The sequence below is a fragment of the Streptomyces sp. BRA346 genome (assembly GCF_052851135.1).
This window is the reverse complement of the sequence record NZ_JAIWIH010000013.1, coordinates 1-56,434: the sequence shown is the minus strand read 5'-3', so window position 1 is coordinate 56,434 and position 56,434 is coordinate 1. Positions and strand designations below refer to the sequence as shown.

The following is a 56,434-nucleotide window of genomic DNA, read 5'->3' as shown; positions in this document are numbered from 1 at the left end:
CGGCTTCGGGCTGCGGTCATCCGATCGGATGGCCGCAGCGGGTCAGGCGCCCAGGTCGTGGTACATGACGTGCAGCCCGACCCGGCCCAGCGCCGGATGGCGAAACGCGCCCGGCACGGTGCCGATGGTGGTGAAACCAAGGCGCTCGTACAGCCTGACGGCGGGCGCGTTCGAAGCGGCGACCGCGTTGAACTGCACGCCGGCGAAACCGCTGGTCGAGGCCCAGTTGAGCAGGTACTCGCCCAGGGCTTGACCGACGCCCCGGCCGCGCGCATCGGACGCCACCATGAAGTTGCCGCTGGCGACGTGGGAACCGGGGCCGGGGCGGTTGGGGTACATGTTCGAGGTGCCCAGCACGCGCTGGTCCTCTACGGCCACCACGACATGTCCCGGTGACGGGACCACCCACATGTCATGCGCCTGCGCCTCCGTCTGGAGGGGGTCGTAGCAGAAGGTGTCCGCCTTGCGGACGATCTGCTCGATGATGGGCCAGACCTGCGGCCAGTCACGTTCCTCGAACGCCCGGATTTCCACCCGTCATACGCTAGCGATGGCGTTCAGCCTTTTCGACCGGGTTTCCGCGGCCTCAGCCGTCCGCCGGGGCCACGCCGATCGGGCAGGAGACGCCCGTGCCGCCGATGCCGCAGTAGCCTGCGGGGTTTTTGTCCAGGTACTGCTGGTGGTACGGCTCGGCCGGGTAGAAGGGGCCCGCGGGGAGGATTTCGGTGGCGATCTCGCCGTAGCCGGAGCCGGTCAGGACGGACTGGTAGGCGGCGCGGGAGGACTCGGCTTCGGACTGCTGCTCGGGGGAGTGGGTGTAGACGGCTGAGCGGTACTGGGTGCCGACGTCGTTGCCCTGGCGGAAGTGCTGGGTGGGGTCGTGGGACTCCCAGAAGAGCTTCAGGAGGGCTCCGTACGAGGTGACCGCCGGGTCGAAGACGACGCGGACGGCCTCGGTGTGGGCGGTGAGGCCGCTGCACACCTCTTCGTAGGTGGGGTTCTCGGTGTGGCCGCCCTGGTAGCCGACCAGGGTGGTCCAGACGCCGGGGGCCTGCCAGAAGACGCGCTCGGCGCCCCAGAAGCAGCCGAGGCCGAAGTCGGCGACGGCCAGGCCCTGCGGGTACGGGCCGGTGAGGGGGTTGCCGAGGACGGTGTGGCGGTCGGGGACCGTGAAGCCCGGTTCCGGGCGGCCCTTCAGCGCCTCCTCGGGGGTCGGGAGGTGGTTCTGGCGGCGGTTGAACAGCATCCGAGGGCTCCTCGAGGGGGACAAGGGGGGGTGCGGCGGCTATCCCGTACAACGGGCGGCGGTGGCGTCGAATTCCGCGGCGGTGCTCACTTCGGCAGGGTCGCCGGGGAGCCGCCCCGGCCCTCCCAGCCCGCGACGGCCAGCGCGCGGTAGACGGCGTACTCGGCGGCCGGGTCCGCCCCGTACGACCACGGCACGGCGCCCACGTGGCCGTCCACGTGGCGCAGCTGCTCCATGGCGTCCGCGTACCGCTCCGACCGGACCAGGAACCAGATCAGCAGATGGCGGACGTGGGGGAGGACCGGGTGGTCGGCGGGGGCCTGGCGGACGGCGTACAGGGCGCCCTCGACCGCCTTGGTGACCACGTCGCTCTGGTACAGGCTGCGGACGAGATTGACCTCGGGGAGGTGCTCGAAGACGCCGAACAACGGCAGCGCGGGGAGGAGGCTCTTGCCGGGGGCGGAGGCGGCCGCGGCGTGGGTGAAGCGGTCGGCGCGGTCCTGGGAGCCGTGCCACTTCTCGCACCAGTAGTGGAGGGCGGCGAGGTGGGCGCCCATGTGGTGCGGGGCGCGGTCGGTGACCTTGGTCCACAGCTCCTCGAAGTCGGCCTGCCGGTAGGGGAGACCGCGGGCGACGCCGAGTTCGACGATGTACGGAACGGGGTCGTCCGGGGCCAGTCGCGCGGCCTCGTGGCAGACGTCCCGGGCCTCCTCCAGGATCATCCGGAAGTCCTGCGAGGACGGGTCGAGCAGCGCCTGCCGGACCAGGAACTCCGCCTGCACGGCGGCCGCGCCCGGGTCCTCGGGGGCGGCGACGCGCCAGGTGCGCAGCCACATCCCGCCCCGGCCCGGGGCCTGGGCGAGCGCGTGGGCGGCGGCTCCGGCGAGGGTCTGGACGCGCTGCCAACGCAGTTCGGAGGTCACGTCGGTGAGCGCGAGCAGCCGGGCGGCGGGCTGCCAGTCCTGGCCGGACTGGACCTCCTCCAGCGCCTCGATGAGCTGGGGGTCGGGGCCGGGCAGCCGTACGTCGAGCTGTTCGCGCGGTACGAAGCCGTACTCACTCGGGTCCGTGGCGCGCATCGCGCCCTCCAGGGCCTCGCGGCCGCCGCGCCTCCGCCGCAGTGCGGGCAGCACGATCAGCCCGCCGATCATGACGACGGCGATGAGGAAGATCAGAAGCTCCATGAGGTGTCCCCGTGTGAAGTCCCGTGACGGCTTGAGGTCCAGCCTATGCGCCATGGCGGACAGGGGAGACGGCCGTTGAATCCTGGACGGGCCCGCCGCGGAATCCGCCGGGTGGCCGCCGCGCGTTACGCTCGGGCCCATGACCGACCAGCACCCCCACAGCTTCGAGACGCTCGCCATCCACGCGGGCCAGGAGGCGGACCCGCTCACCGGCGCCGTTGTTCCGCCGATCTACCAGGTCTCCACCTACAAGCAGGACGGGGTGGGGGCCTTGCGCGGCGGCTATGAGTACAGCCGCTCCGCCAACCCCACCCGCACCGCCCTGGAGGAGAACCTGGCGGCCCTGGAGGGCGGCCGCCGCGGGCTCGCCTTCGCCTCCGGCCTCGCCGCCGAGGACTGCCTGCTGCGCACGCTGCTGGTGCCGGGCGACCACGTGGTCATCCCGGACGACGCGTACGGCGGTACGTTCCGCCTCTTCTCCAAGGTCGTCGAGCGCTGGGGCGTGGAGTGGTCGGTCGCCGACACCTCCGACCCGGCGGCGGTACGGGCCGCGCTGCGCCCCCGTACGAAGGTGATCTGGGTCGAGACGCCGAGCAACCCGCTGCTGGGCATCACCGACATCGCCGCCGTCGCCGACATCGCCCGCACCGCAGGGGCCCGGCTCGTCGTCGACAACACCTTCGCCAGCCCCTACCTCCAGCAGCCGCTGGCGCTCGGCGCGGACGTCGTCGTGCACTCCACGACCAAGTACATGGGCGGCCACTCGGACGTCGTCGGCGGCGCGCTGATCGTCTCCGACCCGGGCCTCGGCGACGAACTCGCCTTCCACCAGAACGCGATGGGCGCCGTCGCCGCTCCCTTCGACTCCTGGCTGGTGCTGCGCGGCATCAAGACGCTCGGGGTACGGATGGACCGGCACAGCGCGAACGCCACGCGCGTCGCGGAGCTGCTCGTCGCCCACCCCAAGGTGACCGAGGTCTTCTACCCGGGGCTGCCCGAGCACGCGGGCCACGAGACCGCGGCCAAGCAGATGCGGGCCTTCGGCGGCATGGTGTCGTTCCGGGTCACCGGCGGCGAGGAGGCGGCGGTCGAGGTCTGCAACCGGGCCCGGCTCTTCACGCTCGGCGAGTCGCTGGGCGGCGTCGAATCGCTGATCGAGCACCCGGGGCGGATGACCCACGCCTCGGCGGCCGGTTCGGCGCTGGAGGTGCCGGCGGATCTCGTACGGCTGTCGGTGGGCATCGAGTCCATCGACGACCTGCTGGGGGATCTCACCCAGGCGCTCGCCTGAAGCCCGTCGCGATTCACCACCCCTCCAGCGGAGGGGTGGTGTCGGTGGGCGGCCCCGCCCACGGATGGACCACCGCCGCCCAGACGGTGAACGCGACCACCGCGGCGAGCAGCACCGCCCAGCCGAGGGCCTGCGCCGCCCGGCGGCGGCGCAGCATCCGCTGCCCGCGCCCGGCCGCCCGCCCGGCCAGATCCGGCGGCAGCACCGGGTGCGGTCCCTCCAGCATCCGCCGGACCTGGTCCTCCTTGCGGTCCGGGAAGCTCATCGCGCCGCTCCCGCCGGATGGTGATCGGCGATCGGGGGCGCGCCGGGGGCGCGGGGCGGGGCGGTGCGCATCAGGGTCACCGCGCGCGTGCAGATGGCCCGTACGCGCTCGACCGGCAGGCCGAGCGTGGCCGCCGCCTGTTCCTCCGCGACCCCCTCGTACAGCCGCAGCACCAGCACCAGCCGCTCACGCGGGGTGAGCCGGTCCAGCACGCCGCCGCGCGGGCGGCGGTAGCGCCGGGCCCGGTGGGCGTAGAGGGCGGCCAGCTCCTGGCGGGTGCGGTCGTACGGATCCTCGCCGCGCAGCCGGTCCCAGCGGGCGTAGGTGCGCGCGAGCGCGGCGGTCAGCAGGGCTTGCGCGGCCTGGGTGTCGGCCCGGGCGTCCCCGGTCGGTTCCCCCGTGAGCAGTGTGGCCGCGTGCAGCAACCTGCCACCGGCGCCCGCGACGAATGCCTCGAATTCCCGGGCCCGGCGGCTGTCCCGTGCTGCCCGCCGCTCTCGCACCGCGCCCTCCGCCTGTTGTTCCTCAAGGACACGGCAGGCACGGGCGCCCGGTCAAGGGTTCGGTCGGCCGGGAGTCCGGTCGAAGGCCGACGGTCAACGGTCGAAGGTCAACCGTCGAAGGTCGCAGGGGCGTCCCCGGGCTTCAGGACGCCGGTGCCGCCGCCTGCGGCACCGCGCCGTGCGCGGCGGACAGGGCGACGTTGAAACGGGTGAGCAGATCGCAGAACATATCGCGCTCCTCCACCGTCCAGTCGTCCGTGACCTGCGCCATCAGCTCGCGCCGCGAGGAGCGCACCTCCTCCAGTCGGGCCTTGCCGCGCGGGGAGAGCTGGAGGACGACGGCGCGCCCGTCCTCGGGGTGCGAGGTGCGCTTGACCAGGCCGGAGTCGACCAGCGGGGCGACCTGCCGGGTCACGGTGGACGAGTCGATGCCCATGCCTCCGGCGAGGGCCTTGACCCCCATGGGGCCTTCCTGGTCGAGCCGGTTGAGCAGCAGGTAGGCGGCGCGATCCATCGAGTTGCGGGCCTGTCCGACGCCGCCGAGCCGGGTCTGCTCCGCGCGGCGGGCGAAGACCGCGACCTGGTGCTGGAGTGAATCCAGTACGCCTGTGTCGAGTTGAGTCGTCATGTCCGATTGGGTGGGCATGGCCTAGGGCTCACTTCATGCGGTGGTCTGTGGGATGTGGCACAGAGTACGCGGCCCGGGCCCGGCCCGTACGGGGGCTGCGGAAACCTGCCCACAACCGGCCAACCACCGGTCGCCCCGGCCCGGCCGTGTTTCACGTGAGCTGCGAGACTGGGGCCATGGCTCCACGACCCGGCGGAGAGGACGGGCCCGGCACGGCCCCGCGCCCCGCACGCTCCGTATCGTCCACCCCGCTCGCGATCACCCTGGACGATGTGCGCGAGGCGCAGAAGGCGCTCTCGGGGGTCTCCCGGCTGACCGCCCTGGAGGGCAGCCGCTTCCTGACCGGTCTGGTCGGCGCCCCGGTGCAGCTGAAGTGCGAGAACCTCCAGCGTACGGGCTCGTTCAAGCTGCGCGGCGCCTATGTGCGGATCGCGCGGCTGACGTCGGAGGAGCGGGCGGCGGGGGTGGTCGCGGCGAGCGCCGGGAACCATGCGCAGGGCGTCGCGCTCGCGGCCTCGCTGCTGGGGGTGCGGTCGACCGTCTTCATGCCCGAGGGCGCGCCGCTGCCGAAGATCGCGGCGACGCGGGACTACGGCGCGGAGGTCCGGCTGGAAGGCCAGATCGTGGACGAGACGATGCGGGCGGCGCAGCGGTACGCGGAGGAGACGGGCGCGGTCTTCATCCATCCGTTCGACCACCCGGACATCATCGCGGGGCAGGGCACGGTGGGCCTGGAGATCCTGGAACAGTGCCCCGAGGTGCGCACGATCGTGGTGGGCATCGGCGGGGGCGGCCTCGCGGCCGGGATCGCGGTGGCGGTGAAGGCGCTGCGGCCGGATGTGCGGGTGGTGGGGGTGCAGGCGGCGGGCGCCGCCGCGTATCCGCCGTCGCTGGCGGCGGGGCGGCCGGTGTCGGTCGAGGCGCCGGTGACGATGGCGGACGGCATCAAGGTGGGGCGGCCGGGCGACGTGCCGTTCGGGATCATCAACGCGCTCGTCGACGAGGTCCGTACGGTCAGCGAGGACGAGCTGTCCAGCGCGCTGCTGCTGTGCCTGGAGCGGGCGAAGCTGGTGGTGGAGCCGGCGGGGGCGAGCCCGGTGGCGGCGGTGCTGTCGGATCCGGAGTCCTTCGAGGGACCGGTGGTGTCGGTGCTGTCGGGCGGCAACGTCGATCCGCTGCTGATGCAGCGGATCCTGCGGCACGGCATGGCCGCGGCGGGCCGCTATCTGTCGCTGCGGCTGCGGCTCACCGACCGGCCGGGGGCGCTGGCGACGCTGCTGGCGGAGCTGTCGGCGGTGGACGCCAACGTGCTCGACATCAGCCATGTGCGCACCAACCCGCGGCTGGGGCTCAGCGAGGCGGAGGTGGAGCTCCAGCTGGAGACGAAGGGGCCGGAGCACTGCGCCGAGGTCAGGGACGCGCTGCACGGGGCGGGTTACACGGTGATGGTCTGACGGGTCGCGTCTGGCGGCTCGCGCAGGACGGGCCGCGTAGATCGGTTCGCGGAGGACGGCTCGTGTAGGCGATTCGTCAACTCGCGTATGTCGCGATGTATCGCGACTGCGCTATGATTCTCTCCACTTGCTGTCGCGACGCTGCCCTTGTGGGCGGACATATGCCTTTATTGAGGGGACGCGTCCATGCGTGGCGAGAAACATTCGCCGCACGTCACGTCAAACGATCTTTCGTGGACCTGACTCAACCCGGGAACACCCAACTCTGGGAGTGCCAACATGCCAGGCGCGATCCATGCCGAGGGCCTGGTCAAGACCTTCGGCGACGTAAGAGCTCTGGACGGCGTCGACCTCGACGTGCCGGAAGGAACCGTGCTCGGACTGCTCGGGCCCAACGGCGCGGGCAAGACCACCGCGGTGCGCGTGCTGACCACGCTGCTGCGCCCGGACAGCGGGACGGCGGTGGTCGCGGGGGTGGACGTGCTCAAGAACCCCAATGAGGTCCGCCGGTCCATCGGCCTGTCCGGCCAGTTCGCCGCCGTCGACGAGTATCTGACGGGCCGGGAGAACCTCCGGATGGTGGGCCAGCTGTACCAGATGGGCGCGCGCGAGGCGAAGGCCCGCGCGGACGAGCTGCTGGAGCGCTTTCACCTCGCGGACGCGGCCGACCGCACCGCCAAGACGTACTCCGGCGGTATGCGCCGCCGACTCGACCTCGCCGCGGCCCTGGTCGTCAGCCCGCCCGTGATGTTCATGGACGAGCCGACGACGGGGCTCGACCCGCGCAACCGGCAGGCGCTGTGGGAGGTCATCCAGGAACTGGTGGCCGGTGGTACGACGCTGCTGCTGACCACCCAGTACCTGGAGGAGGCCGACCATCTGGCCCATGACATCTGTGTGATCGACCGCGGCAAGGTCATCGCCCGTGGCACCGCCGACCAGCTCAAGGCCCGCATCGGTGGGGAGCGGGTGGAGGTCGTGGTGCACGAGCGGGAGCACATCGCGGTCACCGAGCAGGTGCTGCGGGTGCTGGGCAAGGGCGATACCACGGTGCAGGAGCACACGCGCAAGGTCACCGTGCCGGTGGTCGGCGGGGCCAAGCTGCTCGCCGAGGTGATCCGCGAACTGGACACCCGGGGAGTGGAGATCGACGACATCGGGCTGCGCCGCCCGACGCTCGACGACGTCTTCATCTCGCTGACCGGCCACGGTGCCGAGGACGGCGATGCGGAGAACGGCGTGCGGAGCGGTACTCGCGAGGGAGGCAAGTGATGGCCGTTGCCGAGGAGTCCGGCGCCACCGTCGCCACCGCCCCCCGGCCGCGCGGCGGTCCGCTCGCGGGGGTCCGGGACTCTCTGGTGGTCGCCCGGCGGAACTTGATCCGCATGGTGCGGATTCCAGAAGTGGTTATCTTTGGCCTGATTCAGCCCATTATGTTCGTGGTGCTGTTCAGTTATGTATTCGGCGGCGCGATCATGGTGCCGGGTCAGGCCAGCGCGGACGCGGACGTGTATCGCGAGTTCCTCATGGGCGGGATCTTCGCGCAGACCGTCACCTTCGCGACGGCGGGCGCGGGCGCGGGGATCGCCGACGACATGCACAAGGGGCTGATCGACCGGTTCCGCTCCCTGCCGATGGCGCGCGGGGCGGTGCTCACCGGCCGTACGCTCGCGGATCTGGTGCAGACGGCGCTGACGCTGGTCGTGCTCGCGATCGTCGCGCTCATCGTGGGCTGGCGGGTGCACGACGGAATCCTGAGCGCGCTGGGCGCCTTCGGCCTGCTGCTCCTGCTCGGTTACGCCTTCTCCTGGATCGGCGCGCTGATCGGGCTGACGGTACGGACCCCCGAGGCCGCGACGTCCGGCGGGCTGATCTGGCTGTTCCCGCTGACCTTCATCTCGAACGCGTTCGTACCGTCCAGCAAGATGCCCGAGTTCCTGGGGCACGTCGCGGACTGGAACCCGTTCAGCGCCACGGTGCAGGCCTGCCGGGAGCTGTTCGGCAATCCGCAGGGCGTGGTCTCCGACGCCTGGCCGATGCAGCATCCGGTGCTGGCGTCGGTCCTGTGGTCGGTGGTCATCATCGTGGTGTTCCGGACGCTGTCGGTCCGGAAGTACCGCTCGGCGACCGCCTGAGGGGTCGTACCGGGGTGAGTCATACGGCGAGCCCCCGGCCGCTTCGGGGCCGGGGGCTCGCCGTGAGGCGCGAGGGCGTTGGTCGGGCGCTCAGCCCTGGTAGGGCTTGGCATCCAGGATGCGCACCGATGCCGTACGGCCGTTGGGGAGTTCGTATTCGGCGTCCTGGCCGACCTTCTTGCCGTTCACGCCCGTGCCCAGCGGGGACTGCGGCGAGTAGGTCTCGACATCCGCGCTCGCGTATTCACGAGAGGCGAGAAGGAAGGTCAGGGTGTCGTCCGGGTCGCCGTCGAAGGCGATGGTGACGACCATGCCGGGGGCGACCACGCCGGTGTCCGCGGGTGCCTCTCCGACCTTCGCGTGCTCCAGGAGCTGCGTCAGCTGACGCACCCGGAGCTCCTGCTTGCCCTGTTCCTCCTTGGCGGCGTGGTAACCGCCGTTCTCCCGGAGGTCACCTTCCTCCCGGGCAGCCTCGATCTTCTTCGCGATCTCGATACGTGCCGGACCCGACAGGTACTCCAGCTCGGCCTTGAGCTGGTCGTACGCCTCCTGGGTCAGCCAGGTGACGTTCTCGCTGGTCTGGGTCACAGGTGCTCCTCGTCGGTGCTGGGAATACAAATGAACGCCCTACTCAGAAGGGTGCGCCTTCAAAGCCGGGCGAAACCACGAGCCTAACAATTCCGACAGGAAACGGGGAGGAGGGAACTCAGCTCCATGCGCATGAAACGGGGCAAACCCGGTCAGTTCGGACGTGCCCGATTCAGCTGTTCGCGGCCGAGTCGCAGCCGATCAGTTCGGCACTGGTCGCACGCGCGGTGGTACGCACCGTCACGATCTTGATCATGTCGTCCTGGCGCTGGCCGAAGGTGAAGCTCTTGCGGCCGACCTCTTCGTGGTAGGTGTCCAGGGTGCGCACCGTGCACACGGCGGTGGCGTCCTTGTCCTTGGTGATCTCCAGCCGGACGTCGACGGTGTCGTCCGCGGTCACCGTGAAACCGGTCAGCTGGCCGCTGACGTCCTGATCGACGACGTACGCGTATCCGAACCAGGCGATCAACGCGATCAGACCGGCACCCAGCACCGCACCGATGATCTTCAGCTTGCGGTCGGCCCGCTCATCCGCGGAGCGCCCGTAGCGCCCCTCGGGAAGGCCCGCGCGCACCGCCGACATGATCGCTTCCTCCTGCTTCGGAGACCCGGAATTATTCGGGCCCGCTGTGGGTCACTATAGAAGCCGTCTTCCGCGACGAATCACTGAGGATCGAACTTGACTGAGCAGCTGCGTTTGATGGCCGTGCACGCGCACCCGGATGACGAGTCGAGCAAGGGCGCGGCCACCATGGCCAAGTACGTGTCCGAGGGGGTGGACGTGCTGGTCGCGACCTGCACGGGCGGTGAGCGCGGCTCCATCCTCAACCCCAAGCTCCAGGGGGATCCGTACATCGAGGAGCACATTCACGAGGTGCGCGCCAAGGAGATGGACGAGGCGCGCGAGATCCTCGGCGTGAAGCAGGAGTGGCTGGGCTTCGTGGACTCCGGGCTGCCCGAGGGCGACCCGCTGCCGCCGCTGCCCGAGGGCTGCTTCGCGCTCCAGGACGTGGACGAGGCGGCGGGCGCGCTCGTCAAGCTGATCCGCTCCTTCCGGCCGCAGGTGATCACCACCTATGACGAGAACGGCGGCTACCCCCACCCCGACCACATCATGACCCACAAGATCACGATGGTGGCCTTCGAGGCGGCCGGGGACCCCGAGAAGTACCCCGAGGCGGGTCCGGTCTGGCAGCCGCAGAAGCTCTACTACAACCAGGGCTTCAACCGGCCGCGCACCGTCGCCCTGCACGAGGCGCTGCTCGCCCGCGGCCTGGACTCGCCGTACGGGGAGTGGCTGGAGCGCTGGAAGGAGTCCTCCCGGCGCGAGCGCACCCTGACCACCTATGTGCCGTGCGCCGAGTTCTTCGAGATCCGCGACAAGGCGCTGATCGCGCACCGCACGCAGATCGACCCCGACGGCGGCTGGTTCCGGGTGCCCATGGACATCCAGAAGGAGGTCTGGCCGACGGAAGAGTACGAGCTCGCGAAGTCGCTCGTCGATACCTCCCTCCCCGAGGACGACCTCTTCGCGGGCATCCGCAACAATTGACCCCATGATGAGCGCGACCAGCACCCTCGCCATGACGCATCTCGTCCCGCTCGCCGCCAAGGATCTGGACGAGAACAAGGTGACCCCGGGCCTGCTCGGGTTCGTCGTCTTCGCACTGATCGGCGTCGCGGTGTGGCTCCTGATGAAGTCCATGAACAAGCACATGAACAAGGTGGACTTCGAGGAGGAGCCGCAGCCCGGTGAAGCCCGGGCCACCGCCTCCCCGAAGGGCGCCCCCTCCCCGAAGGCCAAGGGAGAGCGCACGGCGTAACCGCACCACCTCACCCCTGGGCCCGACGCGGGCTCAGGAGCGGGTCTCGCCGGACAGCACGGCCATGACCTCGCGGGAGCGGCGGCTCGGCACCATGCCGAGCTGCCAGGCCTGCCATCCCGTTTCCGGCTCCACACCGCGCTCCAGCACCAGCGCGAACGCCTCCGCGCACTCCTCCAGCCGGGGATCCCCGCCCGCCGCGGCCCCGCCCGGCTCCCGAAGCTCCCGCAGCAGCTCCGCCAGCTCCTCCTGCGCCACCGCCGTGCCGATGACCGAGCCGCCCGCGGAGGCGAACGGCAGCAGCGTGCAGCGCAGGAACCGGGCCCAGGAGCCGCCGCGCCGGTCCCCGTACCCCGCGAACAGCCGCGCCGCCTCGTCCACCAGCTCCAGCGCCTGCACCGCCCGGCCGTTCCCCGCGTCGACCACCGCCAGCTCGACGCACGACCACGCCTCGCCGTGGGCCACCCCCACCCGGTGGAAGTCCTGCCGGGCGTCCTGCAACAGCTGCCGCGCGAAGCCGCTGTTGCGCAGCGAGCCGGTCTGCGCCGCCCGCAGATCACGGGTGACCCGCGCCGAGTGATGCCGGGCGCACGCCAGCCCGTACACATCCCTCATCCGGCTGAACATCGTGCGGGCCCGCTCCAGCTCGCGCACCGCCGCGTCCCGGTCGCCGCGCTCCTCCAGTGCCTGGCCCAGGTAGTACAGCGTCCAGGCCTCACCGCGCGCGTCCTCGTTGTCCCGGTGCCGGGAGAGGGCCTGGCGCAGCTGGTCGACGGCCGCCGACGGCTCCCCGGCCACCAGCCGGGCGCGGGCCATCTGCGTCAGTGCCCAGGCCTCGCCGCGCTGGTCGTGGGTGCGGTGGTACGCGTCCAGCGCGGCCCGCAGCTCGGCCTCCGCGCGCGGCACGTCGCCCATCCGCAGACACGCCTGGCCGAGCTGGAAGTGCGCCCACGCCTGGCCGTGCAGGCTCTCGGACTCCTGGTGCAGCTCCAGCGCCTGCCGCAGCAGGTCCAGCGCCTCGGCGAGCTGCCCGCGGTCCCGCTCCACGGCGGCCAGCGCGTGCATCGTCCACCCGCGGTCCCCGCGCAGCGCGTCGGGCGTCTGAAGGGCCAGCGCCTCGCGCAGCTTCGCCGCGGCCTCCGTCAGATTCCCCTGGTGGTGCAGGGTGATGCCGAGGCTGCACAGCGCGCGGGCCGCGCCCGCCTCGTGCTGGGCCTCGAAATACAGGTCCACCACCGACGACAGCGTCGTACGGGCCTGGTCCAGCTCGCCCAGCTGGCGGGCGGCGATCCCGGTGCGCCACTGCACGGACCGCACCAGCAGCCCCTGGTCGACGGCCTGGGTCAGCTCGCTGATCTCGCCCAGCCGGTACAGGTCGCCGCGCAGCAGGCAGTAGTCGCACAGCGCGCCCAGCAGATGCAGCACCGCGGACTGGTCCACGCCCTCCGCGTGGCGCAGCGCCGCCGTGATGAAGCTCGACTCGTCGTCCAGCCAGCCCAGCGCCGCGTCCAGCGAGGTGAAGCCGTGGCCGCCCGCCGCGCCCTTGGTGAAGACGTCGGCGCGGGTGGACGTCTTGCCGTCGACCAGTCGGATCACCGAGTCCGCCAGCTCGGCATAGCTGCGGATCAGCCGCTCCTGGGCGGCGGTGCGCTGCTCGGGCTCCTCCTCGTCCGCCAGCCGGGCCGCGGCGAACGAGCGCACCAGGTCGTGCAGCCGGTAGCGGCTGCCGCGCACATGCTGGATCAGCCCGGCCCGGCCCAGCGCGTCCAGATGGCGGGCCGCCTCCTCCTGGTCGGCACCCAGCAGCGCCGCGGCCGCCGCCGCGCCCATGCTCGCCCGCCCGGCCAGCGCGAGGCGCCGCAACAGGCGCCGGGCGCCGTCCTGCTGGTCCGTGTACCGCAGCCACAGGGTGCGCTCGACCGGGTCGACCGGCCCGTACGCCTCCAGATCGGTGGCGAGGGCGGAGGGGGTGCGCGGGCCCAGGGAGGAGCCCGCGATCCGCAGCGCCAGCGGCAGCCGCCCGCACAGCTCGGCGATCCGCTCCACGGACTGCCCGTCGTACGGGCCGGGCCCGGCCGGGTTCTCCGCGGAGACCCGCAGCAGCTCCTCGGCGCCCGACTGGTCCAGCGGGCCGACCTCCAGCCGGTGCACCCACGCGGCCAGGTCCGGCGGCAGGGTCAGCGGGGTGCGCGAGGTGACCAGGATCAGGCTGTCCGAGCGCTCCGGGACCAGCGTGCACACCTGCTCGGCGTCGCTCGCGTCGTCCAGCACGATCGTGACGGGCAGCCCGGTCAGATGCTGGTGATACAGCTCGATGAGCCGCTTGAGGTGCTGGTCCTGGCCCGCCCGCTCCCGGAAGAGCAGCTGGTCACGCGGCGCCCCGAGCCGGTTCAGCAGATGCAGCAGCGCGTCGCGGGTCGACAGCGGGGCCTGCTCGGCGCTGTCCCCGCGCAGATCCACCAGGCACGCGCCCCGGAACTGGTCGCGCAGCTCATGGGCCGCCCGCACGGCCAGCATGGTGCGGCCCGAGCCCGGCGGGCCCTCCAGCAGCACCACCGTCGGCTTGGTCTCGGTGCTGGCCCGCGCCTGGTGCACCCACTGGGCGATCTGGCCGGTCTGCGCGCGGCGCCCGGCGAACGGGCCGTCCGCCTGCGGGAGATGGCCGAAGGACTGCTCCAACACGGTGCGCCTGCGGGCCGCCTGGCTGCGGTCCGCGCCCCGCAGCCGCGGCGCCTGCGCGCCGGACGAGGAGGAGCGCTTGGCCGGGCCGCCGCCCTGGCGGGTGGCGGCCGAGGTCATCCGGTGCTGGTCGATGAACGGCCGGATGCCCCGCACCTCGACCGCCGTCAGCCACTGGAGCCGCAACTGCTCGGGCCCGCCGGGCTGGTTGCGCAGCGCCGCCTGGCGGTGCGCCGCGGGCCAGTGCGCCGCGGTGAGCTTGAGGACGGCCGCCGCCGACCCCGCCACCGCCGCGGTCACGCCCGCGCCCAGCGCCGTGCCCGCCGAGGTGCCGAAGGTGAGGTCCGCGCCGAAGGCGGCGGCCGCCGCCACCGCCGCGGCCAGCGCCGGGGTGGACAGCCGCTCGCGCCCCAGCATCGCCGAGAGCGGTTTGCTGCCCGCGGCCGCCTCGTCCAGGGAGCGCACATACGCGCCGTACTCCTCGGCCGCGGTCGCCGCCATGTCGTCCAGCGAGCCCCGCGCGCGGGTCAGCAGCACCCCGCCGTCCGTGCGGCCGCCCGTGCGCCGCACCTCCTCCTCGACGGCCCGCGTCAGCAGCCGCTCGACCTCCGTCCGGTGGCTGTCCCGCAGCACGGCCAGTGAGCCCGGCATGTGATCCCCCTCCTGCACGAGCGCCACGCGTGAATCGCGCGTTGCTCCCCAAGTCTTCCGCTTCTGCCTCATTTCCGGCAGCCCTGTGGATAACTCCCCCTGTGGACAAAGAAGGTCAGGGGAGGAGCCGGGGGAGAAGGGATCGGGAGGGACGGTCAGGGGAGGATGGAGTCGACGTAACCGCCGTCGACGCGCACGGCGCCGCCGGTGGTGGCGGAGGCGTACGGCGAGGCGAGGTAGACCACGAGGTTGGCGATCTCCTCGGGTTCGATGAGGCGTTGCAGCAGCGACTGCGGGCGGTGCTTGAGCATGAACTCGTGCTGCGCCTCCTCCCAGGGCAGCTCGTCGCCGACCAGCTCGCGGACGAACCCTTCGACGCCACCGGTGTGGGTGGGCCCGGCGATCACGGAGTTGACGGTGACTCCGGTGCCGGCGGCCTCCTTGGCGAACCCGCGGCCGACGGCGAGCAGCGAGGTCTTCGTCATGCCGTAGTGGATCATCTCTGACGGGATCACCACGGCCGAGTCGCTGGCGAGGTTGAGCACGCGCCCCCAGCCCTGCTCCGTCATGCCGGGCAGATGGGCGCGGATGAGGCGCACGGCGGAGAGGACGTTGACCTCGAAGTAGCGGCGCCACTCGTCGTCGCTGATCTCCAGCGCGGGCGCGGAGCCGAAGATGCCGAGGTTGTTCACGAGGATGTCCACCCGGGGGACGGCGTCGAGGACGGCGCGGGTGCCTTCCTCGGTCGCGAGGTCCCCCACGGCGCCCGTGGTGTTCTCGTTGCCGGTCTCGGCGCGGATGGTCCGGACCGTCTCCTCGACGCGCTCCGCGCCGCGGCCGTTGACGACGACGTGGGCGCCTGAGCGGGCGAGGCCGGTGGCGATGGCCGCTCCGATGCCCTGGGTGGAGCCGGTGACCAGGGCGGTCCGGCCGGAGAGATCGATCTGCATGGGGTGACGCCCTTCTCGGTGGCGGTCGTGGTGGAGGGCTCAATTGAGGGTGTCGGGGTCGGGGCCGGTGCGCAGGCCGCGGTCGAGGTCGGCGAGGGCGGCCAGGTCCTGACGAACAGGTCCTCGCGGGCGATTCCGAAGGCGCCGATGGCCAGGGCCAGCAGTGCGAGCGGCATGAGAGGGGGTCCTTTGATGTACGTGTGCGCGACGGAAGCCAGTGCACAGCAGCTACAGGCATGAGCAACAACAGGCGCAGACAATAATTGCACACGCCGACTAATGCAAGCGCGGGTATAGTAAGTGCGAAGATGAGGGCGGTGAGCCCGGCCCGACAGCCCGGAGAGCCCGACAGCCCGGAAAGAGAGCACTGATCATGACTGCCACCGATCCGGCGATGACCGCCCTGGCGCACAGCTGGTGTGCCCTGTCGCTGCTGCACGGCCGTATCGAAGGGCGCGTCGAGCGGGCCCTTCAGGCCTCCCACGACCTCAGCGCGCGCGAGTACTCCCTGCTGGACGTCCTCAGCCGCCAGCACGACGGGGAGGGCGGGCATCTCCAGATGCGCCAGGTCGCCGACTCCGTCGTCCTCAGCCAGAGTGCGACCACGCGGTTGGTGACCCGGCTGGAGGACCGCGGCCTGCTCTCGCGCTACCTCTGCCCCACCGACCGCCGCGGCATCTACGTCGACGTCACCGACAAGGGGGCGCGCCTGCTGGACGAGGCGCGCCCCACCCACAACACCGCCCTGCGCGAGGCCCTCGACCAGGCGTCCGCCGAACCGGAACTCGCGCCCCTCGTGCAGGCCGTCAAGCAGCTCCAGGGGAGCGCCCCGGCCACCTGAGCGCCCCTTCGCCGTTCACCCGCGCATCAGGTCAGAACGGAACACCGTGCAGCGCCCCCACCGTGCCGCCCGCCGCCACCGCTCGATCGGCGGCGCGCGCCGCGGCGAGCGCCTGCTCGGCGGCCACCGTCACGACGGCGTTCACCTTCGGATCGACCGCCTCGATGCGGTCCAGATGCGCCTGCACCACCTCCACCGCGGAGACCCGCCGTTCGTGGATCAGTTCCGCCAGCTCGGTGGCGTCCCGGTAGGAGATCTCGTCCATCGACATCCGCCCTTCCGCCACACGGCTTGATCACGGTACGCGCCGAACCGGTGGCGCTGGGACCGGTCCAGCGGGGTGGGAGAGGATGGGGGTATGCCGAACCGCCTGGCGCACGAGACGTCCCCGTACCTCCTCCAGCACGCCGACAACCCGGTCGACTGGCGGCCGTGGTCGGACGAGGCGTTCGAGGAGGCGCGCAACCGCGGGGTCCCCGTGCTGCTGAGCGTGGGGTACAGCTCCTGTCACTGGTGTCACGTCATGGCGCACGAGTCCTTCGAGGACGCCGAGACGGCCGACTATCTGAACGCCCACTTCGTCTCCGTCAAGGTCGACCGCGAGGAGCGGCCCGACGTGGACGCCGTGTACATGGAGGCGGTACAGGCCGCCACCGGGCAGGGCGGCTGGCCCATGACGGTGTTCCTGACGCCCGACGCCGAGCCCTTCTACTTCGGCACCTACTTCCCGCCCCGCCCCCGGCCCGGCATGCCCTCCTTCCGGCAGGTGCTGGAGGGCGTGCACGCCGCGTGGGCCGACCGGCGGGACGAGGTCCGGGACGTGGCGGGGAAGATCGTGCAGGACCTGGCCGAGCGCACCGGCATCGCGCTGGGCTCCGGCGCGCCCCAGCCGCCCGGGGCCGAGGACCTGGCCGCCGGGCTGATGGGGCTGACCCGGGAATTCGACGCGGTGCGCGGCGGTTTCGGCGGGGCGCCGAAGTTCCCGCCGTCCATGGCGCTGGAGTTCCTGCTGCGCCACCACGCCCGGACCGGGGCCGAGGGCGCGTTGCAGATGGTGCAGGCCACCTGTGAGGCGATGGCCCGCGGCGGCATCTACGACCAGCTCGGCGGCGGGTTCGCGCGCTACGCCGTCGATGCGGAATGGATCGTTCCGCACTTCGAGAAGATGCTGTACGACAACGCGCTGCTGTGCCGCGTCTACGCCCACCTCTGGCGGGCCACCGGCTCGGACCTCGCGCGCCGGGTCGCCCTGGAGACCGCCGACTTCCTGGTCCGCGAGATGCGCACCGAGCAGGGCGGATTCGCCTCCGCGCTGGACGCCGACAGCGACGACGGCACCGGTCGGCACGTCGAGGGCGCGTACTACGTCTGGACGCCGGAGCAGCTGCGCGAGGTGCTGGGCGAGGCGGACGCCGAGCACGCCGCCGCGTACTTCGGGGTGACCGAGGAGGGCACCTTCGAGCAGGGCGCCTCGGTCCTCCAGCTGCCCGACGGCGCGCGCCCGGCCGACGCGGCCCGGCTCGCCTCCGTACGCCAGCGCCTGCTGGCCGCGCGGGAGCGGCGGGAGCGGCCCGGCCGCGACGACAAGATCGTGGCCGCCTGGAACGGGCTGGCCATCGCCGCGCTCGCCGAGACCGGCGCCTACTTCGACCGCCCCGACCTGGTCGAGGCCGCGACCGAGGCCGCCGACCTGCTCGTACGGCTCCACATGGACAACGGCGGGCGGCTCGCCCGCACCTCGCTGGGCGGCGCCGTGGGCGCCCACGCGGGCGTGCTGGAGGACTACGCCGATGTGGCCGAGGGCTTCCTCGCCCTGTCCGCGGTCTCCGGCGAGGGCGTGTGGGTGGACTTCGCGGGGCTGCTCCTGGACACCGTGCTGCACCACTTCGCCGCCGAGGACGGCACCCTGTACGACACCGCCGACGACGCCGAGGCGCTCATCCGCCGCCCTCAGGACCCGACCGACAACGCCGTCCCCTCGGGGTGGACGGCGGCCGCCGGGGCGCTGCTGTCGTACGCCGCCGTCTCCGGGAGCGGCCGCCATCGGGAGGCGGCCGAGCGGGCGCTCGGCGTGGTGCGGGCATTGGCGGCACGGGTGCCGCGGTTCATCGGCTGGGGGCTCGCGGTGGCCGAGGCGCGACTGGACGGGCCGCGCGAGGTGGCCGTCGTCGGGCCGGACGACGATCCCGCGACCCGCGCGCTGCACCGGGCCGCGCTGCTGGGCACGGCGCCGGGAGCGGTGATCGCGGTGGGCGCGCCCGGCTCCGACGAGGTACCGCTGCTGGAGGGGCGGGTGCTGCTGGAGGGGCACCCGGCGGCGTACGTCTGCCGCCACTTCACCTGCGACGCCCCGACGGCCGATGTGGCGGCGCTGACGGCGAAGCTCGGCGGCTGACAGCGGGCCGGTTACAGCGGCAGGCCGCGGGCGAGCATGCCCAGGGCGCGGTCGATGTCGTCCTCCATGGCGTCCACCCGGTGGTGGTCGAAGCTGTGGAAGACGGCCTCCTGGAGGGCGCCGAGGACCGCTCCGACGAGCACCCGCACCTCCAGGTCCTCCGGTGACCGGCCGCTGCGCTCGGCCAGCACCTCGCCCAGCAGGGTGCCGGTCTTGGCCATGCCCTCGCCCATGCGGGCGCGCAGCGCCGGGACCTGCCGGATCAGGGTGAGGCGGGTCAGCATCTCCGCGCGCTCGTCATCGGTGAGCTGCCGCGCCATGCCGATCAGGACCCGCCGCAGGGAGGACACCGGCGGCTCGTCCAGCGGCCGGTCCCGGATCCCGGCGGCCATGGCCTCGTCGTACTCGTCCGTGAGGACGATGTCCTCCTTGGTGGGGAAGTAGCGGAAGACGGTGCTGGTCGAGACGTCGGCGGCCTCCGCGATCCGGTCCACCGGGGTGGCGTCGTAGCCCTGGTCCGCGAACAGCCGGTAGGCGGCCCGCCGGATCGCCTGCCGGGTCTGGATCTTCTTGCGTTCGCGCAGCCCGGGCCGGGGTCCGGCGGGAGACGTGTGTGCGGAGGCCATGTCGATCATTGTCGGGCACCGGCGGACGGTGCCGAGTCAGGAATCGAGTCAGGAATGCTGGTAGGCGACCAGCGAGATTCCGACGTAGTGCACGACGAAGGCGGCGAGCGTGAAGGAGTGGAACACCTCGTGGAAGCCGAACCAGCGGGGTGAGGGGTTGGGGCGCTTCGTGCCGTAGATCACCGCGCCCGCGCTGTAGAGCAGGCCGCCGACGACGATCAGCGTCATGACGGCGATGCCGCCGGTGCGCAGGAAGTCCGGCAGGAAGAACACCGCCGCCCAGCCCAGCGCGATGTAGCACGGGGTGTAGAGCCAGCGCGGGGCGCCGACCCAGAACACCCGGAAGGCGATCCCGGCGAGCGCCCCGGCCCACACCAGCCAGAGCAGCAGCTCCTGTTTGCCCTGCGGGAGGAGCAGCAGCGTGAAGGGCGTGTAGGTGCCCGCGATGATCAGGAAGATATTGGCGTGATCCAGGCGGCGCAGCACCGCCGTGGCGCGCGGGCCCCAATTGCCCCGGTGGTACAGGGCACTCGTACCGAAGAGCGCGCAGGCCGTGAGCGTGAAGATGGCGCAGGCGATGCGCCCGCGCGGGCTGTCGGCGAGGGCGGTGAGCACCACCCCGGCGACGAGCGCGGCCGGGAACATGCCGGCGTGCAGCCAGCCGCGCAGCATGGGTTTGAGGGGAATCGGACCTGCCTCGGGCCCTGGTGAGGCTTCAACGGCGGCGTCGGGCGCGGCTGCAGTCATGGTGCTCATGCTACCCAGCCACCGTGAGTTACCGGTCGTATCGAGTGGTGATGGTCACCAAGGTGCCCACTGGACAGATGCCCCACATCGTCGGATGATCAAATGAGCGCGGTCGGCACCGGATGAGCTGAGCATCCGGGTCGCAGCCCCCAAGGGGTAGCTGTCTCCATATGCGGATATGCGTGCACATATTCGCCCAAAACCCTCAAACCAAGACGCCGGAGCAGTGCGGTTCCGGCGGGATGGAGCGATCGTGGCGCCCAGCAATGTGGCTTCCTCCCTCATCACGGCCCCGACCAGCCACCAGGAACTGATCTCCTGGGTCGGCGAGATCGCCGCCCTCACCCAGCCCGATGAAGTGGTGTGGTGTGACGGTTCGGAGTCGGAGTACGACCGTCTGTGTGCGCAACTCGTCGAGAAGGGCACGTTCAAACGTCTCGACCCGATCAAGCGCCCCAACTCGTACTACGCGGCCTCCGATCCCAGCGATGTGGCGCGCGTCGAGGACCGCACCTTCATCTGCTCCCAGAAGGAGGCGGACGCGGGTCCGACGAACCACTGGAAAGACCCCGGCGAGATGCGCGAGATCTTCGCGGGGGAACAGGGCATATTCCGGGGCTCGATGCGCGGCCGCACCATGTACGTCGTCCCGTTCTGCATGGGACCGCTCGGCTCGCCGCTGTCCGCGATCGGTGTCGAGATCACCGACTCCGCGTACGTGGCCGTCGCCATGCGCACCATGACCCGCATGGGACAGGACGTGCTCGACGTCCTGGGCGACAAGGGCTTCTTCGTGAAGGCCGTCCACACCCTCGGCGCCCCGCTGGAGCCCGGCCAGGCCGACGTTCCGTGGCCGTGCAACAGCACCAAGTACATCTCGCACTTCCCGGAGAGCCGCGAGATCTGGTCGTACGGCTCCGGCTACGGCGGCAACGCGCTGCTCGGCAAGAAGTGCTACGCGCTGCGCATCGCCTCCGTCATGGCGCGTGACGAGGGCTGGCTCGCCGAGCACATGCTGATCCTCAAGCTCACCCCGCCGCGCGGGGAGTCGAAGTACGTCGCCGCGGCCTTCCCGAGCGCGTGCGGCAAGACCAACCTCGCGATGCTGGAGCCGACCATCCCCGGCTGGACGGTCGAGACGATCGGCGACGACATCGCCTGGATGCGGTTCGGCGAGGACGGCCGGCTGTACGCGATCAACCCCGAGGCGGGCTTCTTCGGCGTCGCGCCCGGCACCGGCGAGCACACCAACGCCAACGCGATGAAGACCCTGTGGGGCAACTCCGTCTTCACCAACGTCGCGCTCACCGACGACGGCGACGTGTGGTGGGAGGGTATGACCGAGGAGCAGCCCGCCCACCTCACCGACTGGAAGGGCAACGACTGGACCCCGGCGAGCGAGACGCCCGCGGCCCACCCCAACGCCCGCTTCACCGTGCCCGCCGGACAGTGCCCGATCATCGCGCCCGAGTGGGAGGACCCCAGGGGCGTGCCGATCTCGGCGATCCTCTTCGGCGGCCGCCGCGCCAGCGCGGTGCCGCTCGTCACCGAGTCCTTCGACTGGCAGCACGGCGTCTTCCTCGGCGCCAACGTGGCGAGCGAGAAGACCGCGGCCGCCGAGGGCAAGGTCGGCGAGCTGCGCCGCGACCCGTTCGCGATGCTGCCCTTCTGCGGCTACAACATGGGCGACTACATGGCCCACTGGGTCGACGTCGCCAAGGACAAGGACCAGTCGAAGCTCCCGAAGATCTACTACGTCAACTGGTTCCGCAAGAACGACGCCGGCAGGTTCGTCTGGCCCGGCTTCGGCGAGAACAGCCGCGTCCTGAAGTGGATCGTGGGCCGGCTGGACGGCAAGGCCGACGGGGTCGAGACCCCCATCGGCGTGCTGCCGACCAAGGAGGCGCTCGACACCGACGGCCTCGAACTGAGCGACGCGGAGCTGGACTTCCTCCTCACCGTCGACAAGGAGGTGTGGCGCGAGGAGGCCGCCCTGGTCCCCGAGCACCTCGACACCTTCGGTGACCACACTCCCAAGGAGCTGTGGGACGAGTACCGGGCGCTGGTGCAGCGCCTGGGGTCAACTACCCGTCGCTAAAGCGACGGGCTTGCACAACGGGCGCCGCTGGTTGCGGCACTGCGTCTGCGTCCAGCCCCACCCCGGTGCGTGTGCTCCGGTGGTGGGGCAGGGGCCGTTGACTCGGCCCCGCGTCGCCACAACTCCCACGCACGGGCGCGGATGTTGCGGGAGCCGTTCCGGTCTGCGTGATCAACGAATCCACAGTTCCGGCACGCGAACCAGGCCTGGGAGACCCGGTTCGCTTTGTCGATGTGCCCGCACTCGGCGCAGGTGCGGGAGGTGTACGCCGGATCGACGTGCACCACCGGTACACCCGCCCGGCGGGCCTTGTACGCGATGAATGCCCCCAGCTGGTGGAATGACCAGCTGGAGTGGGTGGCCCGTTGGGGCTTGCGGAGCCGTACCCGCTCACGGATGCCCGTCAACTCCTCCAGGGCGATTCCGCGACCGGTGCGTTCTGCCTCGGCCACCACATGTTTCGCGATCTTGTGGTTGATGTCCTTTGCCCGTCGCGCCTCCTTGCGTCGCCGCTTCTTCAGACGCCGCTTCGCGGACGGGGTGTTCTTCTTCTGCAATGTGGTGCGCAGCTCGCGTTCGCGGGCCCGGACTCGGTTGATCTCGCGCCCGGCCATGATCTCGCCGTCCGAGGTGGTGGCGATATTCACGATGCCCAGGTCGATACCGAGGAAGTCCACCGGGTCCGTGTTCGGTTCGGCTTCGGGGACCTCGCAGGTGGCCAGCAGGAACCACATGCCGTCCCGGCACAGCAGGTCGGACTCGCCCTTCCGGTACCGGGCCAGGGTGGCCAGATGCTGCGGGGAGGCGGTGAAGGCCACGTCCTTGACCCGCCCGCGCACGGTCCAGACCGACACCCGCCGTTCGGGGATCTGCCAGGACAGCATCCGGTCGTCGTACGGCTGCGCACTCTCCGGCCGGAAGGCGACCGGCTTCCCGGTCGCGCTGCGATACCGCTTCGAGCCCGGCCTGCCAAGATTCCCCGCCTTCAGGTTCGACTTCAAGGTTGCGTACGCGTCACACGTCCTCTTGATCACGTGCTGGGCGGCCTGCGCTCCCAGGTCCCACCGTGCCTTGATCTCACCGTAGGTGTGCTCGCGCAGCGCGAAATTGCGCGTCACGCCCTTGTCGAAGGCGACCCGGCTGCACCAAGAGGCGGCCTCGTTGCAGGCACGCAGGGTCGCCTCAAGTGCCGCCGCCTGCACGGGCGTCGGCAGCAGTCTCACCTGCACGGTCAGCTTCACGATCACCCAACGTACACACGCGCACGACGGTCCGACACGCGTTCACTCGCCACCACCCGACCGGGTGAATCCGTCCCCTTCACCAGCATCCCGGCTCCGCCGAAGGCGCCACTCGGCCGCCCTGCGGCCGAACCCCCAGCAAGCGACACCGCGGCGCTCCGCGCCGCCCGGCTCAGGATGCGATTCCTCCCCCCGGGGGTGTGAACGTCCCAGGGGTCCTCTCCAAGAACAGACTGAACCGCCACGTCACCAGGCCGGGGCCCGCACCGCACGGATCCAACGGCATCCCCACGGTGCGGGCCCCGGACTATGTCCACCTGTGCTCATATGTGCCCGGACGTGATCAAGGGGAGTCCCTACACCTCGGGGCTGGACGGTTTCCGGGGCGGCGACGGATGGTAGGCCCTGGACCCCAGCACGATGCCGAGGAGAGCACCGCATGAGTGTCGCGCCCAGTGAATCCGTCGCCTTCAAACCCTTCGCCTCCGCTCCCGGCGAGGCGAGCACCGACCGGGTCTCGGCGATCCGGCTCTCCCTGGTGTACCTGCCGCTGCACGCGCCCATCAGCGACGCCAAGGTGCTGACCGGCAGACAGAAGCCGCTCACCGAAGTGGCCTTCCTCTTCGCCGAGATCAGCACCGAGGGCGGCCATCAGGGGCTCGGCTTCAGCTACTCCAAGCGGGCCGGTGGGCCCGCGCTGTACGCCCACGCCCAGGAGATCGCGCCCGAGCTGATCGGCGAGGACCCCAGCGACATCGCCCGGCTGTGGAACAAGCTGGTGTGGGCGGGCGCGTCCATGGGCCGCAGCGGGGCCGCCGTGCAGGCGGTCGCCGCGTTCGACATCGCGCTGTGGGACCTCAAGGCCCGGCGCGCGCGGCTGCCGCTGGCCAAGCTGCTGGGCGCGCACCGCGACGCGGTCAGCGTCTACAACACCTCCGGCGGCTTCCTCTCCACGCCCATCGAGCAGGTGCTGGAGAACATCGACCTGGCCCGCGCCCGGGGCGTCGCCGGGATCAAGCTCAAGGTGGGCTCGCCGGACCCGCGCGTGGACCTCGCCCGGGTGGAGACCGTACGGGAGCATCTGGGAGACGGCGTACCGCTCATGGTGGACGCCAACCAGCAGTGGGACCGGATCACCGCCACCCGGGTCGGCCGGGTGCTGGAGAAGTTCGACCTGACCTGGATCGAGGAGCCGCTCGACGCGTACGACGCCGAGGGGCACGCGGCCCTCGCCGCCACCCTGGACACCCCCATAGCCACCGGCGAGATGCTGACCAGCGCGCATGAGCACGCGGCGCTGATCGAGGCGGGCTCCTCCGACTTCGTACAGCCCGACGCCCCACGGGTCGGCGGCATCACCCCGTTCCTCCAGATCATGACGCTCGCCGACTACAAGGGCCGCGGCCTCGCCCCGCACTTCGTGATGGAGATCCACGCCCATCTCTCGGCGGCCTACCCGCGCACCGCGTGGGTCGAGCACTTCGAGTGGCTGGAGCCGCTGTTCAACGAGCGGATGGAGCTGCGCGACGGCCGCATGGTCATCCCGAACCGCGCCGGTCTCGGCCTGTCGCTCAGCGATCAGGCCGCGGCGTGGACGAAGGAGGCGGCGCGCTTCGGCGAGGGCGCCTGAGGAGCCCTTAATCGGTCTGCGCCGTGAAGGCGGCGTACGCGGACTCGTCGAAGAGGACGAAGCGCACCTCTTCGACGGCCGTGTCCGCGGCCCGGACCGTCTCCACCGCGATCCGGGCGGCGTCGTCCATCGGCCAGCGGTAGACCCCGGTGGAGATCGCCGGGAACGCGACCGTCCGCGCGCCCAGTTCGTCGGCGACGCGCAGGGACTCGCGGTAGCAGGAGGCCAGCAGGCCGGAGCGGTCCTCGGCGGCGGACCACACCGGGCCCACGGTGTGGATGACCCAGCGGGCGTCGAGCCGCCCCGCCGTCGTGGCCACGGCCCGGCCGGTGGGCAGCCCCTTGCCGTAGCGGGAGGCGCGCAGGTCGCGGCAGGCGTCGAGGATCTCGGGCCCGCCCCGCCGGTGGATCGCGCCGTCGACCCCTCCGCCGCCGAGGAGGGAGGAGTTCGCCGCGTTGACGATGGCGTCGACGTGCTGCGCGGTGATGTCGCCCTGGACGAGGGTGAGGGTGGTCATGGCTCCATCGTGCGCCATGACCCCGGGACGGCCCCAGTTCGGACCGTCCCCGTTCAGACCCCGTTCAGGCCATTCCGTTCAGACCGCGACGGCCAGCCCCGCCGCATGCGCCTCCAGGCGCTCGGCGGTGAGCTCGGTGGCCGCCGTGTCCTCGCGCGAGGTGGCGATGACCAGGGCCCAGCCCGCCAGGGTGTGGGCGCGCTGGTGGAGGGCGGCGACATGGGCCGGGTCGGCGCTGGCCGCGGTGGGGGCGGCGCGCAGTGGGGCGCGGCCGTCGCGCAGCCGGGTGACCTGGTCGGCCAGGCGCTCGGCGGCCTCGTCCAGTGCCGGGTCCGGGGTGAGGGCGCGCAACTCGTCGGTCACGGTCAGCAAGGCGGTCAGATGTCCGGCGAGCCGAATGTCCAGCTCCTCCTCGCGGGAGCGGTGGGGGAAGTCGGGCTCGGGCTCGGCCATGGTGTGGACCGACTTGGTGCGGATCGGCTCGTACATGGATGGCCTCCAAACGTTCAGGAGGCCATCCTAACTTAGACAAAGTCTAAAGTTGAGCCTTCTGTAGAAACTCGCTTCCGGTCGCTCAGGGCTGGCCGTATCCGTCGAGGAAGTTCCCGATCCGGGTCACCGCGTCGGCCAGGTCCTTTTTCGCCGGGAGCGTGACGATGCGGAAGTGGTCCGGCTCCGGCCAGTTGAAGCCCGTGCCGTGCACGATCATGATCTTCTCGGCCCGTAGCAGGTCGAGGACCATCTGCCGGTCGTCCTTGATCTTGTAGACCTTGGGGTCCAGCTTCGGGAACGCGTACAGCGCGCCCTTCGGCTTCACGCAGCTCACGCCCGGGATCTGGGTCAGCAACTCGTACGCGGTGTCGCGCTGCTCCAGCAGCCGCCCGCCCGGCAGCACCAGGTCGTTGATCGTCTGATGGCCGCCGAGGGCGGCGGCCACCGCGTGCTGTGCGGGCATGTTGGCGCACAGCCGCATGTTGGCCAGGATCGTCAGCCCCTCCAGGTAGCTGGAGGCGTGGGCCTTGGGGCCGCAGACCGCGAGCCAGCCGCTGCGGTAGCCCGCGACGCGGTAGGCCTTGGAGAGCCCGTTGAAGGTCAGCGTCAGCAGGTCCGGGGCGAGGGCGGCGGTCGGGGTGTGGGTGGCGCCGTCGTAGAGGATCTTGTCGTAGATCTCGTCGGAGCAGACGATCAGCTGGTGGCGGCGGGCGATGTCGGTGATGCCGCGCAGCACCTCTTCGCTGTAGACGGCGCCCGTGGGGTTGTTCGGGTTGATGATGACGATCGCCTTGGTGCGGTCGGTCACCTTGCGCTCGATGTCGGCGAGGTCCGGCAGCCAGTCCGCCTGCTCGTCGCAGCGGTAGTGGACGGCGGTGCCGCCGGCGAGCGAGACCGAGGCGGTCCACAGCGGATAGTCGGGGGAGGGGACGAGGACCTCGTCGCCGTCGTCCAGCAGCCCCTGCATCGACATCTGGATCAGCTCGGAGACGCCGTTGCCGAGGAAGATGTCCTCGACGTCGAGGTGGATGCCCTGGGTCTGGTAGTGCTGCATCACCGCGCGCCGGGCGGAGAGCAGCCCCTTCGCGTCGCCGTACCCGTGGGCGTCGCCGAGGTTGCGCAGCATGTCCTCGAGGATCTCCGGCGGGCAGTCGAACCCGAAGGTCGCCGGGTTGCCGGTGTTGAGCTTGAGGATGCGGTGACCCGCTGCCTCCAGTCGCATCGCCTCCTCGAGTACCGGGCCACGGATTTCGTAGCAGACGTTGGCGAGCTTCGTGGACTGGATCACCTGCATGTCGGCCACTGTACGGGGGCGTAACCGGCGACGCTCGGTGTTTTTCACCACGTGGACAGCGTGTGAACGGTGTGCGGGAGCGCTTGCGGACCGTGATGGGCGCGGTGCGCCCCCTTCGCGCCGGTCGGTAACAAGTGGGTTACCCCCGTTAATTTCCGCGAACGAAGGGTTGGCCTGGGAGGAACCGCTGGCTATCGTTCACGCACCTCACCCAATCGTTCAGCTGAACGAATCTGAACGAATCGAGTCGGCGCGTGAGCCGAAGGGGCCTGGCCGAAGCCGCCCCGGAGGCGAACCGGGCCCCGAAGCGAAGGTGCCCCCGTCCATGTCCGAGACCTCCCTCCGAACAGACCCCGGGGCGGCCGGGATACCGCGGCGGTCGGTGCTCGCCGCGGCGGCCGCGGGCGGCGGTGCCCTCGCCGGGTCAGCCCTGCTGACCGGCTGCTCGGGCGCCGCGTCCGCGTCCCCGTCCGAGGCCGTGCCCAGCCGCGGCCCGGCCGGGCGCCCCGACCGCGGCGGCACCCTGCGCATCGCCCGTCCGCCCGCCTCCGACGCCGAGACCCTGGACCCGGCGAGCGCGCTGTCCGCGTACGAATACCTCGGTGCCCTCTACAACCGGCTCGTCCGCGTCGACAAGGAGGGCAAGGTCGCCCCCGACCTCGCCGAGTCCTGGGAGCCCGACGCCACGGCGCGCACCTGGACCTTCCGGCTGCGCCGCGGCGTCACCTTCCACGACGGCTCCGCCTTCACCTCCGCCGACGCCGCCTACACCCTGCGGCACATCCTCGACACCGCGACCGCCTCCCCGCAGGGCCCGGTGCTCGCCCCGCTCATCGACCCGGGGCGGCTGCGCACCCCCGATCCGCACACCCTCGTGATCCCGCTGAAGAGCCCGCACGCCGAGTTCCCCAGCCTGCTCACCCACTACAACTGCTACGTCGTCCCCGACGGCAGCGCCAAGTCCATCGGCCGCACCGGCATCGGCACCGGACCGTTCAAACTGGCCTCCTTCACCGCCGCCGGGCCCGGCCGGGTCGTGGCGTACGGGGACCACTGGGCCGGGCGCCCGGTGCTGGACGCCATCGACTTCTTCTCCGTCGCCGACATGCAGGCCCGGGCCAACGCCCTGCTCGCCGGACAGGTCGACCTGCTCTCCCAGACGAACCTGGACTTCGCCACCGCCCGCGTCATCGCCGCCTCCAGCCGCGCCACCATCGCCCGGTCGAAGAACGCCCAGTGGTACGTGCTGCCGATGCTCACCACCGAGAAGCCGTTCACGGACGTACGGGTCCGGCAGGCCATGAAGCTCGCCTACGACCCCGAGCACATCCGGAAGGTCGCCCTCCAGGGCGCGGGCACGCTCGGCTGGGACAACCCCGTACCGCCCAGCGACCCCACCCACATCGCCGCCCACCCCGCCCACGACCCCGAGCGGGCGCGCCATCTGCTGAAGCGGGCCGGGCACGAGCGGCTGGCGGTGGACCTCTACACGTCCTCCTACGACCCGATCTTCACGCCCATGGCCCTCGCCTACCAGGAGTCCGTGGCCCGCGCGGGGATCCGTATCCGGGTCAAAACCGCGGCCGCCGACTCGTACTACACCCAGATCTGGATGAAGAAGCCGCTCATGGCCACCTACTGGTACACCGGGCGCCCCGTCGACCAGCTGCTCAACCAGGTCTTCCGCAGCGGCTCCTCGTACAACGAGACCGCCTGGTCGGACAAGGAGTTCGACGCGCTCCTCGACCGGGCCCGCCGCGAGACCGACGAGGGCCGCCGCCGCGAGCTGTACGGGCAGGCGCAGACCCTGGTGATCGAACGGGGCGGGGCGATCACCCCGATGTTCGCCGACCGGCTCACCGGCATCTCCCGGAAGGTGCGCGGCTACGCCGAGCACGGCTTCGAGTTCGACTACCTCGGCATCGGCCTGAAGGGGGCGTGAGAGGCGTGTTCACCTTCATCGTCCGCCGCGTCGTCGCCGCGTTCGGCACCCTGCTGCTCTCCTCGGTCATGGTCTTCCTGGCCGTCCAGGCGCTGCCCGGCGACGTCGCCACCCAGGTGCTCGGCAAGGACGCCACCCCCGACGCGGTCGCCGCGCTGCGCAAGCAGATGGGGCTCGACCAGCCCGCCTGGGAGCGCTACGTCGACTGGATCAAGGGCGCCCTGCACGGCGACTTCGGCACCTCGCTGGTCACCACCAAGCCGGTGGGCTCCGAGGTCGCCCAGTACCTCGGCAACTCGGCCATGATCGCCGTCGTCACCGTCCTCTTCGCGGTCACCGGCTCGCTCGTCCTCGGCATCCTCGCCGGGCTCTACCGCGACCGCTGGCCCGACCACGTTATCTCCACGGTCAGCCTGGTCGGGATGTCCATCCCCGAGTTCGTCGTGGCCACCCTGCTGGTGCTCGCCTTCTCCGTCACCGTCCCCGTGCTGCCCGCCGTGGTGCTGTACGGGCCGGGGGCCTCCACGGGTCAACTGCTCCCGGCCGTCTGGCTGCCCGCCGCGTCGCTCGCCATCGTGATGGCCGCGTACATCGTGCGGATGGCCCGTACGTCGGTCATCGACGTCATGGCGAGCGAATACGTCACCACCGCCCGCCTCAAGGGGCTCTCCACCTGGCGCGTGGTCACCCGGCACGCGCTGCCCGGCGCCCTGCTGCCCACCCTCCACGTGATTGCGCTCAACGTGGCCTGGCTCATCGGCGGCGTCGCCGTCGTCGAGAACGTCTTCAACTACCCCGGCATCGGCAAGCTGCTGCTCACCTCCGTGCAGAACCGCGACCTGCCCGTCATCCAGGCCATCGCCCTCATCAGCGCCGTCGTCTACGTCATCTGCAACCTCGCCGCCGACCTCGGCTCCATGGCCCTCAACCCCAAGCTCCGCACCCGAGGAGGGAGGACCCGATGAGCGCGCTGAAGACGCCTGCCCCGGCCCCCGTTCCCGCACCGTCCGCCCGGTCAGGGGCCTCCGGCTCCGCCGCCCGCGCCTGGCGCACCGTACGCTCCTCCCGCCCCGCCGCCATCGGGCTCGCGATCGTCGCCGTCCACCTCGTGATCGCGCTGCTCGCCCCGCTGCTCACCCCGTACCACCCCACCACCGGCGACGCCTCGCACGCGCTGCTCGGGCCCGGCGCCGACCACTGGGCGGGCACCGACCAGTACGGGCGCGACGTGCTGACCCGGGTGGTGTACGGCGGGCGGTACGCGCTCGGCGTCTCCGTCACCGCGACGCTCCTCACCATCGCGCTCGGCACCGTCCTCGGCTGCGCGGCCGCCCTGCGCGGCGGCTGGCTGGACGATGTGCTGATGCGGATCCTGGACGCGGTGCTGTCCATCCCCGCGATCCTCGTCCTGCTGGTCATCGTCACCGCGCTGGGCACCGGCTCCGGCGTCATCGTGCTGGCCATCGGCGTCATCTGCGTCCCCCAGGTGGTACGCGTCGTCCGCGGCGCCGCGCTCGCCGTCGTCCCCCAGGACTACGTCACCGCGGCGCGCGCCCGCGGCGAGAGCACCTGGGCGATCCTGCGGCGCGAGGTGCTGCCCAACATCATCGACGTGGTGTGCGTCGAATTCGCCATGCGCGCCTCGTGGGTCGTGCTGCTGATCTCCTCGCTGTCCTTCCTCGGCTTCGGCGCCGACCCGCCCACCCCCGACTGGGGCCTCATGGTCTCCGAGAACCGCACCGCCATCACCGTCGTGCCGATGGCCAGCCTCGCGCCCATCATCGCCCTGGCCACCCTCGTCGTCGGGCTCAACCTCGCCGCCGACGGCCTGTCCAAGGCGTGGGGCGTCGACCGCATCCGGGAGGGCTCCTGATGAGCGCCATCGTTTCCGTGGCGGGCCTGGGTGTCGCCTACCGCTCCGGCGGGCGGGAGATCCCCGTCGTCCACGACGTCTCGTTCGACCTCGCGCCGGGTGAAACCCTCGCCCTCGTCGGCGAGTCCGGCAGCGGCAAGTCCACCGTCGCCGCCACCCTGCTGGGCCATCTCCGGTACGGCTCGCGGCTCACGGGTGGCACGGTGCGCGTCGACGGGCAGGACGTCTTCGCCCTTCCGGCGCGGGAGTTGCGGCGGCTGCGCGGCGGTACAGTCGCGATGATCGCCCAGAACGCGGGCCAGGCCCTCACCCCCTCCATGCGCATCGGGCGGCAGATCGCCGAGGCGGGCGGCGACGTGCCTGTCACCGACCTCCTCGAACAGGTCCGGCTGCCGCGCCCCGCCGAACTCGCCCGCCGCTACCCGCACGAACTCTCCGGCGGGCAGCAGCAGCGGGTCGCCATCGCCATGGCCATCGCCACCCGGCCCAAGGTGCTGGTGCTGGACGAGCCCACTACTGGGCTCGACGTCCTCACCCAGCGCTCCGTCCTGGACCTGGTCGGCTCCCTGCGCGACGAACTCGGCCTCGCGGCGGTTCTTGTCAGCCACGACCTGGGCGTCGTCGCGCGGATGGCCGACGAGGTGTGCGTGCTGAAGTCGGGCCGGGTCGTCGAAGCGGCCCCCACGCGGCAGCTGTTCGACGCCCCCGCCGATCCGTATACGCGTCGTCTGCTGGCCAGTGTGCCTCGGCTCACCGATACCGGGCTCGCCCTCGTGGGTGAGGACGGGACGCGGGAGGTGCGCCCGAAGCGGGTGGTGCCGGACGACGCGGTTCCGTCTGTTGATGTGCGGGATGTGACGATCGACTACGGTTCGTCCCGGGCCGTCGATGGTGTCTCCTTCCAGGTGCGGCGGGGCGAGGTGCTGGCCCTGGTCGGCGAGTCCGGCAGCGGCAAGTCCACCCTCGCGTGGGCCCTGGCCGGTCTGCGGGGCCCCTCGGGTGGCGCGATGACCCACGGGGACGGGGACTTGGGCGTCTCGGCGCGGCGGCGGCCGCTGGCGCTTCGGCGCAAGATCCAGCTCGTGTTCCAGAACGCCGACACGTCGCTGAACCCGCGGCGTTCGGTGGGTGACGCCGTGCGGCGGCCCCTGCGGTTCTTCGGCACGGCGGCTTCGAGGGACGAGGCGGCTTCGCGGGCCCGCGGGCTCATCACCGACGTCCGCCTCGACCCCGACTTCGCCGACCGGCTCCCCGCACAGCTCTCCGGCGGCCAGCGCCAGCGCATCGGCATCGCGCGGGCGCTGGCCGGTGAGCCGGACGTGCTGATCGCGGACGAGATCACCACGGCGCTGGATGTGTCCGTGCAGGCCGATGTGCTGCGCCTGCTCGACGATCTGCGGCGGGAGCGGGACCTCGCCTGCCTCTTCATCAGCCACGACCTGGCGGTGGTGCGGGGGATCGCCGACCGGGTGGTGGTGCTGCGGCACGGGGTGGTGGTGGAGGAGGGGCCGACGGATGCCGTCTTCGCGGCCCCGGGCCACCCGTATACGCGGCAGCTGATGGCCGCCGCCCTCGAACCCGACCCGGATGCGGTGGCCCCTGCCGGGGCGGCCGACGACTGGGCGGATGCCGCGGAGGCGGGCGCGGGCTGGGACGAGTTGGGCGGTGGCCACCGGGTGCGCAGGTGGCGGGCGGCGGATGGCTAGCCCCCACCCCGCCCCTTCCCGCAGCATCGATATGCGGCTCCGCCGCGCGGGGGGCGCAGCCCCGGACCCCGCGGGGGCTTGCGCCCCAGGGCGCACCCGCGGGCCCCAGGCCCCGGGAGGGGCGTTGCCCCGTGAGGTTTCGTCGCCGGGTGCGGCCCGGTGGCCGGGTTGTGCCCACCCGTTCCTCCCCCAGCTACCGCTGGGAGGTGCCCCCTCCGCGGAACGATTGCCCACAACGTGGCGCACATCCGCCCCGCCGGGGGAGCGTGGGCCGACGGCGGATTCGCCCCAGCTTTCAGCCCGCGTACCGCCCAGCCCCTGCCGGGACATCCCAGCCTCTCCGGCGTTTGAGGAGCGGGTTTCGGGGGCGGAGTCCCCGCAACGGGGGCCGGGGGCGGACGTGCCCCAATCCCGGCCTCTCCGGCGTTTGAGGAGCGGGGTCCAGGGACGGAGCCCCGGCGGGGGTGCAGGGGGCGGAGCCCCCGCAACGGGGGCCGGGGGCTTGCCCCCGGTTTCGGGAAGGGGCGGGGTGGGGGACGGCCCGCCGCAGGCGTACACAACACCAGGTAGAGGAGAAGCGTGAGGTACAGGGAAGCCTTCGACCGTGAGGTGCGGGTCGAGGACGTATGGATTCCGACCCGCGACGGAACGCGGCTGCACGCCCGCGTCTGGCGGCCGACGGACGCGGAGACCGCCCCCGTACCCGCCCTGCTGGAATACCTCCCGTACCGCAAGAGCGACTGGACCGCCCCCCGCGACGCCCAGCGTCACCCCTGGTACGCCGGGCACGGCTACGCCTCCGTACGCGTCGACCTGCGCGGCAGCGGCGACTCCGAGGGCGTGATGCGCGACGAGTACGACGAGACCGAGCTGGCGGACGGCGTGGACGTCGTCAACTGGCTCGCCGCGCAGCCCTGGTGCACCGGCAAGGTGGGGATGTTCGGGATCTCCTGGGGCGGGTTCAACGCGCTCCAGATCGCCGCCCTGCGCCCCGAGCCGCTGAAGGCGATCGTCACGGTGTGCTCCGCGGACGACCGTTACGACAACGACGTGCACTACATCGGCGGCGCCGTCCTCGGCATCGACATGCTCGCCTGGGCGGGCACGATGCTGGCGTTCACCGCGCGCCCCCCGCACCCCACCTCCGTCGGCGAGGACCGCTGGATGCCGATGTGGCGGGAGCGGCTCGACGCGCTGGAGCCGTATCTGCACACCTGGCTCGCGCACCAGGAGCGGGACGCGTACTGGCGGCACGGCAGCGTGTGCGAGGACTACGCGGCGGTCGACGCCGCCGTGCTCGCGGTCGGCGGGTGGGCCGATCCGTACCGGGACACCGTGCTGCGCCTGGTGGAGCACATCGACGCACCCGTACGCGGACTGATCGGCCCCTGGTCGCACCAGTACCCGGACCGGGGGCTGCCGCCGGGCCCGGCGATCGGGTTCCTCCAGGAGACGCTGCGCTGGTGGGACCACTGGCTCAAGGACACCGACACGGGCGTCATGGACGAGCCGCTGCTCCGGGCGTGGATCAACGACCCGGTGCCGCCCGCCACCTCGTACGACACGATGCCCGGCCGCTGGGTCGGCGACGACGCCTGGCCGTCCCCGTCCGTGACCTGGGACGAACGCCCGCTGGGCGGCGGCGACGAGCCGGTGATCGTACGCTCCCCGCTGCACACCGGGCTCGACGCGGGCCGCTACTTCCCCTTCGGCAACGCCACCGATCTGCCGCCGGACCAGCGCGAGGAGGACGGCCGTTCGGTGTGCTTCGACTCGGCGCCCCTGGACGAGCGGGTGGAGATCCTGGGCCGCCCTCGCGTACGGCTGCGCCTCGACAGCGCGACCCGGCGCGCCCATGTCATCGCGCGCGTCTGCGACGTGGCGCCCGACGGCTCGTCCACCCTCGTCACCCGCGGGGTGCTCAACCTGATGTCCCGGCACGGCCGGGAGAAGGCCGTGGAGTGGGAGCCGGGGACGTACGAGGACGTCGAGTTCGAGCTGAACGGGACCGGCTACGCCTTCCCGCCCGGCCACCGCATCCGGGTCGCGGTCTCCGACGCGTACTGGCCGTGGGTGTGGCCGCACGGCGAGCGCGGACAGCTCACCGTACGGCCCGGCCAGAGCGCGCTGCTGCTGCCCGTACGCGACCCCGGCGCGGACGCCGCACGCGAGCCGATCACCTTCGAGGAGCCTGAACAGGCCACGCCGCTCGCCGTGACCGTGGACGCGCCCGCCGAGCCCCGCCCCGAACGGACCGTCACCCATGACGTCGCCACGGGGGAGTGGGTGCTGGACGTGGACCCCAACTACGGCGGTTCGCGCACCTACCCGGACGGGCTGCGGTACGAGGAGAGCGCCCGCGAGACGTACCGCATCCGCTCCGGCGATCCGCTGTCCGCCGTGGCAAGCTCGCGGTGGACCATCCGGCTGCGGCGCGACGGCTGGGACGCGGAGATCCGTACCGCGACCGAACTGCGTGCCACGGCGGAGGAATTCATCATGGACAGCAGCGTCGAAGCACGGGCGAACGGAGAGACAGTGGCCCACCGCGCATGGCAGCACACCATCCCGAGGACGTCCGCGTGACCTCCTCGTCCCCCTCCGATCGCCGCCCCCCGAGGCGCGCCGTCGCCGCCTCGGCCCGTACCCGTCAGCCGACCGAGGTACGGCGCCGCCTGATCGTGGAGGCCGCCGTTCCGCTGATTGCGGAGCGGGGCACCGCGGGGGTCGGGGTACGCGAGGTCGCCGCGGCGGCGGGGGTCTCCGTCGGCACCGTCACGTACCACTTCGACAGCGTGCAGGAAGTCCTCTCCGAGGCGATGGTCCTGCACATAGAGCGCTACTACGCCGCCCTCACCGAGGCCGCCGACCGCGCCACCAGCGGCGCGGAGGGCCTGCGGCTGCTCATCGACGCGCTCTTCACGGACGACACGGACCGGCACTGGCGGATGTGGTTCGACTACTGGAACGCGGGCGAGCGCGACCAGACGTTCGCGCGCGGGGCCGCCGAGCGGTACGAGAGCTGGCACGGCGAGATCCGGTCGCTGGTGGAGCGGGGCTGCGCCGAGGGCGACTTCCGCTGCGAGGACCCGGCGGACTTCACCCTCCGCTTCTCCGCGCTGGCGGACGGGTTGGCGTTGCGGCGGCTGCGGCAGGTCCCGGCCCTGAGCGTCGAGGACGCGCGTCGCCACCTGCGGCGGTTCGTGGAGGCGGAGCTGGGCGGCTGACCGGGGCGGTGCGTGTGGCGTGGGCCGTCGGCCGCGCGCCCGCCCGGGAGACTGGGGCGGCAGCCAGGCCAGCTCGCGCACCCGGCCGTCCCGCACGGCCCGTCGCGGCCGCGGAGGCACTACGGTGTGACGCTCACGAACGCGCGAAGTCACCCCACGATGGCTGTCACAGAAGTTGCCATGCCCCCGCAGATGAAGCTGACGGCGATCACGCTCGACTGTGCCGACCCCGGGGCGCTGCTGCGCAAGCTGGGCGCGACGAAGCCGGAGGCACAGCCGGGCGGGGACCGGTGGCGGGTCTTCACCGACCCCGCCGGGCACCCCTTCTGCCTGACCAAGGGGTAAGCCGTCATCCGTACTCGGACGACGGGGAGTGCCGTGTAGTCACTCTTCGCCGAGCATGCCCTTGAGGTAGCCGGTAGCGGCAGTCAGAAATTCCTCGCGAGCCTTCTTGAAGTCGTACCAATTCGGATCGGTGCCACCGTCCTTGTGTAGCGCCGAGGTCCGCTCTACCAGGGTGCGGGCCTCCTTGACCGGGCCGACCCCCATCAGGTCGATGACGTTGAACGTAGCGCGACTGGCGAGGTACGCCCCGTCCACAGCACTCACCGCCGCTGCCTCATCAGGCTGCCCGTCCGCCGTCTTGAACCGCCCATCGCTGCGGTGCCAAGCGACCTGGCATTCAGCGTCAACAGCATTCAGGAACTCGGCGAACGCGTCACGACGGGCGAGGTAGAGCGAGATCACAGACGCATCGTGCATGGGCCCACTCCATCCGTTGAAGTCCAGCAACGCCACGCTACTCACCCGGACCTCGTCTCTGCCTCCGGAACCCACATGTTCCCCCGCTCGTGCGGTTAACAGTCGGTGCCGGACACAGCAGGATTCGCGTACCGGACGGATCGGCGCGGGGACATACGGGGGATCACGCCGTTACGAGCGACGTCGTCCCCGCTGTTCGTGGGGCCGCATTCCGCATCCGGGGCACAGGCCAGTTGAGGCGAACATGTGTCGAAAGCCGGGTTGCAGTCCGGATTGCACACCGGCGTCGAACTCACGGCAGTGTGCGGAAATACCCTCTCCAGTTCGGCGCGCGCCTCCTGCATCGCTTCGCCTTGGTAGATCTCCTGGAGGCTCATGTCATGCACGTTCCCCAGGCTCATCCAGCGCGAGAAGACGCACGGCGTGACCTGCCCGTCGGGCAGCACAGCGAAATTTCCGCGCCCGCATCTTCCGCAGAGCTGTTCGAGCCTCGGGGGAGCGCCCTCCGCGCCTCGTCCGAACGGTCGGATGGTGTCCGTTCGAATGTCCCGGATTCCGAGTTGCAGCAGCTCGTGATGCGCATTTGCCTCGCGCTGTCCCTCAAGCACGTGGATCACGCTTCCGCGCATCTTGATTCCGAGTTCCCGTGCCTTCTCGACGTTGGCCCGGGTCTGCGCGTGGGAGCCACGCACCTCGGTCACTTCGTCGTGGTCAGCCGCGTTGTCGCTGTAGTAGCTGAACGCGAGGCGGACACCGGGCAGTTTAAGAATCTCCCACACCTCCGGCCTGATGTGGGTCATGTTGCTGAAGACTTCGATGCGCATGTCGTACTCGTGCGCATGGCGGATGAACGCGGGCAGACTCGGGTGAAGAGTCGGTTCACCACCGATGAATTGCACGTCCCGCACGCCCATGGCGTTCAGCTGATCGATGACGCGGATCCAATCCGCATCAGTCATGTTTCCGTGGTCACCTTGCGGTGAGGAAATCGCGTAGCAATGGCGGCAACTCAAGTTGCAGAAACCGGTGATCTCCAACCATGCGAATTGTGGGCGCAGTGGCAGGGAACGCATGAGGGCTCCGGAGGGCTTGGATGTCGGCCCCGCCTGACGGGTGGCCGACGAGGGAGTCAGGAGTGGGCCACACCCGGCGCAACGGGCTGGTCGGCACCGGCTTCGTCATCGTGTGTGGGCAAGCGTTCGCCCCGGCTCCCTGCGACGCGTAGTGCGTCACGCAGCGCTTCACACAGCCGTTCCGCGAGGAAGCGGACTTCCCGGACGTCCGTCTTCCGTTCATTGAGCAGCGCGTTGGCGTGGCCGAGGAGTTCAGCGCCCATGGACAGTTGAAGGTCCTCGATCTCATCCGCCCTGCGACTCAAGCGGCTGCTGCCGCTGTCCGTTGACAGGAAGCACGGCTTGCCATCGGGACTTGACCACGGCAGTAGCCGTAGACCGTTGGTCGCGGTCACCGTGTCGCCTCCGTGCGTGCTCCGAAGAAGTGGGGGATGTACGGAGGTGCCGGGTCCGTGTCCCAGAAGATCGGAATCCGCTCCTCTGCCGGGACGCGCGGGAGGTGAAGGGTGGGCATATCGCTGCACCAGAAAGGATGCGACCGGCGGGCGGAGGGCAGGGGAGACCTCGGAGGTGCCACGAGGACGGGGCGAGTGGCGAGATACGCCGCGCTATGTCGGCCCGGGCGACGGGTGATCAGTTCGCGCAGTCTCCGCAGTACCGTTCGGGCGGTACTCTTCCGCATGTTGACGCTCCTCTTCAGCGTTGACCATGCCCCCGGGCCGTGTGCAGCGGTCGCGGGGGTCTTGCTCGGCACGGGAATGCCGCTTCAAGAGCTTCGAGCCTGAGGACACGCGGCGGAACCACGAACGGGGAACCCCGCTGTTTGATTTGGGGAACCCCGTTCCGGGGCCGGGGTTACTCTGAGAAGAGATCCCTGCCCATCACTGCTAGGTGGCCCATGGACGAACGCGAAACACGGCGCAGCGACTATCCACTGACGATTCCTGGCGTGCTGTTACAGAGCGAGGCCATGCAGCGCGCATGCGCCACCCGGGACTTCCGAGAGATTTTCCGACTCGTGAACCGGCGCACCGGGGCAAGCCACGCCGCCATGGCGGCGGCCATCGGGAAGATGACCAGCGCTCGGGTCAGCGACATCATCCGAGGCGTTCGTGGCATCCGTGGACAGCAAGTAATCGAACGCGTTGCCGATGGTTTCGGTATCCCTGGCGAAATGTTGGGCTTGCCTCCCCGGCCTTGGGAGGGTTCCCCAGAGGACATTGGCGGGGCTGGTAATGACAGTAATGGCGCCGAGAACATGCTCGCTCCCGAGCTGGAAGATTCTGAAAGTCTCGCCCCCGAAGTGCCGTGCCAGGGGGAGGTGGTATCTGTGGACCGACGCGCTTTCGTCTCCGCGAGTGCCGCCGCACTGGCGGTAGGTCCAATGGCGGCTATGCAGTTGGACAGAAGTCGGCGCGTCATTCAGGTTCTTGATGTGATGGTTGACGATGGTCCTGGCATTGTCGCGGACAGTCTCGGCGAACTCGTCGAACACTACGCCCATTCCGTTTCTGCTATGCCGCCATCGGAAGTGTACGACGAAATCTTGATGGTCAGGTCGTACGCAAACAAATTTTTGGACAGTGTCGGGGTCGTGCCGCAACGTAAGGACATAAGCCTGGCCGCTGGCTGGCTATCATGCTTGCTCGGCATCGCGGCGTGCGATATGGGGGCTCATGCGTCGGCCCATCTCTGGTGTGCTGATGCTGAGCGCCGAAGCAGAGAGACAGGGAAGCCGGAGCTTGCGGGCTGGTCCATGTGGACCCAGTCCATGATTGCCTTCTACCAGGGGCGCCCGCATCAGTCGATGGCACTCGCTTCTCAAGGGCGGACTGCCACCCCGATGGGTACGGTTGTTCACGCGAAACTCGCCGCACAAGAAATGCGGACAGCGGCCATGGTCGGCGACGCCGAGGGCATGGAACAATCCAGATGCTATGCCGCGAAGGCAATGAAGAATCTTCCTTCCGGTGCAAAGACGGCCGGAGTCTTCTCGATGGCTTTGGCGGAAGATCCACCCTATACGGCAACCTCCCTGATGTTGCTGGGCCGCTTCCGAGAAGCTGTGTCGTCGACGAACCGGGTCATCGAGACACATCACCACCCCGCGCGCCCTCGCGGAGAACATTCCCCAGGTCACGCTCGTGCTCTCCTGATCCTGGCCCTTGCTCAAGCCGGAATCGGAAACCTCGATGAGGCCCTTTCCGCTGGGCATGCCGCCCTCGTCGGCGACCAGCCCGCATGGCCGACCGTGGTTCTTGCTGGCAAGTTCAACCAGGTCCTCAAGCGGGATTTCGCTGATGCCCGGCAGGTCGCCGAATATGATTCTCGCTTCAGGGAAATGTCCAGTCACTTAATGAGCCGAACGGGTCGCAAATGAATAGCGAAGATTTGGACAGCGGCCGGATCGGCGAGATCACGGCATTCGTGGACATCGAGGCGCCGCCCCCGGTGGGACTGCCTGTCGCCCTGCTTGTCTTCGGGACTAATCAGGCTAAGCCTGTGGAGATCGCGGCCGAGCGGTACCATCAGGGGCTGGCTCCGCTCATCATTGCGACGGGCGGGGTCAACCGCCACAACGGTGTTGTGGAAGGCAGAGAATTCCGCAGGCTTCTCATAGAGCGTGGCGTCCCCGATGCCGTCATCCGCTATGAGGATCAGTCCGTCAACACGTGGCAGAACGTGGAGCTCGCGCTTCCGTACTTGCGCGAAGCGGTGGAAGCTGGTTTGACGCTCACGGCTATCAGTAAGTGGTATCACCGCAGGACGGTTCATACCCTTGCGACACTGCTCCCCGAGGGCGCTCCTTTCCATGCCATCTCGTGGGAGCCGGTGTACGCGAACAGACCGGTTACGCGCACCGATTGGCCTCTGAATCCGGAGGGTAGACGAAGAGTGATGCGCGAGTGGGAGGAAGTGTCCCGTCGGGTCGGCGATGGCAGCTTCCGTGAAGCGCGTCGCATCGACGGCGCATGGCGCTCCTGAATTTCAGTAGAGACAATGTACGCCGACGCTCCCGTACCCGCCGCGCTGGACGGGTACGGTCGAAGCACCTTATGCGGCTACTCGTCGAGGTACAGCAGCGCCGTGATCGTCTTCTTGCATACGTCGCAGTGCATCGGCGCCTCGATGCTGGCGAGGTCGCACTCGATGGACGTGATGCGGTCCACCACACCGGTGGTGACCTCGTGGAGCCACGCCTCGTGCCACCGCTGGGTGTTCTCCTGGAGCCGCGAGACGTATCCCCGCGTCATCTCGTAGAACGCCCGGACGCCGTACTCCTTCATGTAGCCCCAGTTGAACTCAAGGCTGCGGAGCACGACAGGGAACGGGTGGAGCGCCTGCGTCCGGCCCCACGTCGCCAGCACGTCCTGGACGTCCAGCCTGCTGGCCCGCTCGTCCAGGACCTGCCACATCCCGGAAGTGTCGTAGTCGCTGAGGACCTGGTCCAGGATGCCCGCGCACCGCTGAAGGTTCGCTTCCTTCGCCTGGAAGACGCGCATGACCTCCGCGCGCGTCCCGTCCGCAGGCTCCTTGCGTGCCGTGGTGATGGCTCGGGTCAGTTCGGTGCTGAGGGCTGCCTCGTCGCACAGGGAGTCCCCGAAGCTGAGCCAGGGGTCCGGGAACCCCCGCTCGGCAGTGGTCCGGAAGATCCGATCGCCTTGCGTTCCCATCCGCTTCCTCCTTGGAAACAAGCGGCAGAGGAACGGGCCCGCTGCGCGTCAACTGGATGGAGCGCACCGCCGTGAGAGTTCTGCGACGGCGTGATCGAGTGGGACCTGAACCTGTTCGCCGCTGTCCATGTCCCGAAGGGTGACCGTTCCGGCTTCGCGTTCGGCCGCCCCGTAGATCAGGCAGAAGCGGGCGCCTTGATCACTGGCCCACTTCATCTGCTTGGCGAACTTCCCGCTCGATCCGAGATAGATACCTGTGCGGATTCCCGCGCGGCGAATATCGGCCGCTAGGCGGAAGCTGTCGGCGGACTGCTCCTCGCCCATGACGGTGACGGCCACGTCGATCTGCGCATAGGTGGCGTCGTCCTCCTGTGAGAGCAGGGGCAGGATGCGTTCAATGCCCAGTGAGCCACCGCAGGCGGGAGAGTCCTTGCCGCCGAGTCGGCCGATCAGTCCGTCGTACCGGCCTCCGGAAGCGATCGATCCGGGCATGCCCGGGGCGGCTACCTCGAAGATGATCCCGGTGTAGTAATCGAGTCCGCGTACGAGGTTTGGGGTGAAGCCGATGCGCTCGGCAGGGATCGTGTCCTTGGTGAGGTCGAGCAACCGGTCTACCTCGGTCAGTCCGGCCTGGCCGGTGTCGCTGGACTTCAACTGATCCCTGACGCGTTCGACCGCGTTCGGTGCGGTGAGGTCATCGACCAAGCCTTGCGCTACCTCTTGCGAGAGGCCACGGCCGGACACCAGCTCGGTCACGACCGCTTCCGGCGCGAGCTTGTCGAGCTTGTCCAGGGTGATCAGCGCACCGGAACCGAGATCGTCCGGGACGCCGTACGCCTCCAGCAGGCCGAACAGCGCGTGGCGGGAGTTCACCAGGAAGCGGAACTCGGGGACTCCGAGTGCTTCAAGGGCATCGTGCAGTGCGAGAACGACCTCGGCGTCCGACAGGGGCGAGGAGGAGCCCACGATGTCCAGGTCGCACTGGACGAACTCACGGAAGCGCCCCTTACCGGGCCGGTCGGCCCGCCATACGGGGGCGATGGCGTACCGCTTGTACGGCGACGGGAGCTGGCTGCCGTAAGCCGCTGCGGCGCGGGCGAGTGGGACGGTGAGGTCATAGCGGAGTGCCAGGTCGGCCTCGCCGGTGGCCTCATGTTCCCCGCGCCGGAGGATCTTGAAGATCAGCTTGTCTCCCTCGTCCCCGTACTTGCCGGTAAGGACGTCCAGCCGTTCGAACGCGGGCGTCTGGAGCGGCTGGAAGCCGTACCGGGCAAACACCGTCCGGATGGTCGCGAAGGCGCGCTCGCGTCGCTCGTACTCGGCGGCGAGGAAATCGCGGGTCCCGGACGCGGGGTCGAACTGTTTCATGGAGGCCATGCGGCCATAGTTCCGGAAGCCAACGACCCTGAGCAAAAGGCGACGTGACGGACGCTCACCCAGTCGGGCGGTCACGACGAGCTGCCGGCTCGGGTTCTCGGTGAGCGTCAATTACGGCGGGGGCTGACGCGGCGTACTGCACGCCCCGCCAGGGTGTCCGTGCGGCGGCCGTCCTCGATGACGAAGCGGCCGTCGATGAGGACATGCGGGATGCCGGTCGGGAGCGTGCGCGGGTTCTCGAAGGTGGAGCCCGCCGCCACCGTGTCCGGGTCGAAGAGGACGAGGTCGGCGCGGTAGCCCTCGCGGATCAGGCCGCGGTCGGGGAGGCGGAGGCGGGCCGCGGGGCGGCCGGTGAGGTGGGCGACGCACTCCTCCAGGGACAGGACGCCCAGTTCGCGGACGTAGCGGCCCAGGTACTGGGGGAAGGTGCCGTACGCCCGGGGGTGGGGCTTCGCGCCGTGCAGGATGCCGTCGCTGCCGCCCGTGTGGACGGGGTGCTTCATGATCGCCTGGACGTTCTCCTCGTGGCCGACGTGCTGGAGGATCGTCGGGCCGAGCCGGTCGTCGAGGAGCAGGCGGCGGGCGGTCGTCCACGGCTCCTCGCCGCGCTCGCGGGCGCTCGCGGCGACCGTCTTGCCGACGTGGTCGCCGAGGGACGGGTCGTTCACGCCCGAGATCTCGATCCGGTCCCACTCGATGGGCACGCCGTGACAGCCGTCCGCGCCCTCCACCTCGACGACGTGCCGGATGCGCTCGGCCGTCGCGTCGTCGCGCAGCCGCGCGAGGGTCGCCTCCGGGCCGCCCTCGGCGGCCCAGCTGGGCAGCATGGCGGCGAGGGTGGTGCAGCCGGGGAGGTAGGGATAGGTGTCGAGGGTGATGTCGGCGCCGTCGGCGAGCGCGGAGTCGAGCAGGGCGAGGAGTTCGGGGGCGCGGCCCTTGTTGACGCCGAAGTTCATGGTGGCGTGGGCGAGGTGGAGCGCGCAGCCCGCGTCGCGGGTGAGCGCCACCATCTCCTCGTACGCGCGCAGGGCGCCCGCGCCGTAGGAGCGGTGGTGCGGGCAGTAGTAGCCGTCGTACGCCGCCACGACCCGGCACAGCTCGGTGAGCTCGGAGTCGGTGGCGTACATGCCGGGGGTGTAGGTGAGCCCGGAGGACAGCCCCACGGCCCCCTGGTCGAGGCCCTCGGCGACGAGCTGCTTCATCCGCGCGATCTCGACGGGCGTCGCGTCCCGGTCCTCCCAGCCGAGGGCGAGCATGCGGACGGTGCCCTGGGGGATGAGGTACGCGGCGTTGACGGCGATGCCCCGGCCGTCGAAGCCGTGGTCGAGCCGGTCCAGGTACTCGCCGACGCTGCGCCAGGTGAAGTCGATGTCGGAGCCGTCGCCGTTCCAGCCGGTGATGGCGGTACGGATCTGGGCGAGGGTGTGGTCGTCGACGGGGGCGTACGACAGGCCGTCCTGGCCGATGACTTCGAGGGTGACGCCCTGGGCGGCCTTCGCCGAGTGGTCGGGATCGCGGAGCAGCGCGAGGTCGCTGTGCGCGTGCATGTCGATGAACCCGGGGGAGAGGGCGAGGCCGTCGGCGTCCACGGTGCGGCGGCCGCTGGGCCGTTCGCCGCCTTCGGGGACGACGGCGGCGATCCGCCCGCCGTCCACGCCCACGTCGGCCCGGTAGGCGGCACCGCCGGTGCCGTCGATGACGCGCGCGTCGCGGATGACGAGGTCCATGGGGTGCCTTCTTCCTGTGTGCCGGTCGCGCCTACGGCGCCGCTGTCGTCCCCACCCACCCGCCCTCTGGTTCGTGGGGGCCCTGCGGGCCCCCACACCCCGGCGGCCCCCGCCCCGGCCGGGCCGGTGCGGGACCCCCTGCGGGGTCCCCGCCGCTTGGCCGAGGCGCGGGCTCCCGTCTCGGCCAAGGGACGGAGCCCCGCCCCACCGCGGCGGGGTCCCGGGGCTGCGCCCCGGGCGAGGGCGGGTGGCCCGCCCTCAGTTCGCGAACCCTTGCGGGTTCCCCGTCCCCGGCCCTCGGTCGAGGCCCGGGCCGGGCTGCCCGGTCCCGGCCCGGGCGTCCGGCTCGGCCCAGGGGGTCCGGGGCCCCGCCCCCGGGAGGGGCGGGCGGCTTGCCTCGGTTCCCGCTGGGGCCCCCGGCGCACCTCCGTCGGGGCTCCGGTCCGGGGTCGGGCTGCCCGGCCCCGGTTGGGGGCGGGAGGCCTGCTTTCAGTTCCTACGGGACCCTTGCGGGGTCCCCGCGTCCCGGGGTGCGTCCTCGCCGGGTTTCCGGCCCGGGGAGCCGGGTGGACCCTGCGGGTTTCCCCGCCCGGGCCCTTGGCCGAGGCGTGGGCCCGGCTTCGGACTGCCCCGCCCCTGGCCCGGGCTTCCGCCCCGGCCCCGGGGCGGGGCGGCCGGATCGGGGCCGGGCGGGCACCTCTCCGCCGCGGCGGGGTTCGGGTCGCAGCCACGGGAAGGGCGGGTGGGTGGGTCAGAAGAACGTGCGGATGTAGTCCGTGACCGTCCCGTCCGCCTCCGCCAAGGGGATCAGCTGCCACTTGTCGAAGCTGGTGCAGGGGTGGGAGAGGCCGAGGGCGACCCAGTCGCCCACCTCCAGCTGCGCGCCCTCCGCGACCGTGACCCAGGCGTGCTGGTCGGAGAGGCCGGTGATGACGAGGCCGTGGGCGGGGCGGAGGGAGCCGTCGTGGGCGGAGCGGACGAGTTGGGGTTCGGGCAGGTGGAGGTCGTACGCGGCGTCCCGCTTGCCCGCGTTGAGGAAGGCCTGGCCGGGTTCGGGGCTGGAGACGACCTGGGCCCAGAGCCGGAAGGCGGGCTGGAGGTCGCCCTCCTCGGGGATGCGGTTGAAGGGGGTGATGTGCCGGTAGTGGCCGTCGTCGTGGGAGACGTACGCGCCCGAGCGGAGCAGCTTCAGGACGGGCCGGGAGAGCGTGGGCAGCTCGGTGAAGACGTCGGCGACCGCGTCGAACCAGGCGCTGCCGCCCGCGCTGACGACGATCTCGTCGACGCCCTCGAAGCGGCCCGCCGCGTCGAAGTCGGCGGCGAGGGCGGTGAGGCGGCGCAGCCAGGCCCGTACCCGCTCGCCGTCGGCCTTCGGCACCTCGCCCTCGTAGCCCGCGACGCCGACCAGCCGCAGCGTCGCGGCGGCGGTCACCGCGTCGGCGACCGTGGCGCACTGGCCTTCCGTGCGGACCCCGGTGCGGGCGCCGTCGCCCGCGCCCAGCTCGACCACGACGTCGACGGGGCGGCGGGCCCCGGCCCGGCGGAGGGCGGCGTCCATGAGGCCGACGCCGCGTACGGAGTCCACGTAAGCGATGAAGCGGAAGTCGGGGTCGGCGTCGAGTTCGGCGGCGAGCCACTCCAGGGCGGCGGCGTCGACGACCTCGTTGGCGAGGAAGATCCGCTGGATGCCGAAGGCCCGGTAGATCCGCACGTGGGAGGGGACGGCGGCGGTGATGCCCCAGGCGCCGTGGGCGAGCTGGCGCTCGAAGAGCTGCGGGGCCATGGAGGTCTTGCCGTGCGGGGCGAAGGCCAGGCCGTGGGCGGCGGAATAGCGCTCCATGGCGAGGAGGTTGTGCTCCAGGGCCTCGGCCGACAGCGCCAGTACGGGGGTGGTGAAGCCGCCGGTGAACAGGTTGCGGCGCTCGGCGGCCAGCTCGCCGACCGTACGGCCTTCGGCGTCCGGGGGCAGCCCCTTGAAGCGGTGGTCGACACGCTCCTGGGCGAGCCGGGCTACGGCCTGATCACGGTGGTCGGTGGCCATGGAGGAGCCTCCATAGGAATTCTGGTTGCATTCTCTGCAACGTTCATTGCGTATAACGCTTAGCGCTGTTTAACATCCCGCCAAGCACCCGGTCAACGGTGCGTATGCCCAGCCCCCACGCGCAAGGAGCGAGTCCGATCGTGCCTCCAGCCCCGAGTGTCGACGTCGTGTGCCTCGGCGAGTCGATGGTGACCTTCGTGCCGTCCCACCCGGGACGCCTCGCGGAGGTGCCCGCGTGGGCGCGGGGGATCGGCGGCGCCGAGTCCAACGTGGCGTGCGGGCTGGCGGGCGCGGGGCACAGCGTGCGCTGGATCAGCCGGGCCGGCACGGACGGCTTCGGGGACCATCTGCTGACGGAGATCGCGGCGGCCGGGGTGGACGTCAGCGGCGTCCAGCGCGATCCGCGCCGCCCCACCGGGATCTACTTCCGTACGGCGGGCGAGCGGGCCGTGGAATCCGGGGCTCCGGAAGAGGACGGCGAGCTCGCCGAGGTCGTCTACTACCGCGCCGGATCCGCCGCCGCGGCCATGTCCCCGGCGCTCATGCCGCGCGAGCAGACCTGGTCCGGCCGGATCCTCCACCTCACCGGCATCACCGCCGCCCTCTCCGCCGACTGCCTCGCCCTGATGCGCGAGCTGACGACCCGCGCCCCCGGCCGCCCGCTGGTCTCCTTCGACCTCAACTACCGCGTCTCCCTGTGGGAGGACCCCGAGCGGTCCCCGGACGAGGGACCGTCCGTGCTGCTCGACCTCGCCCGCGGCTGCGACCTGGTCTTCGTGGGCGAGGACGAGGCGGAGGCCGCCTGGGGCATACGCGGCGGCGCGGCCGCGATCCGCGGGGCGCTGCCCGAGCCGGACGTGCTGGTGGTCAAGCAGGGCGCTGCCGGGGCCACCGCGTACGCCCGCGGGGCGGACGGCGCCGACACCGTCACCTTCGCGCCCGCCCTGCGCGTGGACGTCGTGGCCCCGGTCGGCGCGGGCGACGCCTTCGCCGCGGGCTTCCTGTCCGGCACCCTGCGCGGGCTGCCGGTCGCGCAGCGGCTGCGCCACGGCCATCTGATGGCGGCGGCCGTCCTCACCGTCCCCGGCGACCTCTGCATCCCGCCGTCCCGTGCGTACGCCGACCGGTTGGTGACCCTGGACGACGCCGAGTGGGGGACACTGCGATTCGGCCCCGGCTGGGCAAACCCGGCGCAATCGGGGTCCGATACCGCGGTGGTGGAGGTAACCGACCCATGAGCCAGACCGTCGACCGAGCATTGAGCATCCTGCCCCTGCTGGCGGAGGGACCCGCCAACCTGGAGCAGGTCGCCTCGCGGCTCGGCGTGCACAAGTCGACCGCGCTGCGGCTGCTGCGCACGCTGCACGAACACGGCATGGTCTACCGCCAGCGGGACCAGCGCTACCGGCTCGGCGCCCGCCTCTTCGCGCTCGCGCAGGAGGCGGTGGAGAACCTCGACGTACGGGAGATCGCCCACCCCCATCTGGTCGCGCTCAACGAGCGGTGCGGACACACCGTGCACCTCGCGGTGTACGAGGAGAACGAGGTCCTCTACATCGACAAGGTGGAGAGCCGCTACCCGGTGCGGATGTACTCGCGGATCGGCAAGCCCGTCGCGATCACGGTCGCCGCCGTCGCCAAGCTGCTGCTGGCCGACCTGCCGGAGCCCGAGCGGCGGGCGCTGGCCGAACGGCTCCCGTACCCGGCGTACACGGCCCGCTCCACCCCCAACGCCACCGCGTTCCTGAAGGAACTGGAGACCGTACGGGAACAGGGCTGGGCCACCGACCTCGGCGGTCACGAGGAGTCGATCAACTGCGTCGGCGCCCCCATCCGGGGAGCGGACGGTCGGGTCGTCGCCGCGTGCTCGGTGTCGGCGCCGAACGTCGTCGTCACAGCGGACGAACTGCTCACCCTGCTCCCGGCGGTGCGCCGCACCGCGGAGGACATCAGCCGGGAGTACTCGGGCGGCGCCCCGGCCCGGCCGTCCGTCGGACCGTCCGACGGCCCCTCCGACGGACGAGGAACAGCCGGGGCACCACCCGTAGTTACCCCCGAAGCAACACCCCCAGTAACACCCGAGAAGAGAGCCGAGGATTCCTCCTCATGACCGAGAAGCTCCAGAAGACCGCGATCACCCCGGCCACCCACACCACGCCGCCGGCCAAGTTCTCGCACGGCGTCAAGAAGGGGAACATCCTCCAGGTCGCCGGTCAGGTCGGCTTCGGCCCCGCGGTCCCCGGTCAGGCCCCCGCCCCGGTCGGGCCGACCCTGCGCGAGCAGACCCTCCAGACGCTGCGCAACGTGCAGTCCGTGCTGGAAGAGGGCGGGGCGAGCTGGGAGGACGTGGTGATGATCCGCGTCTACCTCACCGACACCGGCCACTTCGCCGAGTTCAACGAGATCTACAACGAGTTCTTCGCGGACCTGAAGGAGGCCCCGGCGGCCCGTACGACGATCTACGTCGGACTCCCCGCCGGGCTGCTCGTCGAGATCGACGCCCTCGCCGTGCTCGGCTGAGTCCGGCCCCCTTTTTTCGGGTGGTTCGCCTCCGGGGCGCCTCAGCCGTCCCCCAGCTACCGCTGGGAGGTGCCCCCGCACGGCCGACCGTGCTCGACTCCTCGTTCCTCGGAGTCTCCGCGCGTTCTCCCTTTCGACACCGTCGCGCCCCTTCGGCTCACCCCCTGAACGCCCGGGGCGGGCGGGGTATCCAACCCCCGCCCGCCCCGGGACCCCCCACACCCACCGTCGACGTCGCCGGGACCAGACCCCTGATCACCCGCACCCCGACCACATCCCCCGCGCGCGGCCCCCCGCCGTGCGGCGATACGCCCTACCCACTTTCCGGAGTCCTCCATGCTGCTCGCGGCCGCTCCCGCTGCCGAGACCCCACCCCACACCGGTGGCCTGCTCGCGATCATCCCCGGCACCGCCGGTCTGCTGACCGTCGCCGTCCTGGGCATCGCCCTTCTGCTCTACCTGATCATCAAGGTCCGGCTCCAGCCCTTCATCGCGCTGCTCGGCGTCTCCATAGCCGTCGGCCTGGCCGCCGGACTCTCGGTCACCGAACTCTTCGGCACGGTCCAGAAGTCCGACGCCGTCTCGCTCATCGAAACCGGCATGGGCGGCATCCTCGGCCACGTCGCCATCATCATGGGCCTGGGCACCATGCTCGGCGCGATCCTGGAGGTCTCCGGCGGCGCCGAGGCGCTCAGCTCCCGCCTGCTCGGCATGTTCGGGGAGAAGCGCGCCCCGCTCGCCATGGGCCTCACCGGCCTCATCTTCGGCATACCCGTCTTCTTCGACGTCGGCATCTTCGTCCTCGCGCCGATCGTCTACGCGGCCACGAAGCGCAGCGGCAAGTCGATCCTGCTCTACGCGATGCCGTTGCTGGCCGGGCTGTCCATGACCCACGCCTTCCTGCCGCCGCACCCCGGCCCGGTCGCCGCCGCCGGACTGCTCCACGTCGACCTGGGCTGGGTCATCCTGATGGGCATCCTCGTCGGCATCCCGTCCGTCCTCGCCGCCTGGGCGTACGCCGCCTGGATCGGCAAGCGCATCTTCGTCCCCGTGCCGCAGGACATGCTCGAGGCGGCGGAGGAGGCCCGCGAGGCGGTCGAGGCCGAGCAGCGCGCCGCCGGCAGGCAGCCCGCGGAGCAGCCGGTGTCGGTGGGAATGGTCCTCGCCATCATCGGCACGCCGCTGATCCTCATCCTCTTCGCGACCTTCTCGTCCATCGCGTTGGACCCGAGCACCGGCCGCTCGGTCATCGAGTTCTTCGGCCACCCCTTCGTGGCGCTGACGATCGCCCTGCTGCTGGCGTACTACCTGCTGGGCATCCGGCGCGGCTGGTCCCGCACGTCGCTGGAGACCGTCTCCACCACCTCCCTCAAGCCCGTCGGCAACCTCCTGCTGATCGTCGGCGCGGGCGGCGTCTTCGGCGCCGTCCTCAAGGGCAGCGGCGTCGCCCAGGCCCTCGCGGACGCCTTCGACAGCGCGGGCCTGCCGGTCATCCTGCTGTCCTACCTGATCTCCGTGGTGCTGCGGGTGGCCCAGGGCTCGGCGACCGTCGCCATCGTCACCACCACGGGGATCGTCTCCCCGATGCTGGCCTCGGGTGACTACTCACAGGCCCATCTGGCGCTGGTCATCATGGCGATCTCGGCGGGCTCGATCTTCGCCTCGCACCTCAACGACGGCGGCTTCTGGATGGTCGCGAAGTACTTCGGGATCTCCGAGCGGGACACCCTGAAGTCCTGGACCGTCCTGGAGTCCGTCCTGTCGGTGGCGGGCTTCGCGGTGGCGGGCCTGCTGAGCCTGGTGATCTGACGGCGGGTGTGCGGCGCCGCCCGGCCCGCTCCGGGCTCCGCCCCGGGCCCCGGGCGGGCTGCGCCCGAGTCCCGCGCTTCCCGCCGGAGGGCCCGGGGCGGTCCGCCACCGCCCTGCCGCGGCCGACCGGCCGCCCCGCGGGCAGGGTGGACAGCCGCGGCCCCTGGCCCCCGGCCCCTCGGAGTGACCGGGGGCCGGGGCCGCCCGCTCGGGACGCGCGGCCGTCAGGGCCGGGGCGGAGCCCCGGACGCGGGGTCAGCCCGTCGCGCAGTACTGCGCTTCCTTGCCGATCGACCGGTACATGCAGTCCGCGTTCTCCAGCAGTTGGAGCACCGCGTCCTTGTTACGGCTCGTCTCGCGCTCGATCACCTCGTCCGGCGGGTAGAAGCCGCCCGCACCGCTCGACGTCGGGTACATCTCGAACGTGTACGCGAACACCTTCTGGTCGCCCCACAGCCAGTCGTCGATCGTCCCGTCGGTGATGTAGAGGTCGCTCGACTGCTCGGGGGTGTAGCCGTTGCTCGCCGCCATCTTCCGTCCGATCGCGGCGAACGCGTCGTGGTCGTCCCGGGTCATCCCGGTCGCGGTGTCGCTGTACGTCCAGCCGAACGGCCACAGCACCAGCTCGCTGTAGGTGTGGAAGTCGATGGCGGCCTTGAGCTGCTGCTTGCCGCCGACGACCCGGCTGCGCGCGAAGTCCGCGACGACCTTCACCTCGGGGGCCGACTCGGCCTTGGCGCCGCGGTAGGTCTCGGAGCCCGCGGAGCCGGAGGAGCCGCCGCAGCAGCCCCACTTGTAGTCCCAGTTGCGGTTGAGGTCGGTGCCGACGGAGGAGGAGCCGGAGTTGGGCTGCCGGTTCTTGCGCCAGCTGCGGTAGCGGCCGGTGGCGATGTCGTACTCGCCGCCGTCCGGGTTGAGGTCCGGGACGATCCAGATCTCGCGGCCCTTGACGATGTCGGTGATGCGGGAGTCGGTGCCGTAGCCGTCGGTGAGCTGGTGCAGCAGGTACAGCGCCATCTCCACGGTGAGGTGCTCACGCGCGTGCTGGTGGTGGGTGAACAGCACCTCGGGCTCGGCCTCGTCCGTGGCCACGTTGTCGCTGATCTTCAGCGCGACGATGTCCCGACCCTCGTACGACTTTCCGATGACGCGCTTGCTGAGAATGGTGGGGTACTTGGCTACGGCCGCGTCGATCTCGGCGCTCATCTCGGCGTGGTTGTGGTACTTCGAGTCCGCCGAGGGGAAGTCGAACGGCACGGCGCCCCGGCCCTTGCCGCGGTCGGCCGGACCGGGCAGCTCGGTGAGCCGGTAGCCGAGCGCGCGCAACTTCCTGACCTGCGCGGAGTCGGCGGTGACGACGACGGAACGGGCGTCCGTCTCGTCGATGGAGACGCCGGTGGCGGCGACGGTGGCGCGCTCGGCCGCGGTGGCCGGGCCCGCGACCTCGTACTGGTGCACGTTCTCATCGGCGGCCGTGGTGCCCGATGCGGCATCGGCCGAGGTGGCACGCCCCGGGGCCGGATCGTCGGCCCGGGCCGCGATCGGTGCGGCGAGGGCGAGGGACAACAGGGCGGCGAGGGCGGTGACCCGTCTGCCGCGGGTGCGAAGTCGCATAACTGCTCCTGGGGGGTGAAGGGCGAGCGACTGCTGCGCCAGTGTTCGGCCATGCGCATGACACGGTCAAGGGAGGGAAATGGTCGAAGCCGAAGGAACTTCTCATCGAGGGAAGGAACCCCCCTGTGAACAGACCTCTCGTCGGCGCGCTCTCGGCCCTCTTACTGGGCGGCGCGACCCTCGTGGGTGTCGGTGCCGCCCCGGCGGCCGCCGCCTCCTCCCACCCCCGGGCCGCGCAGGCGGTCGACTTCGCCGGAACGGTCGCGCTCAGCAACTGCTCCGGCTCGGTCGTACGGACCGCGAAGTCCGCCGACACCGACCCCGCGCTCGTCCTCTCCAACGGGCACTGCCTGGAGAGCGGCTTCCCGAGCGCGGGAGAGGTGATCGTCAACAAGGCGTCGAGCCGCAGCTTCACCCTGCTGAACAGCTCCGGCGGGAGCGCGGGCACGGTACGGGCGAGCAAGGTCGCGTACGCGACCATGACCGACACCGACGTCTCGCTGTACCAGCTGACCTCGACGTACGCACAAATACAGCAGAGGTACGGCATCAAGGCCCTGCAACTGTCCGAGAGTCGCCCGGCCCAGGGCACCAGCATCAAGGTGGTCTCCGGCTACTGGAAGAAGATCTACTCCTGCAATATCGACGGATTCGCATATCGTCTTAAGGAAGGCGAGTGGACCTGGAAGGACTCGGTCCGCTACACCTCCGCCTGTAACACGATTGGCGGAACGTCCGGTTCGCCCGTCGTCGACGCCACGACCGGCACGGTCCTGGCCGTGAACAACACGGGCAACGAGGACGGGGCGCGCTGCACGCTCAACAACCCGTGCGAGGTCGACGAGAGCGGGGCGGTGACGGTCCGCCAGGGCATCAACTACGCCCAGCAGACGTACGGGATCACCAAGTGCGTGACCGCCGGGAACAAGATCGACCTCGGCCTGGCCGGATGCGCGCTGCCCAAGCCGTGACGCGGGGCGTGACCTGAGCACTGCGCACGCGGCGGCGCCCCGGTCGGTCATGACCGGGGCGCGCTGGTGTGCAGAGAACACTTGTCCCCAGTTGGGGTATTCGACTACGGAAGGCCGTGGACCTTGGGGCCGACCGCCTTCGACCAGGCGTTCCCGCTCGCCGCGTCCCAGTTCGTCGACCAGGTCATCGCGCCGCGCAGGCCGGGATAGGTCTTGGACGGGGTGAAGCTGCCGCAGCCGGTGCCCTTGGTGAGGCAGTCGAGGGCCGCGTTCACGACGCCCGGTTCGACATAGCCGGAGCCCGCGCCGCTGGGCGAGGCGGGGACGCCGATGCCGACCTGGGACGGGGCGAGGCCGTTCTCCAGCTGGATACAGGCGAGGGCGGTGAGGAAGTCGACCGAGCCCTGGGCGTGGACCTTGCCGTCGCAGCCGTTCATCGAACCGCTGTTGTAGTACTGCATGTTGACGACGGTCAGGAAGTCCTTGATGCCCAGGGCGGTCTTGAAGTACTCGGCGGACGGCGACTGCATGTCGATCGTCTGCGGCGCCATCGTCATCACGACATCGCTCTTCTTGTCGTGGATGGTCTTCAGCGCCTTGGTCATATAGGTGGCGTCGAGGCCGTTCTCAAGGTCGATGTCGACGCCGTCGAAGCCGTATTCGTCCATGAGGCCGGTGATGGAGGCGGCGAAGGCGTTCGCCGAGACGTCGTCGCTGACCGAGACCGTGCCGTTCTGGCCGCCGACGGAGATGATGACGGACTTGCCCGCGGCCTGCTTGGCCTTGATGTCGTCCTTGAACTGCTGCTCACTGCCGTAGCCGACGGCCGGGTCGAGCGTGAAGTCGACGGCGCCCGGCGTCCCGGCCGCGTCCGCGAAGGCGACGGCGATGATGTCGTAGTCGTCCGGGACGTCGGCGAGCTTCTGCACGGTCGCGCCGTTGTCGAAGTTCTGCCAGTACCCGGTGACGGCGTGTGCCGGTACGGCGGCGGCCGCATGTGCGGTGCCGGTGGATATCAGTCCACCGGAGGTGAGCGCGGCGACCGCCGCGGTTCCGAGCAGCTTGTTCCTGAACTGTGCGCGTGCCACGACAGCCTCCGAGCGTGGGGGGAGGAAAAGGGAGGTGGTGCCAGTGCGCGTCCAGGGCCCCTGAGGCGTGCGACCAAGGTGGTCCAGACCAATGTGGTTGTCAAGTCCATGGCGCGTATCCGCTGGTCGCGGACCACACCCCGCCGCGAACTGGGGGAGCGGGTGACCCGGATGGGTGTAACCCAGAGGAACTGTTCTCTCACGCGGCCTTCGTGGATAAAGTGACGATGGACCAGGCAGGGGCAGTTGACGACCTGCGGGCACTGTTGCTCGGCGACGAGTCGTTGGGCGGGGCAGCAGCATCTTCGATGCCGGGTGGGGGTGAAGGGGTTGGGCAACGTGCGGGAGGTAGCGGCGCCGTTCGTGGTACCCGGCCCAGCGGGGACGGCTATCCGGGCCCGGCTGCACGCGTCGGAAGGTGATGCGGCAGTCCTGACCGAGGTGGGGGTGTTTCTCGGTGGACTGGCCGTGGGTGATCTCGCGGTGTGTTCCCGGCAAGGTCTGGAGCACGGCAGTCAGAGCTGGGCGGTGCGGAAGCGGGAGCTGACCGGGGTCTCATCGGCCAGATGGGCGGGCAGTATCACCAAGGCGACCCATGACCAGTGGGCCTTGGCTCGGCGCGGGCAGGCCGCCGAGATGGCGTGGCTGCGCAAGCAGATCGCGTCGATCGAGGCGCGGCTGGCGCGTCCGCTGGGGGCGAAGGCGGACAAGCGGGCAGGCATGCCACGCGGGTACGGGTCGCGGGCCGAGTGGCACGCTAAGTCCCGGCGCCTGCACGCCTTGCGAGCGCGGCTGGCCGGGGTGGAGGCGGACTGGGCCGCGGGGCGCGCGCAGGTGGTGCGCGGCGGGAAGGAACTCGCGCACCTGCGCCACCACCTGGACCAGGCCGGACTGAGTGAGCAGGCGTGGCGGGAGCGGTGGAGGGCGGCGCGGATGTTCCTGTCCGCGGACGGGGAGTCCGGCAAACGCCTGGGCAACGAGACGATCCGCATCACCGCCACCGGACAGCTCTCGGTCAAGCTCCCCGCCACGCTGGCCCGTCTGGCCAACGCCCCGCACGGCCGGTATGTGCTGGACGCGACTGTGGCATTTTGCCACCGGGGTGAGGAGTGGCGGGACCGGGTTACCGCGAACCGGGCGGTGGCCTACCGCATCCACCACGATGTCCCCCGGGGCCGTTGGTATGTGACCGCCTCCTGGCAGCGCACCCCCGTCCCTGTCCTGCCCCTGGGAGCGGCGCTGGCCCGTGGTGTGGTCGCCGTCGACATGAACGACGACCACCTGGCCGCCTGGCGCCTGGACGTCCACGGCAACCCGGTGGGCGAGCCCCGCCGCTTCTTCTACGGCCTGAGCGGTTCGGCCCAGCATCGCGATGCGCAGATCCGGCAGGCGCTCACCAGGGTGCTGCGCCACACCCGGGCCACCGGGGCGGGGGCGATCGCGATCGAGGACCTGGACTTCACCGACGGCCGGTGCCGGGAGAAGTACGGCCGCAACAAGCGCTTCCGCCGTCTGATCTCCCGCTTCCCCACCGCGAAGCTGAAGGCGCGGCTGGTGGCCATGGCCGCCGAGCAGGACATCGCCATCGTCGCGGTCGACCCGGCCTATACCTCCCGCTGGGGCGCCCAGCACTGGCAGCAGCCCCTGAGCACCAGCAACCGCAAGGTTTCCCGGCACGATGCGGCCAGCATCGCGATCGGGCGACGCGCCCTCGGACACCCGATCCGGCGACGGACGACACCGCCCCCACAC

51 protein-coding genes are annotated in these 56,434 nt (G+C 70.9%); 25 read left to right on the top strand and 26 right to left on the bottom strand.

The window, feature by feature from the left end; translation table 11 throughout:
* Positions 1-42: 42 nt before the first annotated feature.
* The 3 genes from LCH29_RS18275 to LCH29_RS18265 all read right to left on the bottom strand — a co-directional run bounded on the left by LCH29_RS18275 (position 43) and on the right by LCH29_RS18265 (position 2,430).
* Complete coding sequence (locus tag LCH29_RS18275; RefSeq protein WP_446462796.1) at positions 43-534, bottom strand: N-acetyltransferase family protein; 492 nt, start codon at positions 532-534, stop codon at positions 43-45.
* A gap of 52 nt (positions 535-586) precedes the next feature.
* The gene (gene msrA, locus LCH29_RS18270; protein WP_446462795.1) at positions 587-1,246 is read right to left on the bottom strand and encodes a peptide-methionine (S)-S-oxide reductase MsrA; all 660 of its coding nucleotides are present in this window, start codon (positions 1,244-1,246) and stop codon (positions 587-589) included.
* Positions 1,247-1,332: 86 nt separating this feature from the next.
* The gene (locus LCH29_RS18265) at positions 1,333-2,430 is read right to left on the bottom strand and encodes a hypothetical protein (RefSeq protein ID WP_446462794.1); all 1,098 of its coding nucleotides are present in this window, start codon (positions 2,428-2,430) and stop codon (positions 1,333-1,335) included.
* A 139-nt stretch (positions 2,431-2,569) separates the two neighbouring features.
* On the opposite strand from LCH29_RS18265, the gene LCH29_RS18260 reads away from it, so the two are divergent.
* Positions 2,570-3,721, top strand: coding sequence for a cystathionine gamma-synthase (locus LCH29_RS18260; RefSeq protein WP_446462793.1), 1,152 nt, complete (start codon positions 2,570-2,572; stop codon positions 3,719-3,721).
* A 13-nt stretch (positions 3,722-3,734) separates the two neighbouring features.
* On the opposite strand, the gene LCH29_RS18255 is transcribed toward LCH29_RS18260, so the two are convergent.
* The 3 genes from LCH29_RS18255 to LCH29_RS18245 all read right to left on the bottom strand — a co-directional run bounded on the left by LCH29_RS18255 (position 3,735) and on the right by LCH29_RS18245 (position 5,135).
* Positions 3,735-3,986, bottom strand: coding sequence for a hypothetical protein (locus LCH29_RS18255; protein ID WP_446462792.1), 252 nt, complete (start codon positions 3,984-3,986; stop codon positions 3,735-3,737).
* On the bottom strand, positions 3,983-4,489 hold the full coding sequence (locus LCH29_RS18250) for a sigma factor-like helix-turn-helix DNA-binding protein (RefSeq protein ID WP_446462791.1): 507 nt from the start codon (positions 4,487-4,489) through the stop codon (positions 3,983-3,985). The genes LCH29_RS18255 and LCH29_RS18250 overlap by 4 nt, the downstream gene beginning before the upstream one ends.
* Before the next feature lie 142 nt (positions 4,490-4,631).
* Positions 4,632-5,135: a MarR family winged helix-turn-helix transcriptional regulator gene (locus LCH29_RS18245; protein ID WP_179936492.1), complete on the bottom strand. Its 504-nt coding sequence runs from the start codon at positions 5,133-5,135 to the stop codon at positions 4,632-4,634.
* A 158-nt stretch (positions 5,136-5,293) separates the two neighbouring features.
* On the opposite strand from LCH29_RS18245, the gene ilvA reads away from it, so the two are divergent.
* From ilvA to LCH29_RS18230, 3 genes are all read left to right on the top strand, one after another.
* Positions 5,294-6,571, top strand: coding sequence for a threonine ammonia-lyase (gene ilvA, locus LCH29_RS18240; protein ID WP_446462790.1), 1,278 nt, complete (start codon positions 5,294-5,296; stop codon positions 6,569-6,571).
* Between the two features lie 279 nt (positions 6,572-6,850).
* Positions 6,851-7,843: an ATP-binding cassette domain-containing protein gene (locus tag LCH29_RS18235; protein ID WP_446462789.1), complete on the top strand. Its 993-nt coding sequence runs from the start codon at positions 6,851-6,853 to the stop codon at positions 7,841-7,843.
* Positions 7,843-8,706, top strand: a complete 864-nt coding sequence (locus LCH29_RS18230) for an ABC transporter permease (protein ID WP_446462788.1) — start codon at positions 7,843-7,845, stop codon at positions 8,704-8,706. The genes LCH29_RS18235 and LCH29_RS18230 overlap by 1 nt, the downstream gene beginning before the upstream one ends.
* A 90-nt stretch (positions 8,707-8,796) precedes the next feature.
* Here the strand turns inward: LCH29_RS18230 and greA are convergent, their stop codons facing one another.
* Positions 8,797-9,294, bottom strand: coding sequence for a transcription elongation factor GreA (gene greA / locus LCH29_RS18225; protein ID WP_009715425.1), 498 nt, complete (start codon positions 9,292-9,294; stop codon positions 8,797-8,799).
* A gap of 172 nt (positions 9,295-9,466) precedes the next feature.
* Positions 9,467-9,877, bottom strand: a complete 411-nt coding sequence (locus LCH29_RS18220) for a DUF4307 domain-containing protein (protein WP_446462787.1) — start codon at positions 9,875-9,877, stop codon at positions 9,467-9,469.
* A gap of 96 nt (positions 9,878-9,973) precedes the next feature.
* Here LCH29_RS18220 and mca point away from each other — a divergent pair, with 96 nt between their 5' ends.
* Both mca and LCH29_RS18210 read left to right on the top strand, forming a co-directional pair.
* Positions 9,974-10,846 carry a mycothiol conjugate amidase Mca gene (mca, locus tag LCH29_RS18215; RefSeq protein WP_446462786.1) on the top strand — a complete coding sequence of 291 codons (873 nt, stop codon included), beginning with the start codon at positions 9,974-9,976 and terminating at the stop codon, positions 10,844-10,846.
* 7 nt (positions 10,847-10,853) lie between these two features.
* Positions 10,854-11,117: a hypothetical protein gene (locus tag LCH29_RS18210; protein ID WP_446462880.1), complete on the top strand. Its 264-nt coding sequence runs from the start codon at positions 10,854-10,856 to the stop codon at positions 11,115-11,117.
* A gap of 33 nt (positions 11,118-11,150) precedes the next feature.
* Here the strand turns inward: LCH29_RS18210 and LCH29_RS18205 are convergent, their stop codons facing one another.
* Positions 11,151-14,447 (bottom strand): tetratricopeptide repeat protein, encoded by a 3,297-nt coding sequence (locus LCH29_RS18205; RefSeq protein WP_446462785.1) that lies wholly within the window; start codon positions 14,445-14,447, stop codon positions 11,151-11,153.
* A gap of 155 nt (positions 14,448-14,602) precedes the next feature.
* Entirely contained in the window at positions 14,603-15,397 is a 795-nt protein-coding gene (locus tag LCH29_RS18200) for an SDR family NAD(P)-dependent oxidoreductase (RefSeq protein ID WP_446462784.1), read from the bottom strand.
* A 373-nt stretch (positions 15,398-15,770) separates the two neighbouring features.
* Between LCH29_RS18200 and LCH29_RS18195 the strand changes: the two genes are divergently transcribed.
* Positions 15,771-16,238, top strand: a complete 468-nt coding sequence (locus tag LCH29_RS18195) for a MarR family winged helix-turn-helix transcriptional regulator (RefSeq protein ID WP_446462783.1) — start codon at positions 15,771-15,773, stop codon at positions 16,236-16,238.
* A 31-nt stretch (positions 16,239-16,269) separates the two neighbouring features.
* Here the strand turns inward: LCH29_RS18195 and LCH29_RS18190 are convergent, their stop codons facing one another.
* Positions 16,270-16,509, bottom strand: coding sequence for an amidase family protein (locus LCH29_RS18190; RefSeq protein WP_446462782.1), 240 nt, complete (start codon positions 16,507-16,509; stop codon positions 16,270-16,272).
* A gap of 87 nt (positions 16,510-16,596) precedes the next feature.
* Between LCH29_RS18190 and LCH29_RS18185 the strand changes: the two genes are divergently transcribed.
* Positions 16,597-18,633 carry a thioredoxin domain-containing protein gene (locus LCH29_RS18185; protein WP_446462781.1) on the top strand — a complete coding sequence of 679 codons (2,037 nt, stop codon included), beginning with the start codon at positions 16,597-16,599 and terminating at the stop codon, positions 18,631-18,633.
* A gap of 11 nt (positions 18,634-18,644) precedes the next feature.
* Here LCH29_RS18185 and LCH29_RS18180 read toward each other — a convergent pair whose 3' ends face one another.
* Positions 18,645-19,268 carry a TetR/AcrR family transcriptional regulator gene (locus LCH29_RS18180; protein WP_446462780.1) on the bottom strand — a complete coding sequence of 208 codons (624 nt, stop codon included), beginning with the start codon at positions 19,266-19,268 and terminating at the stop codon, positions 18,645-18,647.
* Positions 19,269-19,307: 39 nt separating this feature from the next.
* Positions 19,308-20,006, bottom strand: coding sequence for a PAQR family membrane homeostasis protein TrhA (gene trhA / locus LCH29_RS18175; protein WP_446462779.1), 699 nt, complete (start codon positions 20,004-20,006; stop codon positions 19,308-19,310).
* A gap of 253 nt (positions 20,007-20,259) precedes the next feature.
* Here trhA and LCH29_RS18170 point away from each other — a divergent pair, with 253 nt between their 5' ends.
* Positions 20,260-22,104, top strand: coding sequence for a phosphoenolpyruvate carboxykinase (GTP) (locus LCH29_RS18170; RefSeq protein WP_446462778.1), 1,845 nt, complete (start codon positions 20,260-20,262; stop codon positions 22,102-22,104).
* On the opposite strand, the gene LCH29_RS18165 is transcribed toward LCH29_RS18170, so the two are convergent.
* Positions 22,101-23,345, bottom strand: a complete 1,245-nt coding sequence (locus tag LCH29_RS18165; RefSeq protein ID WP_446462777.1) for an RNA-guided endonuclease InsQ/TnpB family protein — start codon at positions 23,343-23,345, stop codon at positions 22,101-22,103. The genes LCH29_RS18170 and LCH29_RS18165 overlap by 4 nt on opposite strands.
* Before the next feature lie 439 nt (positions 23,346-23,784).
* Between LCH29_RS18165 and LCH29_RS18160 the strand changes: the two genes are divergently transcribed.
* Positions 23,785-24,975, top strand: coding sequence for an L-talarate/galactarate dehydratase (locus tag LCH29_RS18160; protein ID WP_446462776.1), 1,191 nt, complete (start codon positions 23,785-23,787; stop codon positions 24,973-24,975).
* Positions 24,976-24,982: 7 nt separating this feature from the next.
* Here LCH29_RS18160 and LCH29_RS18155 read toward each other — a convergent pair whose 3' ends face one another.
* From LCH29_RS18155 to LCH29_RS18145, 3 genes are all read right to left on the bottom strand, one after another.
* On the bottom strand, positions 24,983-25,492 hold the full coding sequence (locus tag LCH29_RS18155) for an O-acetyl-ADP-ribose deacetylase (RefSeq protein WP_446462775.1): 510 nt from the start codon (positions 25,490-25,492) through the stop codon (positions 24,983-24,985).
* Positions 25,493-25,570: 78 nt separating this feature from the next.
* A complete protein-coding gene (locus LCH29_RS18150) occupies positions 25,571-25,981 on the bottom strand; it encodes an SCO4983 family protein (RefSeq protein WP_446462774.1) in 411 nt (136 codons plus the stop codon).
* Between the two features lie 85 nt (positions 25,982-26,066).
* Entirely contained in the window at positions 26,067-27,278 is a 1,212-nt protein-coding gene (locus LCH29_RS18145; protein ID WP_446462773.1) for a pyridoxal phosphate-dependent aminotransferase, read from the bottom strand.
* A 325-nt stretch (positions 27,279-27,603) separates the two neighbouring features.
* Between LCH29_RS18145 and LCH29_RS18140 the strand changes: the two genes are divergently transcribed.
* From LCH29_RS18140 to LCH29_RS18110, 7 genes are all read left to right on the top strand, one after another.
* Positions 27,604-29,220 (top strand): ABC transporter substrate-binding protein, encoded by a 1,617-nt coding sequence (locus LCH29_RS18140; protein ID WP_446462772.1) that lies wholly within the window; start codon positions 27,604-27,606, stop codon positions 29,218-29,220.
* A 5-nt stretch (positions 29,221-29,225) separates the two neighbouring features.
* On the top strand, positions 29,226-30,185 hold the full coding sequence (locus tag LCH29_RS18135) for an ABC transporter permease (protein ID WP_446462771.1): 960 nt from the start codon (positions 29,226-29,228) through the stop codon (positions 30,183-30,185).
* Entirely contained in the window at positions 30,182-31,093 is a 912-nt protein-coding gene (locus LCH29_RS18130; protein WP_446462770.1) for an ABC transporter permease, read from the top strand. Before LCH29_RS18135 ends, LCH29_RS18130 begins: the two co-directional genes overlap by 4 nt.
* A complete protein-coding gene (locus LCH29_RS18125; protein ID WP_446462769.1) occupies positions 31,093-32,799 on the top strand; it encodes a dipeptide ABC transporter ATP-binding protein in 1,707 nt (568 codons plus the stop codon). The genes LCH29_RS18130 and LCH29_RS18125 overlap by 1 nt, the downstream gene beginning before the upstream one ends.
* Positions 32,800-33,378: 579 nt before the next feature.
* Positions 33,379-35,385 carry a CocE/NonD family hydrolase gene (locus tag LCH29_RS18120; RefSeq protein WP_446462768.1) on the top strand — a complete coding sequence of 669 codons (2,007 nt, stop codon included), beginning with the start codon at positions 33,379-33,381 and terminating at the stop codon, positions 35,383-35,385.
* Positions 35,382-36,026, top strand: a complete 645-nt coding sequence (locus LCH29_RS18115; protein WP_446462767.1) for a TetR/AcrR family transcriptional regulator — start codon at positions 35,382-35,384, stop codon at positions 36,024-36,026. The genes LCH29_RS18120 and LCH29_RS18115 overlap by 4 nt, the downstream gene beginning before the upstream one ends.
* A gap of 12 nt (positions 36,027-36,038) precedes the next feature.
* Complete coding sequence (locus LCH29_RS18110) at positions 36,039-36,371, top strand: VOC family protein (RefSeq protein WP_446462766.1); 333 nt, start codon at positions 36,039-36,041, stop codon at positions 36,369-36,371.
* A gap of 39 nt (positions 36,372-36,410) precedes the next feature.
* Here LCH29_RS18110 and LCH29_RS18105 read toward each other — a convergent pair whose 3' ends face one another.
* From LCH29_RS18105 to LCH29_RS18095, 3 genes are read right to left on the bottom strand one after another with little or no spacing between them, the layout of a single operon-like run.
* Positions 36,411-36,824: a hypothetical protein gene (locus LCH29_RS18105; protein WP_446462765.1), complete on the bottom strand. Its 414-nt coding sequence runs from the start codon at positions 36,822-36,824 to the stop codon at positions 36,411-36,413.
* Positions 36,825-36,883: 59 nt separating this feature from the next.
* Positions 36,884-37,861, bottom strand: a complete 978-nt coding sequence (locus tag LCH29_RS18100; RefSeq protein WP_446462764.1) for a radical SAM protein — start codon at positions 37,859-37,861, stop codon at positions 36,884-36,886.
* A gap of 56 nt (positions 37,862-37,917) precedes the next feature.
* A complete protein-coding gene (locus tag LCH29_RS18095) occupies positions 37,918-38,256 on the bottom strand; it encodes a hypothetical protein (protein WP_446462763.1) in 339 nt (112 codons plus the stop codon).
* 503 nt (positions 38,257-38,759) lie between these two features.
* On the opposite strand from LCH29_RS18095, the gene LCH29_RS18090 reads away from it, so the two are divergent.
* Both LCH29_RS18090 and LCH29_RS18085 read left to right on the top strand, forming a co-directional pair.
* Complete coding sequence (locus LCH29_RS18090) at positions 38,760-40,241, top strand: transcriptional regulator (protein ID WP_446462762.1); 1,482 nt, start codon at positions 38,760-38,762, stop codon at positions 40,239-40,241.
* Positions 40,238-40,846 (top strand): YdcF family protein, encoded by a 609-nt coding sequence (locus LCH29_RS18085; protein ID WP_446462761.1) that lies wholly within the window; start codon positions 40,238-40,240, stop codon positions 40,844-40,846. The genes LCH29_RS18090 and LCH29_RS18085 overlap by 4 nt, the downstream gene beginning before the upstream one ends.
* Positions 40,847-40,923: 77 nt before the next feature.
* On the opposite strand, the gene LCH29_RS18080 is transcribed toward LCH29_RS18085, so the two are convergent.
* The 4 genes from LCH29_RS18080 to LCH29_RS18065 all read right to left on the bottom strand — a co-directional run bounded on the left by LCH29_RS18080 (position 40,924) and on the right by LCH29_RS18065 (position 46,680).
* Positions 40,924-41,535, bottom strand: coding sequence for a hypothetical protein (locus LCH29_RS18080; protein ID WP_446462760.1), 612 nt, complete (start codon positions 41,533-41,535; stop codon positions 40,924-40,926).
* A 48-nt stretch (positions 41,536-41,583) separates the two neighbouring features.
* Positions 41,584-43,023, bottom strand: coding sequence for a histidine--tRNA ligase (gene hisS / locus LCH29_RS18075; protein WP_446462759.1), 1,440 nt, complete (start codon positions 43,021-43,023; stop codon positions 41,584-41,586).
* Positions 43,020-44,639 carry an N-acyl-D-amino-acid deacylase family protein gene (locus LCH29_RS18070; protein ID WP_446462758.1) on the bottom strand — a complete coding sequence of 540 codons (1,620 nt, stop codon included), beginning with the start codon at positions 44,637-44,639 and terminating at the stop codon, positions 43,020-43,022. The genes hisS and LCH29_RS18070 overlap by 4 nt, the downstream gene beginning before the upstream one ends.
* Positions 44,640-45,390: 751 nt before the next feature.
* Entirely contained in the window at positions 45,391-46,680 is a 1,290-nt protein-coding gene (locus LCH29_RS18065) for an alanine racemase (RefSeq protein ID WP_446462757.1), read from the bottom strand.
* A 104-nt stretch (positions 46,681-46,784) separates the two neighbouring features.
* Between LCH29_RS18065 and LCH29_RS18060 the strand changes: the two genes are divergently transcribed.
* The 4 genes from LCH29_RS18060 to LCH29_RS18045 all read left to right on the top strand — a co-directional run bounded on the left by LCH29_RS18060 (position 46,785) and on the right by LCH29_RS18045 (position 51,009).
* The gene (locus LCH29_RS18060; RefSeq protein WP_446462756.1) at positions 46,785-47,918 is read left to right on the top strand and encodes a sugar kinase; all 1,134 of its coding nucleotides are present in this window, start codon (positions 46,785-46,787) and stop codon (positions 47,916-47,918) included.
* Positions 47,915-48,790, top strand: a complete 876-nt coding sequence (locus LCH29_RS18055) for an IclR family transcriptional regulator domain-containing protein (protein WP_446462755.1) — start codon at positions 47,915-47,917, stop codon at positions 48,788-48,790. Before LCH29_RS18060 ends, LCH29_RS18055 begins: the two co-directional genes overlap by 4 nt.
* Positions 48,787-49,200, top strand: a complete 414-nt coding sequence (locus LCH29_RS18050) for a RidA family protein (protein WP_123097996.1) — start codon at positions 48,787-48,789, stop codon at positions 49,198-49,200. The genes LCH29_RS18055 and LCH29_RS18050 overlap by 4 nt, the downstream gene beginning before the upstream one ends.
* Before the next feature lie 336 nt (positions 49,201-49,536).
* The gene (locus LCH29_RS18045) at positions 49,537-51,009 is read left to right on the top strand and encodes a GntP family permease (RefSeq protein ID WP_446462754.1); all 1,473 of its coding nucleotides are present in this window, start codon (positions 49,537-49,539) and stop codon (positions 51,007-51,009) included.
* A 255-nt stretch (positions 51,010-51,264) separates the two neighbouring features.
* Here the strand turns inward: LCH29_RS18045 and LCH29_RS18040 are convergent, their stop codons facing one another.
* Positions 51,265-52,623 carry a M14 family metallopeptidase gene (locus LCH29_RS18040; RefSeq protein WP_446462753.1) on the bottom strand — a complete coding sequence of 453 codons (1,359 nt, stop codon included), beginning with the start codon at positions 52,621-52,623 and terminating at the stop codon, positions 51,265-51,267.
* 125 nt (positions 52,624-52,748) lie between these two features.
* Between LCH29_RS18040 and LCH29_RS18035 the strand changes: the two genes are divergently transcribed.
* Positions 52,749-53,594 carry a S1 family peptidase gene (locus LCH29_RS18035; RefSeq protein WP_446462752.1) on the top strand — a complete coding sequence of 282 codons (846 nt, stop codon included), beginning with the start codon at positions 52,749-52,751 and terminating at the stop codon, positions 53,592-53,594.
* Between the two features lie 104 nt (positions 53,595-53,698).
* On the opposite strand, the gene LCH29_RS18030 is transcribed toward LCH29_RS18035, so the two are convergent.
* Positions 53,699-54,682, bottom strand: a complete 984-nt coding sequence (locus LCH29_RS18030) for a chitinase (protein ID WP_446462751.1) — start codon at positions 54,680-54,682, stop codon at positions 53,699-53,701.
* Positions 54,683-55,012: 330 nt separating this feature from the next.
* On the opposite strand from LCH29_RS18030, the gene LCH29_RS18025 reads away from it, so the two are divergent.
* On the top strand, positions 55,013-56,434 hold a 1,422-nt coding region (locus tag LCH29_RS18025; RefSeq protein ID WP_446462750.1), incomplete at its 3' end, for an IS200/IS605 family accessory protein TnpB-related protein.

What these genes read in the sequence shown, in the direction of transcription:
- LCH29_RS18220 (WP_446462787.1), bottom strand. Translation starts at nt 9,877, where the DNA reads ATGTCGGCGGTGCGCGCGGGCCTTCCCGAGGGGCGCTACGGGCGCTCC.
- LCH29_RS18125 (WP_446462769.1), top strand. Translation starts at nt 31,093, where the DNA reads ATGAGCGCCATCGTTTCCGTGGCGGGCCTGGGTGTCGCCTACCGCTCC.
- LCH29_RS18185 (WP_446462781.1), top strand. Translation starts at nt 16,597, where the DNA reads ATGCCGAACCGCCTGGCGCACGAGACGTCCCCGTACCTCCTCCAGCAC.
- LCH29_RS18085 (WP_446462761.1), top strand. Translation starts at nt 40,238, where the DNA reads ATGAATAGCGAAGATTTGGACAGCGGCCGGATCGGCGAGATCACGGCA.
- trhA (WP_446462779.1), bottom strand. Translation starts at nt 20,006, where the DNA reads ATGACTGCAGCCGCGCCCGACGCCGCCGTTGAAGCCTCACCAGGGCCC.
- LCH29_RS18040 (WP_446462753.1), bottom strand. Translation starts at nt 52,623, where the DNA reads ATGCGACTTCGCACCCGCGGCAGACGGGTCACCGCCCTCGCCGCCCTG.
- LCH29_RS18140 (WP_446462772.1), top strand. Translation starts at nt 27,604, where the DNA reads ATGTCCGAGACCTCCCTCCGAACAGACCCCGGGGCGGCCGGGATACCG.
- LCH29_RS18245 (WP_179936492.1), bottom strand. Translation starts at nt 5,135, where the DNA reads ATGCCCACCCAATCGGACATGACGACTCAACTCGACACAGGCGTACTG.
- LCH29_RS18190 (WP_446462782.1), bottom strand. Translation starts at nt 16,509, where the DNA reads ATGTCGATGGACGAGATCTCCTACCGGGACGCCACCGAGCTGGCGGAA.
- LCH29_RS18050 (WP_123097996.1), top strand. Translation starts at nt 48,787, where the DNA reads ATGACCGAGAAGCTCCAGAAGACCGCGATCACCCCGGCCACCCACACC.
- LCH29_RS18235 (WP_446462789.1), top strand. Translation starts at nt 6,851, where the DNA reads ATGCCAGGCGCGATCCATGCCGAGGGCCTGGTCAAGACCTTCGGCGAC.
- LCH29_RS18200 (WP_446462784.1), bottom strand. Translation starts at nt 15,397, where the DNA reads ATGCAGATCGATCTCTCCGGCCGGACCGCCCTGGTCACCGGCTCCACC.
- LCH29_RS18150 (WP_446462774.1), bottom strand. Translation starts at nt 25,981, where the DNA reads ATGTACGAGCCGATCCGCACCAAGTCGGTCCACACCATGGCCGAGCCC.
- msrA (WP_446462795.1), bottom strand. Translation starts at nt 1,246, where the DNA reads ATGCTGTTCAACCGCCGCCAGAACCACCTCCCGACCCCCGAGGAGGCG.
- LCH29_RS18180 (WP_446462780.1), bottom strand. Translation starts at nt 19,268, where the DNA reads ATGATCGACATGGCCTCCGCACACACGTCTCCCGCCGGACCCCGGCCC.
- LCH29_RS18210 (WP_446462880.1), top strand. Translation starts at nt 10,854, where the DNA reads ATGAGCGCGACCAGCACCCTCGCCATGACGCATCTCGTCCCGCTCGCC.
- LCH29_RS18160 (WP_446462776.1), top strand. Translation starts at nt 23,785, where the DNA reads ATGAGTGTCGCGCCCAGTGAATCCGTCGCCTTCAAACCCTTCGCCTCC.
- LCH29_RS18195 (WP_446462783.1), top strand. Translation starts at nt 15,771, where the DNA reads ATGACTGCCACCGATCCGGCGATGACCGCCCTGGCGCACAGCTGGTGT.
- LCH29_RS18080 (WP_446462760.1), bottom strand. Translation starts at nt 41,535, where the DNA reads ATGGGAACGCAAGGCGATCGGATCTTCCGGACCACTGCCGAGCGGGGG.
- LCH29_RS18255 (WP_446462792.1), bottom strand. Translation starts at nt 3,986, where the DNA reads ATGAGCTTCCCGGACCGCAAGGAGGACCAGGTCCGGCGGATGCTGGAG.
- LCH29_RS18145 (WP_446462773.1), bottom strand. Translation starts at nt 27,278, where the DNA reads ATGCAGGTGATCCAGTCCACGAAGCTCGCCAACGTCTGCTACGAAATC.
- LCH29_RS18265 (WP_446462794.1), bottom strand. Translation starts at nt 2,430, where the DNA reads ATGGAGCTTCTGATCTTCCTCATCGCCGTCGTCATGATCGGCGGGCTG.
- LCH29_RS18100 (WP_446462764.1), bottom strand. Translation starts at nt 37,861, where the DNA reads ATGCGTTCCCTGCCACTGCGCCCACAATTCGCATGGTTGGAGATCACC.
- LCH29_RS18060 (WP_446462756.1), top strand. Translation starts at nt 46,785, where the DNA reads ATGCCCAGCCCCCACGCGCAAGGAGCGAGTCCGATCGTGCCTCCAGCC.
- LCH29_RS18045 (WP_446462754.1), top strand. Translation starts at nt 49,537, where the DNA reads ATGCTGCTCGCGGCCGCTCCCGCTGCCGAGACCCCACCCCACACCGGT.
- LCH29_RS18065 (WP_446462757.1), bottom strand. Translation starts at nt 46,680, where the DNA reads ATGGCCACCGACCACCGTGATCAGGCCGTAGCCCGGCTCGCCCAGGAG.
- LCH29_RS18130 (WP_446462770.1), top strand. Translation starts at nt 30,182, where the DNA reads ATGAGCGCGCTGAAGACGCCTGCCCCGGCCCCCGTTCCCGCACCGTCC.
- LCH29_RS18070 (WP_446462758.1), bottom strand. Translation starts at nt 44,639, where the DNA reads ATGGACCTCGTCATCCGCGACGCGCGCGTCATCGACGGCACCGGCGGT.
- LCH29_RS18230 (WP_446462788.1), top strand. Translation starts at nt 7,843, where the DNA reads ATGGCCGTTGCCGAGGAGTCCGGCGCCACCGTCGCCACCGCCCCCCGG.
- LCH29_RS18260 (WP_446462793.1), top strand. Translation starts at nt 2,570, where the DNA reads ATGACCGACCAGCACCCCCACAGCTTCGAGACGCTCGCCATCCACGCG.
- LCH29_RS18205 (WP_446462785.1), bottom strand. Translation starts at nt 14,447, where the DNA reads ATGCCGGGCTCACTGGCCGTGCTGCGGGACAGCCACCGGACGGAGGTC.
- LCH29_RS18155 (WP_446462775.1), bottom strand. Translation starts at nt 25,492, where the DNA reads ATGACCACCCTCACCCTCGTCCAGGGCGACATCACCGCGCAGCACGTC.
- LCH29_RS18055 (WP_446462755.1), top strand. Translation starts at nt 47,915, where the DNA reads ATGAGCCAGACCGTCGACCGAGCATTGAGCATCCTGCCCCTGCTGGCG.
- LCH29_RS18090 (WP_446462762.1), top strand. Translation starts at nt 38,760, where the DNA reads ATGGACGAACGCGAAACACGGCGCAGCGACTATCCACTGACGATTCCT.
- ilvA (WP_446462790.1), top strand. Translation starts at nt 5,294, where the DNA reads ATGGCTCCACGACCCGGCGGAGAGGACGGGCCCGGCACGGCCCCGCGC.